The following is a 57,069-nucleotide window of genomic DNA, read 5'->3' on the forward strand; positions in this document are numbered from 1 at the left end:
GAGAGCTCCTGAGCCGCGTGACGAACGACGTCGACAACATCGGGCAGACGATGCAGCAGACGCTGTCCCAGGTGGTCGTCTCGCTCCTGACCGTCGTCGGCGTGCTCGTCATGATGTTCATCATCTCGCCGCTGCTCGCCGTCATCGCGCTCGTGACGATCCCGCTCACGATCGTCATCACGGTCATCGTGGCGAAGCGGTCGCAGAAGCTCTTCGTCGCGCAGTGGAAGGCGACGGGCGTCCTGAACGCGCGCGTCGAGGAGACCTTCTCCGGACACTCCGTCGTCAAGGTGTTCGGCCACCAGCGCGAGGTCGAGGCGGACTTCCGCTCGGAGAACGACGACGTGTACCGCGCGAGCTTCGGCGCGCAGTTCCTGTCCGGCATCATCATGCCGGCGATGATGTTCGTCGGAAACCTCGTCTACGTCGGCATCGCCGTCGTGGGCGGCATCCAGGTCGCCGGCGGACTCCTCTCGATCGGCGACGTGCAGGCGTTCATCCAGTACTCGAGGCAGTTCACACAGCCGCTGAGCCAGCTGGGATCCATGGCGAACCTCCTCCAGTCGGGGGTCGCGAGCGCCGAGCGCGTCTTCGAGCTGCTCGACGAGGAGGAGCAGACGCCCGACGACGCGCCCGCGGAGACCGCACCCGAGACGGCGAGCCACCTCGCGTTCGACGACGTCTCGTTCCGCTACGTCGAGGACGCCCCTCTCATCGACGGACTCTCGCTCGAGGCGCGCCCAGGGTCGACCGTCGCGATCGTGGGGCCGACGGGCGCGGGCAAGACGACGCTCGTGAACCTCATCATGCGGTTCTACGACGTCGACTCGGGGCGCATCGTGCTCGACGGCGTCGACACGCGTGCGATGACCCGCGACGATCTGCGCTCGCGCACCGGCATGGTCCTGCAGGACACGTGGCTGTTCGCCGGCACGATCCGCGAGAACATCCTCTACGGACGTCCGGATGCCACGGAGCAGGAGATAGTGGATGCCGCGACCGCCGCCTACGTCGACCGCTTCGTGCACGCTCTTCCCGACGGCTACGACACGGTGCTCGACGACGAGGCGACGAACCTCTCGGTCGGCGAGCGCCAGCTCGTCACGATCGCGCGCGCGTTCCTGGCCGATCCCCGCATCCTGATCCTCGACGAGGCGACCTCGTCGGTCGACACCCGCACGGAGCTGCTGATCCAGCGCGCCATGTCGCGTCTGCGCGAGGACCGCACGGCCTTCGTCATCGCGCACAGGCTCTCCACGATCCGGGATGCCGATCTCATCCTCGTGATGGAGCACGGCGCGATCGTCGAGCAGGGATCGCACGACGAGCTGCTCACGAAGAAGGGCGCCTACTGGCGGCTCTACAACGCGCAGTTCGAGGCTCCGGCCCAAGAACAGGCCCTGCCGGTCGTCGTCGGGCCGGCGCCCGCGGCCCAGCCGCCGACGGTGCTGGAGCTGCTCGCGTCGGAGGGGGAGCCCGAGGCCGCGGCGGAGGAGTCCACTAGTATGTGAGCACACCGACGGCTCAGAGATCACGGTCTCGATCGGTTCGTGACGGAGGGGAGGACGGGCGTCATGCCGGAAGCATCCACCCAGACTCGCACCGTCGCGCTCGAGAACGGGCCGCTCGAGCTCGCGTGGGCATCCGCGACGCATCGAGGGCGCCGACGCGACGCGAATCAGGATGCCGTGCTGGCCAGCTTTCCCCTGTTCATCGTGGCCGATGGCATGGGCGGGCACATCGGCGGCGAGATCGCGAGCGCGAGCACGGTCGATCGGCTGCGCAGCGTCGCGGAGACAGGCACCGTCAATCCGAAGGCGATCGAGAAGGCGCTGGCGCGCGCGGTCAAGGACATCGCGTCGCACCCGGGGACGACCGACGACGGAACAGGCACGACGCTCACCGGCGTGTACCTCGACGTCACCGGCACGGACGCCCACTGGGTGACGCTCAACATCGGCGACTCGCGCGTGTACCTCGTGCGCGACGGGTCGATCGTCCAGATCACGACCGATCACTCGGTCGTGCAGGAGCTCGTCGCGGCGGGGCGCCTCAGCCCGGAGGAGGCCGAGAACCACCCGTACGGCAACGTCATCACGCGAGCCGTCGGACCGAGCGACAGCGTGACCCCCGACTATGTGCGCCTCGACGTGACCGACGGCGACCGGTTCGTCATCTGCTCGGACGGGCTCACGAAGGAGTTGACCGACTACGGCATCCAGCACTTCCTGGCGGAGAACCCCGACCCGGCGTCCGCCGTGGAGGCGATGCTCGGCGCAGCGTTGGAGAACGGCGGCCGGGACAACATCACGATCATCGTGCTGAACGTGGGTCATCAGGACGCTCAGGAGGACGAGGGCGACACCGAGCCCGTCGTGGCCTCCTCCCCAGCGGGGGATTGACGCCCGGGTCTCCGCACGCCGTCGCATCGGCCGCCGTGCCGTCGCGGCGTCGCGTTCACTGAACGGGTGACCTCGACGTTCGTCCCGTTCCCCGCCCGCACCGGTCCGCAGCCCTTCCCGCCTCGGGATGCCGCTGCCCACCCGCTGCCCGACCTCGCGCCGCAGGCCGAGCTCGCCCTGCCGCCGCCGTGGACCGCTCCTGCGCGGCCCGCTGTCCCCGTGGTCGCCTCGGCCGTCCCGATCCTCGGCGCCGTCGGCCTCTGGCTCGTGACGGGGTCTGTCCTGTCGCTCTGGCTCGCGGCGCTCGGCCCGCTCATCGCGATCGCGACGATGGCCGACGCCGCACGCGGCGCGCGGGCGGGTCGCCGGCGTGCCGAGAGCGAGGCGGCCGACGCGCGTGCGCGGATCGACGCGGCGCTCTCGGCGCGGCACGACGACGAGCGGCAGCGGCTGTGGGCGCGGCATCCCGATGTCGCGGGCTTCGCAGAGCGCGACGGCGAGGTGTGGCGTGCGGTGCCCGGCCGCTCGGGCGGGCTCGTCGTGGGCATCGGCGACGTGCCATCCGAGGTGCGCGTGACGGGCGGCGGAGACGACCCCGGTGCGCTCGCACTGCGCAGGAGGGCGGCGATCCTCACCGGTGCGCCCGTCGTGGTGGCGGCGGCGGACGGCGTGGCCGTCGTCGGAAGCCCCGTGCTGGCGGCCGCCGTCGTGCGGGGCCTCGTGCTGCAGCTGTGCCTCGCGCTGCCGCCGGGGGAGCTGCGGCTCGTGGGGCCGCAGCGGGGCGCGTCGAGCTGGACCGATGCGCTGCCGCATCGCCGTGCGGGCAGCGGCCTCGCGCTCGCCGTCCTGGGCCCCGACGACCCCGTGCCCGCCGACGCAGACCTCGTGATCGCATGCGCGTCCGCCGATGCCGTGCCGCCCCGCTGCGCCGCGGTGCTCTCGGTGCGCGCTCCCGGCCGCGCGTCGCTCGACCATGCGGGCGCCCTGCGCGACCTCGCCGTCGAGGCTGTGGGCGAGGCGCAGGCCGCCGTGATCGCGGCCGGGCTCGCCGAGCGGGCCGAGCGGGTGCTCGGCATGTCGATGTCGGACCGCCCGGCCACGCTCGCCGAGCTGCTCGCGGCGGCGCCTGCGCCGCACCGGGGCGCGCTCCCCGCCGTCGTCGGCGCGGGGGCGGGCGGGCCCGCCCACCTCGACCTCGTCGCGGACGGGCCGCACGCCGTCGTCGCGGGTGTCACGGGGTCGGGCAAGAGCGAGCTCCTGATCACGTGGGTGCTGGCGCTGTGCGCGACGCACTCGACGAGCCAGGTGGGCTTCCTTCTCGCCGACTTCAAGGGAGGGACGGCATTCGACTCCCTCGCGGGGCTCCCTCACGTCACCGGGGTCATCACCGACCTCGACGGCTCGGGCGCGCGACGGGCGATCGAGAGCCTGCGCGCCGAGGTGCGATGGCGGGAGGCCGAGCTCGGACGCGTCGGGGCGCGCGACGTCCTCGACGAACGCGCCGACCTCCCTCGGCTCGTCATCGTGGTCGACGAGTTCGCCGCGCTCCTCGGCGACCATCCCGAGCTGCACGCGGTGTTCTCCGACATCGCTGCGCGCGGGCGCGCGCTGGGGATGCACCTCGTCCTCGGGACGCAGCGCGTCTCGGGCGTCGTGCGGGACGCGCTGCTGGCCAACTGCCCCCTGCGACTGAGCCTCCGCGTCACCGACCCCGCCGATAGCCGGGCCGTCATCGGCACGCCCGACGCCGCCGCACTGCCGGGAGGTCGCGAGGGAGCGGGGATCGCGCTCGTGCGCCGGGCACAGGATGCCGAGCCCCGCCGCGTGCGCATCGCCCTCTCGACGCCCGCCGACGTGCAGCGCATCGCCCGGGATCATGCGGGGCCGAGGCCGCGCCGGCCGTGGCTGCCCGACCTGCCCCCGCACGTCGAGCTCGCGCAACTGCGTGCGCACGGCGGTCCCGGCCTGATCCTGGGCCTGGCGGACGAGCCCGAGCGCCAGCACCAGGGGCCCTTCTCCCTCGAGGTCGCCGACCGCGGCGTCCTCGTCGTGGGCGGGCCCGGGTCGGGCAAGTCCACGGCGCTCGAGACGCTCGCCGCACAGGCTCCTCACGGGCTCGTGCGCGTGCCGCGCGACCCCGAAGGAGCGTGGGATGCCGTCGCCCGCCTCTGCGAGGATCCGCCCGCGGCCGGGTCCGTCCTCGTGATCGACGACCTCGACGCCCTGACGGCGCGGCTCCCCGGCGACTACGCGCACGCGCTCGTCGAGCGGCTCGAACGCGTCGTCCGAGGGGCGGGCGACGCGGGCATCTTCGTCGCGGCGTCCGCACAGCGGATGGCAGGCGCGGCCGCGCGCCTCGGCGACCTCGTCCCGTGGCGCCTCGTCCTCGCCGCGCCCTCGCGAGCGGAGCACGTCGCGCTCGGCGGCGACCCCGCGCACTACGCGCCCGGAGCTCCCGCGGGCCGTGGCCGGATCGCGGGACGCGCGCTGCAGGTCGCGGTCGGCGAAGACCCCGTACCGGCGCCGCCCGCGGCGCTCGCGGAGTGGACACCCTCGTCCGGCGTCACGGGGATCGTCATACGGCGTGCGGCCGCGCGCGTCGCTGTCGAACGCTGGAGGACGGCGGGCGTCGGCATCCTGACCCTGGAAGAGGTCGCGCTCTCGCCGGATCCTGCGCCCTCGGCGGCCGCCGCCCCGGTCGTCGTCGTCGGCGACCCCGAGGACTGGCAGCGTCACTGGCGCGTGCTCGGCACGATCCGCGACGACCATGCGCTCGTCATCGATGCCGGCTGCTCCGCCGAGTACCGCGTCCTCGCGGCGGATCGGGAGCTTCCTCCGTACTGCGAGCCCGGACGCTCACGCGGTTGGCTCATCCGGGCGGGAGGCGCACCCGAGCGGATCGGCCTGCCGATCGCGCGGCGGGATGCCGGAGGAGGAGGGAATTGACCGGGCCGACCAACACGCCTACCGTCGCCCTATGGCAACCGCGCCGGTAGACCTCGACCGACCCGACGGCAAGGGACTGGCGGCGGGGACGCTCGGGCTGTGGGGCTCCACGGTCATCGGCCTGGCTTCGACAGCGCCCGTCTACTCCCTCGTGGCGACCCTCGGCTGGGTCGTGCTCGCCGTCGGTGCGCAGGCGCCCATCGCGTTCATCATCGCGTTCGTCCCGATGCTGTTCATCGCGTTCGCCTACCGGGAGCTCAACAACGAGATCCCCGACTGCGGCACGACGTTCACATGGGGGACGAAGGCGTTCGGGCCCTGGGTGGGATGGATGGGCGGCTGGGGCGTCGCGGTCGCGGGCATGGTCGTGCTCGCCAATCTCGCCCAGATCGCCGGCATCTACTTCTGGTCGTTCTTCGACGACGTGCTCCAGCTGCCGCAGTGGCCCGTCGCGGGCGCCGAGCTCGTCCCGCCGTCCGAGAACGTGCCCCTCGTGACGCTGACGGGAGTCCTGTTCATCGCGGCGATGACGTGGGTGAGCTGGCGCGGCGTCGAGATCGGGGAGCGCCTGCAGAACATCCTGCTCGGCATCCAGTACCTCGCTCTCGCGATCTTCGTCGTCGCGGCGCTCTGGCAGTTCTTCACGGGCGCCGCGCCGAACCCGACGCCCTTCGACTGGGAGTGGCTCAATCCGCTCGCGTTCACCGACTGGCACGGGTTCACGGAGGCGGTGCTGCTCGCGCTGTTCATCTACTGGGGCTGGGACACCTGCCTCGCGCTCAACGAGGAGACCAAGGATCCCAAGCGCATCCCCGGACGCGCGGCGCTGCTGACGACCGTCATCCTCCTGGTCACCTACGTGAGCGTCACGATCGCGGCCATGATGTACGCGGGCCTCGGAGAGGAGGGCGTCGGACTGGGCAACGAGGCCAACGCGGAAGACGTCTTCCTCGCGATCAAGGACGGGCTGCTCGGCCCGGTCGGGTGGGTGCTCGTCGTCGCCGTGCTCATCTCCGCGGTCTCGTCGACTCAGACGACGATCCTCCCCACGGCACGCGGCACCCTCGCGATGGGGGTGTACCGGGCGCTGCCCGCGAGGTTCAAGGACGTCCACCCGCGCTTCAAGACGCCGTCGTTCTCGACGCTCGTCATGGGCGTCGTGGCGTCGCTGTACTACATCGGCATGACGCTGATCAGCGACAGCATCCTGCAGGACTCGATCCTCTCGCTCGGCCTCGCGATCGCCTTCTACTACGCCATCACGGGGTTCGCCTGCGTCTGGTACTTCCGCGCAGAGCTCTTCCGGTCCGGACGGAACCTCGTCTACAAGGGGATCCTCCCGCTGCTGGGCGCGCTCATGCTCGCATACGCGTTCGTGCAGTCCGCCATCGACATGTGGGACGTCGACTACGGGTACACCGTCCTGCTCGGCATCGGCGGAACGTTCGTCGTCGGCGTCGGTGCGCTCCTGGTGGGGGTCGTCCTCATGCTCCTGTGGTTCCTCTTCCCGCGGTCGAAGCCGTTCTTCCGGGGCGAGAGCCTCAACAGGGCCACGCCCGTCCTCGTCCCGGAGGATCCCGCCGACTTCGGGCGATCGATCGACGGCGGTCTGACATGACCTCGCCGCATCCGGCGAGCGGCGAGCCGACGATGCGCATCCTGATCGTCGGAGCCGGCGGAGTCGGCTCGGCGGCCGCCCGCATCGCCGTGCGCAGGGACTTCTTCGCCAGTCTCGTCGTCGCGGACTACGACCCCGCACGCCCGAAGGCGCTCGTCGCGGAGCTCGGCGACGACCGCCTCGAGGCGGCGCAGGTCGACGCCTCGAGCGCGGACTCCGTGGCCGCCCTCATCCGCGCGCACGGCGTCACGCACGTGCTGAACGCCGTCGACCCGCGCTTCGTGATGTCCGTCTTCGATGGGTGCTTCCTGGCCGGCGCGACCTACCTCGACATGGCGATGAGCCTCTCGCATCCCCATCCCGACAGGCCCCACGAGCTCACCGGCGTCAAGCTCGGCGACGAGCAGTTCGCCAAGGAGGAGCAGTGGAAGGATGCCGGGCGTCTCGCGCTCGTCGGGATCGGCGTCGAGCCGGGGCTGTCGGACGTCTTCGCGCGGTACGCGGAGGACGAGCTGTTCAGCGAGATCGACGAGCTCGGCGTGCGCGACGGCGCCGACCTCGTCGTGGCGGGCTACGACTTCGCTCCGTCGTTCTCGATCTGGACGACGATCGAGGAGTGCCTCAACCCGCCCGTCATCTACGAGGAGGGGAGGGGCTGGTACACGACCGAGCCGTTCAGCGAGCCCGAGGTGTTCGACTTCCCCGACGGCATCGGTCCGGTCGAGTGCGTCAACGTCGAGCACGAGGAGGTGCTCCTGATGCCGCGCTGGACCACGGCCAAGCGCGTGACGTTCAAGTACGGGCTCGGCGACGAGTTCATCGACGTGCTCAAGACTCTCCACAAGCTCGGGCTCGACAAGACGGACCGAGTCAGCGTGAAGGGCGTCGAGGTCTCACCGCGCGATGTCGTCGCCGCCTGTCTGCCCGACCCCTCGACTCTCGGCGACAGGATGAGCGGCAAGACCTGCGCGGGCGTGTGGGTGACGGGCAGGGGCAAGGACGGGATGCCGCGCTCGACGTATCTGTACCACGTCGCCGACAACGAGCACACGATGCGCGAGTACCACTCGCAGGCGGTCGTATGGCAGACGGCGCTGAACCCCGTCATCGCGCTCGAGCTGCTCGCGAACGGCATGTGGTCGGGCACCGGGATCCTCGGCCCCGAAGCGTTCCCCGCGAAGCCCTTCCTCGACCTGCTCGCGGCGCCGGCGCCCGAAGGCTACGGCTCTCCGTGGGGGATCCAGGAGAAGCCGCTCCCGATCTGACGCGCCGGACTCGCGTGACCGCCGCATGAGAGGCCCCCGGGCCAGGTCGTCAGCCGAGCGCCGCCGTGAGCGACGCGAGCTCGAGCCCGTGCGCCGTCGCGACTCCCGCGTTGACGACAGCGCCGCCCACCGTGTTCAGTCCCGCGGCGAGCGCGGCGTCGGCTCGCAGCGCATCCTTCCACCCGAGTCGCGCGATCTGCCGGATGTACGGGAGCGTCGCGTTCGTGAGCGCCGATGTCGAGGTGTTGGGCACCGCGCCGGGCATGTTGGCGACGCAGTAGAACACCGAGCCGTGAACGACGAACGTGGGGTCGTCGTGGGTCGTCGGGCGCGTGTCCTCGAAGCATCCGCCCTGGTCGACGGCGATGTCGACCAGCACGGAGCCGGGCCGCATCCGGCTGACCATGTCGTTCGTGACGAGCTTGGGCGCCTTGGCGCCCGGGATCAGCACGGATCCGATGACGAGGTCGGAGTCGACGACGGCGCGATCGAGGTCGAGCGGGTTGGAGGCCGCGGTCTTGATGCGCCCCTGGAAGTGGTCGTCGAGGTAGCGCAGACGCTGCACGTTGGTGTCGAACACCGTGACGTCTGCGCCCAGGCCCGCCGCGATGACGGCCGCGTTCGCTCCCGCGACGCCGCCGCCGATGACGGTCACGCGGGCGGGACGCGTGCCGGGCACCCCCGACATGAGCAGGCCGAGCCCGCCGGCGGAGCGCATGAGGGTCGCGGCGCCGACGGTCGGCGCGAGCCGCCCCGCGACCTCACTCATGGGAGCGAGCAGGGGAAGGCCCCCGCCGACGACCTGCACGGTCTCGTAGGCGATGGCGGTGACGCGATCCGCGAGGAGGCGGTCGGTGAGCGGCCGGTCGGCCGCCAGATGCAGGTACGTGAACAGGAGCAGGTCGTCGCGGAAGTGCCGGTACTCGCTCTCGACGGGCTCCTTGACCTTGAGGAGGAGCTCCGTGCCGTCCCACACGGCATCGGCGTCGCCGACGATGGTCGCGCCGGCCGCCTCGTACTCGGCATCCGGCATCGACGACCCGACGCCCGCTCCGCGCTGCACGATGACCTCGTGACCTGCGCTGACGAGATCGTTGACGCCCGCAGGCGTGAGGGCGACGCGGTACTCGTTGTTCTTGACCTCGGTGGGGACGCCGATTCTCATCGCCCGCTCCTTTCCGCTCCTGGTGGGAGCCGTCCTAGAAGGCGGGGCGGATCGCCCCGACATCTCGCCCGCCGCCCGTGATCGACAGCGGAAGCCGCGACATCGCATCGGCGACGTCGGAAGCGGGAAGGGCGCCGGCGCGCTCGAGAAGGCGCAGTGCGACGGCCGTCGCGGCCCGGCCGGACCCGTCGAGCACCTTGAGCGCGACCGTCGTGCCGTCGGGCGCGACCATGACCATGACGCCCTCGGCGCCGCGCTTCGCGAAGACGCCCAGCCGCTCGATCACCGCCGTGTCGGAGCCCCCGGGTCCCTCGATCGTCCACGGGTTCGCGCGCACCGCCTGCACGAGGGCGCCCGCGTGGCGGTGCAGGGCGAACGGCGACGTCGTCGACGAGTTGCCGATCCGGTGGATGGCACGCACGAGACCGAACAGGCTCATCGCGAAGACGGGCGCCCCGCACCCGTCGATCGCGGTGGCGGCGATCTTGTCTCCCGTCAGGCGCTCGGTGACCTCGCGGATGTGGAGCTGGAGCGGATGCCCCGCGTCGAGGTAGGTCGCCGTGTCCCACCCGTTCACGACGCAGGTCAGGAGCATCGCGGCGTGCTTGCCCGAGCAGTTCATGCGGATGCGCGCCGGCTCGGCGTGCTCGCGGACCAGCTCGTCGCGCGTCGTCGAGTCCGACGGCCACGCGGCGGGGCAGCCGAGGTCGTTCTCGCCCAGGCGGGCGCTGTCGAGGATGTCGCGCACGACCGACACGTGCCGATCGGTGCCGTTGTGGCTCGCGGTCGCGAGTCCGAGCCGCTCGCCCTCGAGCGGAGCGCCCGCCGAGAGGCACGCGAGCGCCTGGACGGGCTTGAGGCTCGAGCGGGGGAGGATCGGCGTCGTCACGTCTCCGAGCCGCATCGCGACCTCGCCGCCGGGGCTGAGCACGATCGCCGAGCCCGTGTGCCGCGATTCGACGAAGCCGCTGCGCTCGACGACGGCGAGCTCGACGGCATCCGCAGCGGCGAAGGTCTCGGGCACGATGACAGCCTAGCGTCGCGACCCGACGGTCGACGGGAGTGTCAGACTGGCCGGATGATCGGCGAGCACCACTACGCACTCACCACGACCTGGACCGGAGACAGGGGCACGGGAACGAGCGGATACCGCGACTACGACCGTGCCGGCACGATCGAGATCGAGGGCAAGCCCACCCTGCTCGCCTCCAGCGACAAGCCGTTCCGCGGCGACCCCACCAGATGGAACCCCGAGGACCTCCTCGTCGCGGCGCTCAGCGAGTGCCACCTGCTCTCGTACCTGCATGCGTGCGTGCAGGCGGGCGTCGTCGTCGTCGCCTACCGGGACGAGGCATCCGGGGTCATGGTGGAGGACGGCCGAGGGGGAGGGGCCTTCCGCGAGGTGGTCCTGCGCCCCCGGGTGACGGTCGCCGACGCGTCGATGACGGATGCCGCGACCGCCGCGCACGAGCAGGCGCACGAGTGGTGCTTCATCGCCAACTCGGTGAACTTCCCCGTCCGCGTCGACTCCTCCGTCGACGTCGCAGGGCGGCGCTAGCGGCGCTCGTGCGGCAGCACCTGCTTGATGCGGTCGAGCGGGTTGTGCGCCGGGGCCTCGTTGTAGGCGTGTGCCAGCTCCTGGCCCGAGAGGGCGTGGATCGCGGCCATGATGTCGTCCGTCGCGAGCCGGCGTGCCTTTCCGGAGTCGGCCGCCCCGTGCGTCGTGAGGTCGAGGGGCTCGCCGAACTTGACCGTCACGCGGTGCTTGAGCGACGGCATCTTCGCCCCGACGGGCATGACCTTGTCGGTGCCGACGAGTCCGACGGGAACGACGGGCGCTCCCGTCTGCAGCGCCAGGAACGCGACACCCGTGCGACCTCTGTACAGTCGCCCGTCGAGCGATCGCGTTCCCTCCGGATACAGCGCGACGGCCTTGCCCGCCTCGAGGAGCTGTCGCTGCTGCTCGAGCGCGTCGAGCGCGGCCTGACCCGCGCCGCGCTGGACGGGGATGGCTCCGATCGCCGTGAAGAACTCCCGCGAGAGCCAGCCGGAGACGCCCTTGCCGTCGAAGTAGCTCGACTTCGCGAGGAAGTGGACGGGCCGGGGCGCTGCGACGGGGATCGCGACGGAGTCGATGAACGACAGATGATTGCTCGCGAAGATGACGGGTCCCGACGGGGGGACGTTCGCCTTGCCCTCGACCCGCGGCCGGTAGACGAGCCGGGCGACGGGGCCGATCACGAAGCGGCCGAGCGTGTACGTGAGGCCCATGCTCGTGGCCGGCGACGCTTCGACCTCGGGTGCTTCGGTCGTGTCGTCGGATGTCACCCGATCGAGGCTACTCCGGCTTCCATGCCTCGGTGGGCATGGCGCTCGCGGGCGCGCGCGGGCGTTTCATGAGGCAGGATGGAGTCCTCCCCTTCTCTCTTCGTGAGGTTCGTCCCGTGCGCATCCGCCCTCTGGCAGCCCTGTCCGTCGCCGCTCTCGCGGCCGTTCTCCTGACCGGCTGCTCCGGCTCGGCCGCGCCCCAGGCGACCCCGACGGACACCTCGGCGTCGGCCGACCTCTGCGCCGTCGCAGCTCCCGGCGGCGACACCGTCGAGGCCGTGAAGGTCGAGGGCGCCGTCGGCGCGGCGCCGACCGTCACGTTCAGCGCGCCGCTGGACATCCAGAGCGCCGAGCGCGTCGTCTCGACGGAGGGCGACGGGCCGCAGATCCAGGACGGCGACTTCGTCGCCTACGCGATCGCCGTGTTCGACGCCACGACCGGGGCATCCGTGCAGCAGGGCGGATTCGACGGCGTGCCGCTTCCTGCGTTCCCCATCTCGGTCGGATCGGGGCCCGACATGTTCTTCGGCTGCGCGACAGAGGGTTCGCGCATCGTCATGACGGTTCCCGCGAGCGGGTCCAGTGCAGCGCAGGTGTACGTCATCGACGTGCTGGGAGTGACGCCGGCCGACGAGTGGTGCGCGGTCTCCGAGCCGGGGCCGGACTTCCCCACGGTCGAGTTCGGAGCCGACGGCGCACCGACGATCACGATCCCCGCAGCCGAGCCCCCGACCGATGTCGAGCTCGAGGTCGTCCAGGAGGGCGACGGCGACGTCGTGGAGCCCGGCGACGAGGTCACCGTCAACTACACGGGCGTGAAGTGGAGCGACGGCTCGGTGTTCGACTCGAGCTGGGAGGGCGGCACGCCCGCGACCTTCACGACGACGGGCGTCGTCGCGGGCTTCCAGCGCGCGCTCGAGGGCCAGACGGTCGGATCCAAGGTCGTCGTGTCGATGCCCCCGGCCTGCGGCTACGGCGAGGAGGGCTCGAGCAGCCACGAGCTGGCGGGCGAGACGCTCGTGTTCGCGCTCGAGATCATCTCGAAGACCGAAGGCCAGTAGCCGAGCCCGGCGTCCGAGTGCAGGCCCCTCGGTAGGCTGGCGGAATGCGACGCGTCCTCATTCTCGGCTCGACGGGCTCGATCGGGACGCAGGCTCTCGACGTCATCCGCGCCCACCGCGACCGGTTCGAGGTCGCGGGGCTCTCCGCCGGCTCCAACCGTGCGCTCCTGGACGCACAGGCCGCCGAGTTCGGCGTCGCCCGCACGGCACTTGGAGCGATCGAGGCGGAGCAGCTCGTGCGGGATGTCGAGGCCGACGTCGTGCTCAACGGCATCACGGGGTCCGTGGGGCTCGGCCCCACGCTCGCCGCGCTCGAGGCGGGCCGCGTCCTCGCGCTCGCGAACAAGGAGTCGCTCATCGTGGGCGGCGACCTCGTGACGGCCCTCGCCGCGCCTGGGCAGATCGTGCCCGTCGACTCCGAGCACTCCGCGCTCGCGCAGGCACTGCGCTCGGGGACGGCTGATGAGGTGCGACGACTCGTGCTGACGGCATCCGGCGGTCCCTTCCGTGGGCGCTCGCGCGACGCCCTCGCGGACGTGACCCCCGCGCAGGCGCTCGCACATCCGACGTGGGACATGGGGCGCGTCGTGACGACCAACTCCGCGACCCTCGTCAACAAGGGCCTCGAGGTCATCGAGGCGCATCTGCTCTTCGGCGTCCCCTACGACGACATCGACGTCGTCGTGCACCCGCAGTCGATCGTCCACTCGATGGTCGAGTTCGTCGACGGATCGACGATCGCGCAGGCGTCGCCGCCCGACATGCGCCTGCCGATCTCGCTCGGACTCGACTGGCCGCACCGCGTCGCGGGCATCGGGAAGCCGCTCGACTGGACGGTGGCGGCCTCCTGGACCTTCGAGCCGCTCGACGAGGACGCGTTCCCCTCCGTCGGCCTCGCGAAGCGCGTGGGGCGCGCGGGCGCCACCTACCCCGCCGTGTACAACGCCGCCAACGAGCAGGCCGTCGACGCGTTCCACGAGGGGCGCCTGCCGTTCCTCGGCATCCTCGACACGGTCGAGCGGGTCGTCGACGCGCATGAGGCGCCGACCGAGCTCACGCGCGAGAGCCTCGCGGACGCGGAGTCGTGGGCGCGGGATGCCGCGGACCGCGCGATCGCGGCATCCGTCGCACGCTGATCATCCGGGATGCCGCCCGGGGGCTCCCCCGCGCGGCATGTCACGCGCACTCGGCGGGAACGGCGCGGGAGAGTCGATCGACCCGCCCCGGAAGCGGGGAGGGGCGGGTCGATCGGAAGCCCGTCATTGGGCTGACCGACCGGGCTGGGGATACCCGGTCAGTGCGTCGTGAGGCCGTGCGCGCGGAACTGGCCGCGGACGCGCTCGGTGAGCTCGGGGCTCGGGGCCGGCGTGTCCTCGAGCTCGTACGTGCGGCCGAGGGCCTCCCACTTCGAGCGGCCCATCTGGTGGAAGGGCAGCACCTCGACGCGGGTCACGGCGCCGGGGCGGATCCGGTTGAGGGATGCCGCGTACTCGGCGACCTCCTCGACGTTCTCGACGGCATCGGTCAGGCCCGGCACCAGGACGAACCTGATCCAGACCTCGGGTCCCTCGATGCGCTCGGCGAGGCGGCGCCCGAACGCGAGCGTCGGTGCGAGCTCGCGGCCCGTCGTGCGCTCGTACGTCTCGGGGTCGCCCGACTTGACGTCCAGGAGCACGAGATCGGTGTCGTCGATCATCTCGTCCGTCGCGTTCGCGCCGAGATAGCCCGACGTGTCGAGCGCCGTGTGGACGCCCATCTCCTTCGCGCCGCGGAGGATCCGCGCGGCGAACGCCGGCTGCATGAGCACCTCACCGCCCGACAGGGTGATGCCGCCGCCCGTCGCGCGGAAGACGCCGAGGTAGCGCCGCACGCGCGCGAGGAGCTCGTCCGCGGTGACCGGCCTGCCGTCCTTCATCGCGAGCGTGTCGGGGTTGTGGCAGTAGAGGCACCGCAGCGGGCATCCGGCGAGGAACGTCGTCAGGCGCGTGCCGGGGCCGTCGACGGCCGTCACCAGCTCCCACGAGTGCACCGAGCCGAGCTCGCCCGCGCGCATCGCGGCGAGGCGCTCAGCACGCTCGAGCTCGGCGACGGTCAGCCCGTCGAGCCCGTGGCCGGCGCGCGGACCTGCCGCCGACGCGGAGGCACGGGCTGCGGCACCCGCGGCGGGGGCCTCCAGGCGTGTCGCGTCGGCGGGGAGCACGGAGCTCTCCGGCATCCGGATCAGGGTCGCGGCCATGATGTCGCTTCTTCTCGTGTCGGGCCTCGGGTCACGCCGCGTGGAACGTGCGCGACAGGACGTCGAGCTGCTGCTCGCGCGTGAGCCGCACGAAGTTCACGGCGTAGCCGGAGACGCGGATCGTGAGCTGCGGGTAGTTCCCGGGGTGCTCCATGGCGTCCTCGAGCGTCTCGCGGTTGAGCACGTTGACGTTCATGTGGTAGCCGTCGGCGCCGACATAGGCGTCGAGCAGGCCCGAGAGGTTCGCGACGCGCTCCTGCATCGTGTGGCCGAGGCCGGCGGGCACGACCGTGTTGGTGAGCGAGATGCCGTCCTGCGCCTCGTTGTACGGGAGCTTCGCGACCGACAGGGCCGACGCGAGCATGCCGTGCGTGTCGCGGCCGTTCATGGGGTTGGCACCCGGAGCGAACGGCTCTCCCGCCCGGCGGCCGTCGGGCGTGTTGCCCGTCGCCTTGCCGTACACGACGTTGGACGTGATCGTCAGCACCGACTGCGTGGGAAGCGCGTTCCGGTACATCGGGTGGCGGCGGATCTTGGCCATGAAGCGCTCGACGAGGTCGACCGCGATGTCGTCGGCGCGGTCGTCGTCGTTGCCGTACGTCGGGAACTCGCCCTCCGTCACGTAGTCGACGACGATGCCGCGCTCGTCGCGGACGGGCGTGACGGTCGCGTACCTGATCGCCGACAGCGAGTCGACGGCGACCGACAGGCCCGCGATGCCGCAGGCCATCGTGCGCAGCACGTCCTTGTCGTGCAGGGCCATCTCCAGGCGCTCGTAGGCGTACTTGTCGTGCGACCAGTGGATGCAGTTGAGGGCCTCGACGTACGTCTCGGCGAGCCAGTCCATCGTCTTGTCGAAGCGCGCCATGACGTCGTCGAACTCGAGCGGGCCGGAGCCTGCGATCGGCGCGGTCGCGGGGGAGACCTGCTTGGCCGAGACCTCGTCCCTGCCGCCGTTGATCGCGTAGAGGAGCGTCTTGGCCAGGTTCACCCGGGCGCCGAAGAACTGCATCTGCTTGCCGACGCGCATGGGCGAGACGCAGCACGCGATGGCCGCGTCATCCCCCCACGAGGAGCGGATGAGCTCGTCGGACTCGTACTGCACGGCCGACGTGTCGATCGACACTTTGGCGCAGAAGTCCTTGAAGCCCTTCGGGAGCTGCTCGCTCCAGAACACCGTCATGTTCGGCTCGGGCGCGGGACCGAGGTTGTAGAGCGTCTGCAGGAAGCGGAACGAGTTCTTCGTCACGAGCGGGCGGCCGTCCTGGCCCATTCCGCCGATCGTCTCGGTGACCCATGTCGGGTCGCCCGAGAAGAGGGCGTCGTACTCGGGGGTGCGCAGGAACCGGACGATGCGCAGCTTGATGACGAAGTCGTCGATGATCTCCTGCGCCTCGATCTCGGTGAGGGTGCCGGCCGCGAGGTCGCGCTCGACGAAGACGTCGAGGAACGTCGAGGTGCGACCGAGCGACATCGCCGCGCCGTTCTGCTCCTTGACGGCGGCGAGGTAGCCGAAGTACAGCCACTGGACGGCCTCGCGGGCCGTCGTCGCGGGGCCGGAGATGTCGAGCCCGTACGAGGCGGCCATCTGCTTGAGCTCGCCGAGAGCGCGGATCTGCTCCGCGTGCTCCTCGCGCATGCGCAGGACGTCGTCGCTGAAGGACGTCGTGTCGAGCTCGAGCTTGTCGAGCTTCTTGGCGGAGACGAGTGCATCGACGCCGTAGAGGGCGACGCGGCGGTAGTCGCCGATGATGCGGCCGCGGCCGTAGGCGTCGGGCAGGCCCGTGATGACGTGGGAGCTGCGCGCGGCGCGCACGGAAGGCGGGTAGACGTCGAAGACGCCCTGGTTGTGGGTCTTGCGGTACTCCGAGAAGACCGTGCGGAGGGTCTCGTCGACCTCGTAGCCGTACGTGTTGAGGGCGCCCTCGACCATGCGCCAGCCGCCGTTGGGCATGATGGCGCGCTTGAGCGGGGCGTCGGTCTGGAGCCCGACGATGACCTCGTCGTCCTTCGAGATGTACCCGGGACCGTGCGCCGTGATGCCGGCGGGCGTGTGGGGGTCGACGTCGTAGATGCCCTTCTCGCGCTCGACGGGGAACATCGCAGAGAGCGTGTCCCAGATGCGCGTCGTGCGGGCGGTGGGTCCCTGCAGGAAGGCGGCGTCGCCGGTGTAGGGCGTGTAGTTGCGCTGGATGAAGTCGCGCACGTCGATCGCGTCCTGCCACGGTCCGGGCATGAAGCCGGTCCAGGCGGCGGGGACGGTGTCGTGCGGGTTCAGGATGGGGCTGGTGATAGGCATGAGGGTCGCTTCCTTCCTCCTCGTGGGAGTCGGGCGCGTCGGGTGCCTGTCTGGTTGGCGGTGGCCCCCCGGCGTGCCGCTCCTCCAGCGTAAGGCAATGTGGTCAGACCACAAACGAGATTGCACGGAAGTCACAGCGGGGGCGGCATCCGGTTCTCCGAACTTGTGGTCCTACCACAACCCCGGCTCGCGCTCTCCCGCGCTCGCGCTCCCTCACTCACCGCGGAGGGAGAGGGCGCGACGGGGGGAGAAGGGCGGGGGCTACCAGGCGCGGGTGGGGTCGGAGAGGGGCGTCTCGTCCTCGGGGTAGGGCACGGGCCAGACGGGCTCGGGCACGGGCCAGCCGGCGTCGCGGAGGGCGCGCCGGGCGAGCTCGCGCGCCGAGTACGGCGTGCGGACGCCGCGGATGTCGCGGTAGTCCTGGTGACCGGGCCCCGCCCACAGGATCGCGTCGCCGTCGCCGACGAGCCCGACGGCCTCGATGATCGCGCGCTCGGGCGGCGAGTACTCGTGGATCTCGGCATCCGGACGCGCACGCCGCGCGCCTTCGACGAGCGTCGCGCGGATCGAGTCCGGGTCTTCGAAGCGCGGATGGTGGTCGGTGATCACGAGGATGTCGCTGCCCTCGACGCCCGTGCGGCCCATGTCGTGGCGCTTGGTCGCGTCGCGGTCGCCGTCGGCGCCGAACAGCATGACGACCTTTCCGGGCGTCACGCGGCGGACGGCCGCGAGCGTCTTCTCGAAGGCGTCGGGGGAGTGGCCGAAGTCGACGTACACGGCCGGGCCCTTCTCTCCCGAGACGCGCTGGGTCCGGCCCGGGAGATACGCGTCGATGCGGCCGCTTCCGCCTCGCGAGGCGTCGAGCGCCGCGACGAGAGCGTCCCACGTGTACCCGCCCTCGAGGAGCATGACGATCGCGAGCCCCGCGTTGGCGGCCATGTGCCGCCCGATGACGGGAACGATCGTCGTGAGCGATCGGCCGTCGCGCGACGAGAGGGTGAACTGCGTGCCGGTCTGGCGCTCCTCGCCGATCTCCACGATCCAGTCGGCGTCGGCATCCGGGTCGGCGGCGATGGCGGGCGTGACGATCGTGACGTACGGGATCTCACAGCGCTCGACGACCTCCGCGCCCGGTGCCGAGTCGAGCGAGATGACGGCATGACGCGCGCGGTCCGGCCGGAACAGCGGCAGCTTCGCCTCGAAGTACTCGCGCATGTCGGCGTAGTCGTCGAGGTGATCGTGCGAGAGGTTCGTGAAGCCCGCGACGTCGAACACGAGGCCGTCGACCCGGTGGCGGCTGAGCGCCTGCGCGCTCACCTCGACGGCGACGGCGTCGACGCCGCGCTCGCGCATGAGGGCGAGCAGCGCATGGAACTCGGATGCCTCGGGCGTCGTGAGCCGCGACACGATGACCTGCCCCGCGATGTGCCGCTCCGCCGTCGACGAGAGCCCCGTCACGACGCCGAGCTGGCCGAGGATCCCCTCGAGCAGGTGCGAGACGCTCGTCTTGCCGTTGGTCCCCGTCGTGCCGAACAGGAGAGGGAGGTCGTCGCCGGGACCCGTGCCGTACACCCAGGCCGACAGATCGCCGAGGATCGCGCGCGGATGGTCGACGACGACGATCGGAAGACCCGCGGATGCCGCGATCTCGGCGCCCGCGGCATCCGTCACGATCGCGACGGCGCCCTTGGCGGCCGCCGCCGCGGCGAACTCGGCGCCGTGCCGGTTCACCCCGCGGATCGCGACGAACGCCTCGCCGGGGCGCAGATCCGCCGTCGCGAGGGTGATTCCCGAGAGCGTCACGCCGGGCGCGTCGCCGCGGACCTCGCCGGCGAATCGGGCGGCGAGATCGTCGAGGGACCGGACGGGCGGATGCTCGGGTCGGAGCACGGGCGGCAGGTTCGAAGGCGCGTCTGTCGGCATGGCGCCTCCATCTTCTCATCCGGGGCGCGGGTGGCCCGCCGGCGGGCGGTCGCAAGGGTGGCCGGCGGGCGGTCCCCGGGGGACCGGCGGGCGGTCGCGCGAGGGAGGAGGCTCCCCGGGGACAGCCACGTCGAGGGGCCCGGCCGCGCCGGCCCCGTCGACGGGACCCGCCGTGCAGGCCATGCCGGCCCCGTCGACGGGACCGGCCGTGTCGGCGGGGCCGGTCTGGGCGGCCCGCCCGGCCCCTCCGATCGGACCATACCGGCGGCCGGACCGCACGGTCACCGGCGTCGGCCGGTCAGCGCGGTGCACCGGCGTCGACGGCCTGCCTGTCAGCGTCGCGCGGGTCGGCGGCGCAGGAGGCCGCCGAGAAGAGCGGCGACCGCTGCGACCAGTCCGGCTCCTGCGAGCCCGCGGGCGACGGGGTCGCCGACGCTCGAGGACGACTCGCCGGACGAGTCCGCCTCGGCCTCGCCGGCCGCGCCGTGTCCGTGCCCGGCCGGCTCGTCCGCGGCGGCTCTGACGGTCACGAGCGGAGCCGGGTCGTCGAGCGACCCGGGATCCTCGCCCTCGGCGGCGACCTCTGTCCACGCCGTCTCGCCCGCGGCGCACTCCTGGGTCACGGGGAAGGCCACGACCGTGTTCGCGGCGTCGGCGGCGAACAGCACGTCCATCGCGACCGACGCCTTCAGTCCCGACTCGATCGGCGAGTCGGCCGTGAAGGTGATGCGCGCGGGGAGCCCGTCGTCGCCGAGCTCGCGTGCGATGGTCCAGCCGCCCTGGACGATCGGGGTCGCGACGGCCACGGCATCCGGGACGTCGAAGACGAGCGCCGTCGTGGGTGAGTCGTCGCACCCGTGCTGGAACGTGAAGGTGAGCGTCGACGTCGTGCCGGCGGGGATCGCGTCGGGTCCGACGTGGATATGCGCGGAGGCCGCGAGCGGCGCCACGAAGGCCAGGACGGCGCCTGCGGCGGCCCCCGCCGAGACGAGCGCGGCGCCGCGCCGCGGGAGGGAGGTGGTTCGAGGCATGGTGGTCTCTTTCGTCGTCGGTGCGCCGCGGGCGAAGGCGGCGCGCTGAGCCCCGGCCGCACGAGCGCGCCGGGGACGGAGCGCGGCGGACGCCTGCTCCGTGCGTGCGGCTCAGCGAGCCGCGGCGACGACGGGCGGTCCCCTCCCAGACGCGCCCGAGAGGACGATGGATGTTGTGCGCGCTATGCGCCCGACCGCCGCGAGCACGACCAGCGGTCGCCGCACGGAGGGAGCGACGACTCGGCGCCGCAGCAGGCGCAGGATGCCGCGGCCCAGGTCGCGCAGCGCTTTCTCGCCCCGATGCGCGACGGCGATCGTGACGAGGGCGGCGGCGACATGGCCCGCGATCATGCCCGCGTCGGGGACCTCCGGCGTGATCGCGATCGTCGGGAGCGCCACGGCGCCGTGCACGTGCCCAGGCACCGAGACGCCGCCGCCGAGATCGCCCGAGAGCGCGAAGGCGACGTGGAAAAGCCCCTGGCTCGCGAGCACCGTGAGCGCGACCCGCCACAGCGCGAGCCGGCGCCCCGCCAAGGCCACCGCGGCGGGCGCGGCGAGCACGGCGACCGCCGAGAGGAGGAGCGGATGCGGCGCGCCGCCGCCCGAGAGGGTGTGCGCGGCCGAGGCGAGAAGGGTCGCGACGGATGCCGCCGAGACGCCGCGGAGGGCACGCAGCTGGCGTGGCGTCACCGCTGACCCCTTCCGCGTGCAGGCCTGGGCGACGCCCGCGGTGAAGCCCGAGCGCATTCATAGCCTCGCGAGGGTACCGTTGGCGCATGACCGTCCTCGCCTTCGTCATCGGCATCGCGCTCATGGTCGTGGGGCTCGCCGTCTCCATCGCGCTGCACGAGCTGGGGCACCTGTGGCCCGCCAAGAAGTTCGGCGTGCGCGTCGGGCAGTACATGATCGGGTTCGGCCCCACGCTGTGGTCCACGCGCAAGGGCGAGACGGAGTACGGCTTCAAGGCGATCCCGCTCGGCGGCTACATCTCGATGGCGGGAATGTACCCGCCGTCACCTCGGGACGGTGCGGCCCTCCCGGCGGGCGAGGGGCGCGCGGGACGCGCCGGCGGCGGGTTCTTCGCCACGATGGTGCAGGATGCGCGTGCCGCGAACGACGAGACGCTCGAGGGCCGCGACGACGAGCGGGTCTTCTACAGGCTCTCGGTGTGGAAGCGCGTCGTCATCATGCTCGGCGGCCCGATCATGAACTTCCTGTTCGCGATCGTGCTGTTCTCGATCCTCTTCTCGGCGATCGGCATCCAGACGGCGACCTCGACGGTGTCCGCGCTCAGCGAGTGCGTCCCGGCGACGGCGTCGGCGGAGTGCGCCCCCGGCGACCCGCAGGCGCCGGCCGCGGCCGCGGGGCTCCAGCCCGGCGATCGGATCGTGTCGGCGGACGGTGCGCCGGTGTCGACGTTCGCCGACCTCGCGGCGGTCGTCCAGGCCTCTCCCGCGCAGCAGCTGACGCTCGTCGTCGAGCGCGAGGGCACGCAGGAGACGATCTCCGTGACCCCCGCGACGGTCGAGGCGGCCGGGGCGGACGGAACGGCGCAGGAGGTCGGCTTCCTCGGCGTCCGCCCCGCCGTCGAGTACGTGCGCCAGCCGATCTGGGCGGGCGCGCAGGCCGCCGTCGAGAACGCGGGCGCCGTCGCGGGCATCATCTGGCAGCTGCCGGTCAAGGTCTACGACACGGCCGTGTCGCTCGTGACGGGTCAGGAGCGCGATCCCGACGGGCCGCTGAGCATCGTCGGCGCCGGCATCCTCGCGGGCGAAGTCGCCGCGGTCGATGCGCCGATCCTCAACCGCGTCGCGGGGTTCCTGGGTCTGCTCGCCTCGCTGAACATCGCACTGTTCGTCTTCAACCTGATCCCGCTGCTCCCGCTCGACGGCGGGCACGTCGTCGTCGCGCTGTGGGACGGGCTGAAGCGGACGTGGGCCAGGCTGTTCCGGCGTCCGCCGCCGAAGCCCGTCGACGCGTCCAAGCTCGTGCCGGTCACGTTCGTCGTCTTCATCGCGCTCGCCGTCATGGGCGGCATCCTGATCATCGCCGACCTGGTCAACCCCGTCTCCATCCTGAGCTGAGGCGAAATCCGCACGGATGTCGAAAACGGTCTCGCCCGTTCGCTGAAGGGGTGAACGGTTCCCCTGACGAAAGGACCACGACCGTGAAGTACGTCATCATGTTCACATCGACCCCCGAACTCGACGCCGCGGTGCCGCCCGAGCGTGCGCAGGAGGTCTACGGCCGCATCTACCAGTGGTTCCAGGACAACGACCAGCAGATCACGGACGGCGGCGCAGAGCTGCAGCCCGTCGAGACGGCCACGACCGTCAAGAGCGGCGAGAGCGGACCCCTCGTCGTCGACGGGCCGTTCTCCGAGGCGAAGGAGGTCGTCGGCGGCTTCAGCGTCATCGACGTGCCGGACATGGATGCCGCGATCGCGCTCGTGAAGACCTGGCCCTCGCTCGAGCTGCCCGGCGTCGCGATCGAGATCCGGCCCATGGTCACCGACTACAGCCAGTTCGAGTGACCGGACGGGATGCCGCGGACCCCGGCGCCCCCGAGGGGCGCGGCGGGTCCGCGGCATCCGACCTCCTGCTCGCCCGGGTCGTCCGCGAGGAGTCCGGGCGGATCGTCGCGGCGCTCACCTCGTCGCTCGGGAGCCTCGACATCGCGGAGGAGGCCGTCGCCGAAGCCGTCGAGGAGGCGCTGCGGGAGTGGCGCGCACGCGGCATCCCGCCCAAGCCCGGCGCGTGGCTCACGCAGGCGGCCAAGCACAACGCGCTCGATCGCCTGCGGCGCGAGCAGCGGTACCGGGCCAAGCTCGCGCTCCTCGCCGAGCCGGAGGCGGCGGAGCCGGGCACGGCGGATGCCGGGGCCGACGAACGGCTTCCGCTGCTGTTCGGATGCTGCCACCCTGCGCTCTCGCCCGACGCGCAGCTCGCCTTGACGCTGCGCGCCGTGTGCGGCCTCACGACGGCACAGATCGCGCGCGCGACGCTGACGTCGGAGGCGACCGTCGCTCAGAGGATCGTGCGGGCCAAGCGCAAGATCGGGTCGGCCGGCATCCCCATCCGCGTGCCCGAGGGCGAGGCCCGGCGCGGGCGGCTCGACCTCGTGCTGACCGTCGTGTCCCTCATGTACAGCGAGGCGCATCTGGTCGCAGGGCGGGATGCGTCGGCCGACCGGGATCTCGCCGACGACGCCGTCTGGCTCGCCCGCGTCGTCGCGGCCGGACTTGCGCGGGAGGCGGAGGCGCACGGTCTGCTCGCGCTCCTGCTCTTCCACCGCGCCCGTGAGGGTGCGCGCGCCGTCGACGGCGAGCTCGTGCTGCTCGGCGACCAGGATCGGTCGCGGTGGGATGCCGCACTCCTCGCGGATGCGCGCCGCGCCCTCCAGCGGGCGGCGACGCTGCGCAGGCCGGGGCGATGGCAGCTGCACGCCGCGATCGCCGCGTGCCACGCGGACGCCGCGACCTCGGCGGACACGGACTGGCTGCAGGTGCTGACGCTCTACGACATGCTGCTCGCGTACGACCGGTCGCCCGTCGTCCGGCTCAATCGAGCCGTGGCGCTGTCGCGCGTCGACGGACCGGAGCCCGCGCTCGCCGAGCTCGACGCGGTCGGCGAGGCGCTGGGCGGGTTCCATCTGTGGCACGCCGTCCGCGCGCACGTCCTCCGCGAGCTCGGACGCGACGACGAGGCGCTCGCGGCCGACCTGCGCGCGCTCGAGCTGACGGCGAACGACGCAGAGCGCCGGCTCATCGCGCGACGAGTGAGCCCGGCCGGGTGAGACGGGCGCGCCTGCGCGCCGGACGCGCTGCGCGGCCACGAGCGCGGTCCGCGCGGGGCGACGCACGATGCCCCCGCCGGCCCAGCCGCGGGGCGCGATCTGCACCAGGGGAAGAGGACCGCGGGCGCCGCGCTACGCGCCCACAGGCGTCATCGCATGCGCGACGAGCCGCTCGATCGTCGTCATGCCGTCTCGCGACAGGATCGACTCGAGGTGTCCCTGCACCGACGCGTACCCCGGTCCGCGCAGCGCGTACACGTCGCCCTGCTCGTCGGCCGCGACCTCGGCGTCCCCGACGCGCGTCGTCCCGGCAGGCACGCGCGCCGTGAACGTGTTGTAGAAGCCGATGGATGCCGGCACCCCGAACACGTCCACGGTCTTCTGCAGCCCCTGGTGCGGCTGGGCGAGCGGAGCGAGCTCGATCCCGAGCGAGTCGGCGAGGATCTGGTGGCTGAGGCACACCGCGAGCAGCGGACGGCCCGACGCGCGGCGGCGCGCGACGACGTCCCGCATGCGACGCATGCGGGCGCTCGCGGGGTCGCGCGGGTCGCCCGGTCCCGGGCCCGACACGACGAGCTCCGCGGCGTCGAGCTGCTCGTCCGTGACGGCGTCCCACGGCGCGATCACGACCTCCAGGCCCAGGTGGCGCAGCTGGTGCGCCAGCATCGTCGTGAAGCGGTCCTCGGCGTCGACCACGAGCGCGGAGCGCCCCGCGAACGGGCCGCCGTCGTCGGCGGCATCCTGCGGGTTGAGCCAGAACGAGGCGAGCCGGGCGTTCCGCGACTGCAGCAGCGTCGCGATGACGGGGTCGTCGGCGAGCAGGGCGGGCTGCGCAGCGGGGGCGTCCTCGTCGTCGACGGGGGTCCGATCCCTCGGGACGGCGCCGATCGCGCCGAGCACCCCGGCGGCCTTGCCGTGCGTCTCGCTCACCTCGCCGTACGGGTCGGAGTGCCGCACGAGCGTCGCCCCGACCGGCACTCGCAGGCGCCCGCCTTCGAGATACGCCGTGCGGATGAGGATGGGCGCGTCGAGGTCGTGCGTCGACTCGCCGTCGGGCACGGCATCCGTCCGCGGCGTGAACAGCGCGGCGACGCCCGAGTAGTACCCTCGCGGCGAGCGCTCGTGGCGCGTGATGACGGTGCAGGCGTTCTGCATGGGGGAGCCGGTGACGGTGGGCGCGAACATCGTCTCGCGCAGGATCTCGCGCGGGTCGAGGCGGCTGCGCCCGCGCAGAACGTACTCCGTGTGCGTGAGGCGCGACATCTCCTTCAGGTGCGGACCCGTGATGCGCCCGCCGTCGGAGCAGACGGCGCTCATCATCTTGAGCTCCTCGTCGACGACCATGAACAGCTCCTCGGTCTCCTTCGTCGACTCGAGGAACTCGGTGAGCGCGTCTGCGGTCGACCCGCCCGCCGGGTGGCGGAAGGTTCCCGAGATCGGGTTCATCGTGACGACGCCGTCGCGCGCGCTCACGTGCGCCTCGGGGCTCGCGCCGACCGCGAGGTGTCCGGGCGTCGACACGAGGAACGTCCAGTAGGCGCCGCGCTCGTGCTCGAGGAGTGCCCGGAACCACGTCAGGGCGGCGGTCACGGCATCCGTGTCGATGCGCGCGGTGAAGTCGCGGCGGATGACGAAGTTCGCCCCTTCGCCCCGCCCGATCTCGTCGGCGATGACGCGCCGCACGATGGCGGCGTAGTCCTCGTCGGGGATGTCGAAGCCCGCGTCCCGCAGCGGCACCGCGTCCGCAGGGAGCTCCGCCACGACGGCGTCGCGGGGGAGCGCGACGTGCGAGCCGACGACGAGGCATCGCAGGGGTGCGCCGTCGTCGTGGCACGCGAAGCCGCGCTCGCGGACCTGGCGGAAAGGGACGAGCGCGAGCACTTCGCGGGGCGTGCCCGCGGCATCCGTCAGTGGGATCTCGCCCAGCAGGTCGACGTCGACGACCTCTCCCGTGAGGAGCTCGACGCTCTCGCCGTCGCGTGCGAGGAGGGCGAAGGGAGCGCCGTCGGAGACGAGGGCGGACAGCAGGGCGGCGGGACCGTCGTCGGTCATCGGGAGCCTTCCGTGTGGGCGGGCGGTCGCCAGAGACGAGAAAAGACCGCCCGGGGGGCGGTCTGTGGGTCGTGGGACGCGAGCACACCGCCTAGGAGGCGGGCCACCAGGTGAGGTTCGCGTGCATGCGCCGAAACTATCACACGAAGCGCGACAGGGCGTTCGCCGTCCAGTCCATGAGGGCGTCGCCGCGTTCGCGATCGAGGGCCTCGGCGCTCGGGACGACGAGGCGACCGTCGTCGAAGTACTCGCCGCCGTCCGCGTGCGCGTCGAGCGCGGCCAGCACGTTGCGGGCACCGTGCTCGACAGTGGTCCCGATCGGCCCGAACATGGCGTCCAGAAGCCGCGTGTTGACGACGCCGGGGCTGAGGCTGACGGGTGTCGCCGTGCGCCCCCCATGGCGCGCGAGCCAGAGCGTGTACATGATGATCGCGAGCTTGGAGCGGGCATAGGCGCGGACGGGCGTGTAGCCGTGCTCCAGTTCGATGTCGTGGAGGTCGAGGGTCGTCATCGTGTGCGTCGCGGACGCGAGGTTGACGATCCTGGCACCGTCCGTGAGCGACGACCGCAGCCGCTCCGTGAGCAGGACGGCAGCGAGATAGTCGATCTGCAGCGTGCGCTCATGGCCGTCGCCGGTGACCTGTCGAGCAGGGCTCCCCGGGACGGCCGCGTTGTTGACGAGGACGGCGATGGGGCCGCCCGCCGCGGTGGCGATCGCGGAGGCCGTTTCGGCGACTGTCTCGAGGCGGGAGAAGTCGCCGGGCACGTAGACGATCTCGGCCCGCCCGCCGGACGAGATCCGCTCGATCGCGGCGGCCGCCGCCGAGCGGCCTTCGACGCCGTGCACGACGAGACGAGTCGTCCGCGCGGCCAGCCGACGTGCCGTCTCGAGGCCGATCCCGCTCGTCGAGCCGGTGAGCACCATCACCCCGTCCGACGGCGACATGGACCACCTCCTGCACAGCGCACGTCGTCGTCCCGCCCCACGGCGCCTGCAACTGCACGATACTGGGCGTGTGCGGCGCCCTCCAAGGGGCCCCGAGCATTCGGGAGAGCAGGTGCGATGCGGATCGGCGTGATCGGAAACGGCCGGGTGGGCCGCACGCTGGCGGAGGGATGGGCCGCCGTCGGACATGACGTCCGGCTCGGATCGCGCGACCCCGGTCGCGGCGTCGCGGGCAGCGTGCCGGTCGTCGGGTTGGCCGAGGCGGCCGAGAGCGCGGAGGTCGTCGTCAACGCGACTCCCGGTGCGCACAGCGTGAGCCTGCTCGGCGCCGAGCCGGCGGGGTGGCTCGACGGCACGGTGCTGCTCGACGTGAGCAACGCCGACGATGGAGCCGGCGCGCTCGTGTATCCGGACGGGAGTCTCGCCGAGCGCCTGCAGGCGGCGTTCCCGGCCGCGCGCGTCGTGAAGAGTCTCAGCACGTTCAGCCGCACCGTGATGGTCGATCCCGGCATCCTGCCGAAGCCGACGACGGTGTTCCTCTCGGGCGACGACCCGGAGGCGAAGCGCGTGGTGGCCACTCTCCTGGAGGACCTCGGCTGGGCCCCCGAACAGCTTCTCGACCTCGGCGGGCTGCTGACGGCCCGCGCCGTCGAGCACATGATCGGGATGTACTACGCGATCAGGGATGCCGTCGGCACGCGCGATTTCAACGTCGCCGTCGTCTGGAATCGCCGCTGGGAGAAGGAGGAGTCATGACGGTCCCGATGGGGCCGCCCGCCCGCGGCGGACGCCCCCCGCTCACGATGATCGAGCACTCGCCCGATCCGAGCCGCCCCGACCCCGCGGCGCACCGGCGTCCGTCGATCGCCGCGCGCATCGGCAGCATCGGCGTCAACCGGGCAGGCGCCCTTCTCCTCCTGCTGGCGACCGCTGCCGCCGTCGTCTGGGCCAATATCTCGACGGGGTCGTATCACGACCTCTGGGAGACTCACCTGACCGTGGGCGTCGGAGACCTCCGGCTCGACTTCACGCTCCATGCGCTCGTCAACGACGCCCTCATGGCGATCTTCTTCTTCACGGTGGGCCTCGAAGTGCGCCGGGAGTTCGCGATCGGCGAGCTCACGAGCTGGTCGCGGGCCGTCGTGCCGGTCATCGCCGCGATCGCGGGTCTGGTCGTGCCCGCGGTGCTGTTCGTCCTGATTGCCTCCGGCACGGGACACGAGAACGCGTGGGGAATCGTGATCTCCACCGACACGGCCTTCCTGGTCGGCGCGCTCGCGCTCATCGGACCGAAGGCTTCCGGACGTCTGCGCGTGTTCCTGCTCGCGCTCGCCGTCGTCGACGACATCGGCGCCCTCAGCATCATCGCGCTCTTCTACACGGCGGACTTCACGCCGCTTCCGCTGCTCATCGCTGCCGCCGGGCTGGTCGGCATCTACTTCACTCGCTACGTCCGCTACGGGCGGGGCCCGATCTACGCGACGCTCGCCATCGTCGTGTGGCTGTCGTTCCTCGCGTCGGGCGTGCATCCGACGCTCGCGGGAGTCGCCGTCGCGCTCCTCGTCCCCGTCTACCGCCCGAACAGGCGCGACGTCGAGCAGGCGCTCGAGCTGGCCCGCACGTTCCGGCAGTCGCCGAACAGCGAGTACGCCCGACTCGCCGCCAACAGCCTGCGCGAGTCGATCTCGATCAACGAGCGCTTGCAGTCGGCGTACGCACCCTACGTCGCGTACGTCATCCTGCCGCTGTTCGCCCTCGCGAACGCCGGTGTCGAGCTCAGCGGCGAGATCCTCTCCGCGGCACTGCGCTCGCCGCTCACATGGGCGATCGTCGTCGGCCTGGTCGTCGGGAAGTTCGTCGGCGTGTGGGGATCGGCGTTCGTCATGAAGACGTTCCGATGGGGTGAGTTCGGCCCGGGACTCACGCTCGACCGGATCGCGGGCGGGGCGGCGCTGTGCGGCATCGGCTTCACGATCTCGCTGTTCATCGTCGATCTGTCGATCGACGATGAGACGGCGCAGAACCAGGCCCGCGTGGGCGTGCTCGCGGCATCCGTCATCGCGTTCGTCCTCGCGACGGCGGTGTTCCGGCTGTCGGACGCGCGCCGCCCGGAAGACGACGGAGGACGCACTCTCGTGCGTCCGGTCGACCCTTCGCGGGATCACATCTCAGGGCCGGTCGACGCGCCGCTCACGATCGTCGAGTACGGCGACTTCCAGTGCGAGTTCTGCCTCAAGGCCTCCGGGTCCATCGAGGAGGTCCGAAAAGAGCTCGGCGACGGGCTGCGCTACGTGTGGAGGCATGCGCCGCTGGAGCGCTTCCATCCGAATGCGCTCGCGGCGGCAGAAGCAGCCGAGGCGGCGGCGCTGCAGGGCAAGCTCTTCGAGTTCGGACGGAGCCTGTTCGCCGACCAGGAGCATCAGCTTCCGTCGGACATCATCCGCCGGGCCCGCGAGCTCGGCCTCGACGTCGACCGCTTCGAGGAGGACCTCGTCTCGCCCGAGGTGTCGGCGCGCGTGCGCGACGACATGCTCGACGCCGAGGCGATGGACATCACGGCTGTGCCGACGTTCTACATCAACGGGCAGCGGCACATCGGTCCGTACGACGCGCAGTCCCTCATCCGCGCCCTGTACGCGACGGCGGGGGAGGATGCGGCGCAGTCGCCCCGCGAATGACGGCGGACGCCGAGACGGTCGAGGAGGTGAGCGAGATGAGCAACAAGGAGATCGTGGAGCGCGCTTTCCGCGACTGGGCGGAGGGCAAGGGATACGTGTCGAGCATCTTCGCCGATGACCTGACGTGGGAGATCGTGGGCCGCTCGGCGGCGTCACGTCACTACCGCAGTGCGCACGAGTTCAGCGCGGAGGTGCTCGAGCCCTTCGGACGGCGGTTCCGTCACGACGCGCCCTTCCGGCCCGTCGCGGTCCGCGGCGTCTACGCCGATGGCGACACCGTCGTCGTCCTGTGGGACGGCGCGGGCACGACGATCGCCGACACGACGTACGAGAACACCTACGCCTGGTTCCTGCGGCTGCGGGACGGGCTCGTCGTCGACGGCGTCGCGTTCTACGACAGCATCGCCTTCAATGAGCTGTGGGAGTCCGTCGCGCCGTCCTGATGCCGGTGCGATGCGGCGATCGGCGCCGACCGGCGCCGATCAGCGCCGGTCCTCGTGCACACCCCAGCGCACGAGCGGCTGCATCGCGGCCATGAGCCCGACCCCGCGGTCGGACAGCGTGTATCGAGCGTGCGCGGGACGCGTCGGCACGATCGTGCGGACGACGAGGCCCTGCGCCTCGAGCTCCTTGAGGCGCTGCGACAGGAGGCGGTCGGAAAGTCCGTCGACGAGGTGGAGGATCTCGCCGAACCGCTCGGCACCGCGTGAGATCGCGAGCATGATGGCGCCGCTCCACCGGCGGCCGATGAGGTCGATGGCGTGCTGGAAGCCGCGGCAGGCCGCCTCGTCGAGAATCGACGGCTCATGCCGGGCGGTCTCCGGGGCTTGAGTGGTGTCCACGATGCTCATACTTACCAATAGTAAGTACCTAATGACACGTTTGCAACTTCCGAAAGACGGAGGAACACTCGAAGCATGGACTATGGAAGAGAACTCGAGTTCGGGGTGAGCATCGACCCGACGGCGGCCGATCTCGCCGCCTCTCGCCGCCTCGCGCTGGTCGCAGACCGTGCCGGTCTCGACTACCTGGCGGTGCAGGATCACCCCTACCAGCCGTCGCACCTCGAGGTCTGGACGCTGCTGACGCATCTCGCCTCGATCACCGAGCGGATCGGCGTGACCCCCGACGTGCTCGACCTGCAGCTGCGGCTGCCGTCGCTCGTCGCGAAGAGCGCGGCCTCGTTCGCCGAGATCGCACCCGGCCGCGTCGCCCTCGGCGTCGGCGGCGGCGCGACGCCCCACGGCGTCGAGGCGCTCGGCGGCACGCCGCACGCGGGCGCCGACATGGTGCGCTACACGGAGGAGGCCCTCGCGGTGCTCCGTCGCGCCCTCGCGGGCGGCGCCGTGCGCCTCGACACTCCGCGGCATCGCATCGCCGGATACCAGGCCGGGCCGGTACCGCGGCCACCCGTGCCCGTGTGGCTCGGAAGCCAGAAGCCGCGCATGCTCGCCGTGACGGGCCGCGCCGCCGACGGCTGGATCAGCCCCCTCAACATCTACGTCGCACCGCACGAGGTGCCCGAGCGGCAGGAGGCGATCGACCGGGCGGCGCGCGAGGCGGGGCGCGATCCGCGCGACATCCGTCGCATCTACAACGTCATCGGGGCGATCGGGCCCTATGCAGGCGCGAACGGACTGCTCGGCGACGTCGGCGTCTGGATCGACACGCTCAGCGACTGGGCCGTCGACCTCGGCTTCGACACGTTCGTGTTCTGGCCCATGACGGATGCCGAGCGGCAGGTCGAGGTGTTCGCGAGCGAGGTCGTGCCCGGCATCCGCGAGCGCGTCGCGCAGCGACGGAAGGAGGCGGGACGATGACTCTCACCGAGCTTCCCCCGCTTCCTGCCGCGCTCGCCGGGCGCGCCGTGCGGCCAGGAGACACCGCCTATGCGCTGCTGCGCTCCACCTACACGCACATCGCGTCGCCCGCCGTCGTGCTGAGACCGCGCGACGACGACGAGGTCGCCGCCGCAGTGCGGTGGGCGGCCGGTGCCGGGGCCGTGGTGTCCGTGCGAAGCGGGGGCCACGGGCTCTCCGGCGCCGCATCGAACGACGGCGGGATCGTCATCGACCTCGGCGAGCTCGACGCGATCCGCGTCCTCGACCGGCATCGCCGCCTCGTCCGCGTGCAGGCGGGCGCGCGGTGGGGCCGGGTCGCCGAGCGCCTCGCGGCCGAGGGACTCGCCATCAGCTCAGGAGATCACGGCAACGTGGGCGTGGGAGGGCTCGCGACGGCCGGCGGCGTCGGCTGGCTCACACGCGGCTTCGGCCTCACGATCGACCGCGTGCGCGCCGCGACGGTCGTGCGCGCCGACGGCACGATCGTGCACACGGATGCCGAGCACGAGCCCGAACTGCTGTGGGCCGTGCGCGGAGCCGGCGACGCGGTCGGCATCGTGACCTCGTTCGACATCGAGGCCATCGAGCTCGGCGACATCGGCATCGCGCAGATCGCCGTCGAGGTCGACCGTGACGGCGACGGCCTGCGCGCGTGGTCGGAGCACCTCGCCACGGCGCCGCGCGAGCTGACGACCAACGGGCTCCTGCTCGCCGACCGCGGCCGGTTCGTGCTGCAGCTGACGGCCACCGTCGCGAGCGACGATGCCGGGGTGGTGCGCCGGCTCGTCGATCCGCTGACCGGACTCGGCCTGCGCCCGCTCGGCGCGCAGGCGCGCATCGCTCCCTACACGGCGCTCGTCAACGCCGAGCAGCTGCACCCGAACGTGGGTCAGCAGCGTTCGCATACGACGAACGCGCTCCTGCCTCGCCTCGACGCGCGCAGCGCGAGGGCGGTCATGGATGTCGCGGCCCACGACGCCTCGCCCCTCGTTCAGCTGCGATCGCTCGGGGGCGCGACGCGCGATCCGGCACCGGACGCGACGGCGTGGGCGCACCGTGACGCGGAGGTCCTCGTCGTCGCGAGCACGTTCCCTCCCGACGACGGGAGCGCACTCTCGGCGGCGTTCGAGCCGCTCCGGCGGGTGTCGTCCGCCGCATACCGCAACTTCGAGTCGAGTCCGGATGCCGAGACGGCCGCCCGTGCCTTCCCGCCCGCGGTCGCGGCGCGGATCGCGCGGCTGCGTGAGCGTGTCGATCCCGACGGCGTCTTCCGGCGCGGGCGGCCGGGAGAGGATGCCGATCTGGCCGCGTGAGCGTCGCGGCCTGCATCGCGAGGGCTGCGTCAGGGGGCTTCGCGGATGCGCTGCATGAGGTTCGGCGGGTAGCGCTCGCCGCGCGCGACGCCGACGGGGAACATGCGCGAGAGACGCCGCGTGATCGCGGCATCCTGCGGGAAGCGCGCCGCCTCGACGTTCGCGTCGAAGTTGGCGGGGCTCCTCGTGCCGGGGATCGGGATCGTGTTGTGCGACGCGAGCACCCAGCCGAGGGCGAGCTCGGTCGGCGTCGTGCCGAGCTCCTCCGCCAGCGCGAACAGGGGAGCGGCGGCGGCGAGGTTCGCGCGCAGGGCGCGGCCGTCGAATCGCGGGTAGCGCTCGCGTCGGACGTCGTCGGGCGCGACGTCGTCCGGTCGCCGGATCCTCCCCGTGAGCAGTCCCCGGCCGAACGGGCTGTAGGCGACGAGGGAGATCCCGAGCTCGCGCAGCGTCGGCAGCACGGTCTCTTCGATCTCGCGCGCGAGGAGCGAGTACTCCTCCTGCACGGCGGCGATCGGAAAGGCCTCGTGTGCGCGGCGGATCGTGGAGGGAGTGACCTCCGAGAGTCCGATCGCGCGGACGAGGCCCTCTTCGACGAGCTCGCCCATGGCCCAGACGGTGTCTTCGATGGGGGTCGTGGGGTCGATCTGGTGCAGGTAGTACAGGTCGACGTAGTCGGTGCCGAGCCGCCGGAGGCTCTCGACGAGCGCCGGCCGCACGCGATCGGGGTGCCCGAGGCCCGGTCCCGTCATCCCGAACTTCGTCGCGACGACGACGTCGTCTCGACGCCCCTGGATCGCCTCGCCCACGAGCACCTCGACGCGGCCCTCGGCGTAGACGCTCGACGTGTCGATGAAGTCGACGCCCGAGTCGATCACATGCCGGAGGAGGTCGACCGCGGCGCGATCGTCGACGGCCCCGTAGATCCCGCCGAGCGGCATCGAGCCGTAGCCGACCGAGCTCACGCGGAGGTCGCTGCGGCCGAGGGGCACGCGGTCGGGCGAGGATTCGAGCATCGTCGGCTCCGGTGGGGTCGGAGGGCATCCCCCCGGCGGGGCGATGCGCAGCGCGGTGGACAGAGCATAGCAATCCGGGTCGGACGGCTCACCGTGCGAGTGCGCGCTCGAGCGTCGCGGCCTCGTGACGATGACCGACCGTCTCGTAGGCGACGACGATCACGACCGGCGAGCACGCGAGGACGACGAGCGACACTCCGAGAGTCGCGCCGAGCAGCACGGCGACGACGCCGAGGGCGAGCACCGCGACGGCGGCGGCGAGCGTCCAGACGTGAAAGACGTCGATCTCCTTGACGAGCAGCGAAAAGAGCGTGAAGGCCATGAGCTCGAAGGCGAACAGCGGCACGGCGACGCAGAGCACCGCGAACAGCGCGCCGACGTGCGCTTCGTCGCGGATGACGTTCGCCGCGACATGCAGGCCCGCCCCGACCCCTGCGATCGATCCGAAGAGGAAGACGTGGCCGTACCCCCAGGGAAAGGCGCGCAGCGGATAGCGCTCGAGCAGCTCTCCGACCGGCAGCACGAAGTACATCCACCACATGGCGAACGCGAGGAGCGTGCCTCCGGAGGCCACGAGCACGGCCTCAGCGCTCCAGCCCTCCTCATGCACGACCGCCGAGATCGAGAGAGTGGTGCCGAGGATGACCTCGCCGAGCGTGATGATCACGAGCAGTCCGTAGCGCTCGGCGATGTGGTGCGGGTTCCACGGCGTGCGGCCGTACCGCAGCTCGGCCGAGACCGGGCCCGCGAGCTCGAACAGGCTCAGGAGGGCCGTGAGCAGGAACGTCATCGGCAGCGACAGGTCGAGGAAGATGAGCACGACCCATCCGGCCTGTGCGATGCCGATGTTCGCCGCGTACGCGAGGCACGTGCGGCGGCGGACGGGGTCGTTCGCCGCCGCCCGGAGCCACAGGGCGATCGCCGCGATCCGCATGACGACGTAGCCCGCCACCATGATCGAGTTGTCGACGTGCCGCCCCTCCTGGATCGAGTGGAAGAAGGGCGGGATGCCGAGGGTGAGGATCAGCACGCCGACCATCTCGACGAGGGTCGCGATGCGGAAGAAGACGTCGTCGTTGTCGTACGCGCTCGCAAGCCACGAGTAGTTGATCCACGCCCATGACACGGCGAAGATCGAGAACCAGAACGCGAGCAGCGCAGGGCCGATCTCGCCCAGCTCGAGGAAGTGCGCCGTCTCGGATCCTGCCGAGCTGAACGCCACGACGAACGTGAGGTCGAAGAGCAGCTCGAGCGGCGTCGCGGCGCGATGGGACTCCTCGGGGTCGCGGCCCGACATCCGTCCCATGTGATGGCTGAGGCTCATGGCGCAAAACCTAGCGGGCGGCATTCGCGGCGTCGACCGTCAGCCTTCGCGAAGCTCGACCGTCGTAGGCTGGACGGCGTGCCAGCAGTGAATCTCGGGATGCCGCGCGTGCCCGATGTCCTCGCCCCCCGTCGCAAGACCCGACAGATCAGGGTCGGCAAGGTCCTCGTCGGCGGAGACGCGCCCGTGAGCGTCCAGTCCATGACGACGACGCCCACCACGAACATCAACGCGACGCTGCAGCAGATCGCCGAGCTCACGGCATCCGGCTGCGAGATCGTCCGAGTCGCCGTGCCGTCGCAGGACGACGCGGACGTGCTGCACATCATCGCGAAGAAGAGCCAGATCCCCGTCATCGCCGACATCCACTTCCAGCCGAAGTACGTGTTCCAGGCGATCGACGCCGGCTGCGCCGCCGTGCGGGTCAACCCCGGGAACATCCGCCAGTTCGACGACAAGGTCGGTGAGATCGCGGCGGCAGCGAAGGCCGCGGGCGTCTCGCTGCGCATCGGGGTGAACGCGGGGTCGCTCGACAGGCGCCTGCTCGAGAAATACGGCAAGGCGACGCCGGAAGCGCTCGCCGAGAGCGCCCGCTGGGAGGCGTCGCTGTTCGAGGAGCACGACTTCCACGACTTCAAGATCTCGGTCAAGCACAATGACCCCGTTGTCATGGTCAAGGCGTACCGCCTGCTCGCCGCGATGGGCGACTGGCCGCTGCATCTCGGCGTCACCGAGGCGGGGCCGTCGTTCCAGGGCACGATCAAGAGCGCGACGGCCTTCGGGATCCTCCTCTCTGAGGGCATCGGCGACACGATCCGCGTCTCGCTCTCCGCCCCGCCGGCCGAGGAGGTCAAGGTCGGCCACCAGATCCTGCAGTCGCTGAACCTGCGGGAGCGCAAGCTCGAGATCGTCTCGTGCCCGTCGTGCGGGCGCGCGCAGGTGGACGTCTACACCCTCGCCAACGACGTGACCGAAGGGCTCAAGGACATGACCGTGCCGCTGCGCGTCGCCGTCATGGGCTGTGTCGTCAACGGCCCCGGCGAGGCGCGGGAGGCCGACCTCGGCGTCGCGAGCGGCAACGGCAAGGGCCAGATCTTCGTGAAGGGCCAGGTCATCAAGACGGTGCCCGAGTCCGAGATCGTCGCGACCCTCATCGAGGAGGCGCGCCGCATCGCCGACGAGCTGGGCCCGGATGCCCCGGTAGGGACGGCACAGGTCGTCACGGCGTGATGCGCGGAACCCTGCATCATCTCGAGCTGTGGGTGAGCGATCTCGGACTCGCACGCCGCGAGTGGGGCTGGCTGCTCGGGCGGCTCGGCTGCCGGCAGGCGGGCGAGTGGCCGGAGGGCACGAGCTGGAGTCTGGGATCCGCCTACCTGACGATCACGCTGTCTCCGAATCTGCACGGTGAGGAGCATGATCGGCGGATGCCGGGTGTCAACCACATCGCCGTGCACGCCGGATCTCCCGCGGAGCTGGACGAGCTCATGACGGATGCCGCCGAGCACGGCTGGAGTCCGCTCTACCACGAGCGCTACCCGCACGCCGGCGGACCGGATCACTACGCCGGCTGGCTCGAGAGCCGCGCGGGATTCAAGGTGGAGCTCGTCGCGGACTGACGCCGGGCTGTCGCGATCCGCTCTGCTATCCGCGTCGCGCCCGCGCCGTCAGGCCCCGTCGACGAGCGTGAAGTCGAGGCCGCCCGTCGCGACGTCCGCGCCGTCGAGGCGTAGCCGCACGAGGGAGCCCGCGGCCGACTCGAGGCCGGGGACCTTGATCTGCGCGGGAGGGCGGATCAGCTGGACCCGCGCGCCGTCGCCGCGTCGACCGAGGACGGCGCCCGTGAAGATCTCGCCCTCGCGCCCCTGCATGACGGCGGCCTCGACGCGGTCGATGGACCCGCTCTCGAGCTGACTCGTGCGCTGGCTGCTGCGGGCCATGAGCCTGGGAAGCTCAGGGAGGCTCTCTCGCACCCAGTCGGGGACCCACCGATCGTTCGCGATGGCCTCGCACAGGATGAGCGACCAGCGGTCGACGAGGCGGCGCAGCGGCGCCGTCGCGTGCGCATAGGGCGCGCCGATCGCCGCCTGCACGGGGTCGTCAGGAACGTCTCCGTCGAACGCGAGATACCCCGCGCCGCGGAACAGGCCGGCCGCGGCATCCCGCACCGCCTGCGCCGCGGGATCCTCTCGATCGAGGCTCCGCAGGTAGTCGCCGTACGCGACGCCGAATCGCCACGGGATGCCGAGCGCGATCGTCTCGACGCGGAACGCGGCCTGGTCGTCGGCGCTCGCGGGCGGCATCGTGCGGAGGATCCCGATGCCGCCGCGCAGCATGATCTCGGCGGCCGCCATCCCCGTCAGCAGGGAGACGTGCGCGTTCCACTCCTCGACGGGCAGCGGGGCGCCGCGCACGAGCCGGTATCCGCCCTGCTGGGCGACGACCTCGGTGTCGGGGATGTTCAGGCTCGCGCCTCCCCGCTCCCGCTCGCGCTCCGCGCGCTGCGGACCGAACCACGCGAGCGCCGCGAGCGCATCGGGCGCCGAGCCGTCGTCGATCGCGGCCTGCGCGCCCCGGTAGGTCCACTGCGCACGGGAGCGCACGACGGCGCGACGCACGGTCGTCTCGACGGGCTGCGCGTCCTCGTCGAGGACGAACCGCCACACGTACGCTCGCCTGTCCCGGTCGGGAAGCAGCGACGCCGCGTCCTCGCTGAGCACGGGGGGATGCAGCGGGATGCGCCCGTCGGGCGCGTACATCGTCTGCCCGCGCCTGCGCGCCTCCGCGTCGACCGCGCCGCCCGGGCGCGCGTAGGCGGGCACGTCGGCGATCGCATAGTGCAGGATGGCGCCGCCGGGCGTGCGCTCGAAGTGCATCGCCTGGTCGAGGTCGGTGGAGCCCTCGGGATCGATCGTGAGGAAGGGGATGCCGCGCAGGTCGTCGACGTGGGCGGCATCCGGATCCGTCGCGACATCGTGAGCAGCGGCCTCCGCCTCGGCGAGCACGTCGGGCGGAAAGGACGTCGGGAGCGCGAGCTGGGTGCGCAGTGCGGCGAGCGACTCGGCGAGCGCCCCGCCGGGGGCGGACGACACGAGGCGAGACCTGCGGGCGGGCACGACGTCAGCATAGGGCGGACCGGGGGCGTGCGGGCATCCGCCCTAGACTTGACCCTCGTGGTCACCCGTCTCTCGCACTTCTTCCTCCGCACGCTCCGCGAAGACCCCGCCGACGCCGAGGTCACGAGCCACCGGCTGCTCGTGCGCGCCGGCTACATCCGCCGACAGGCGCCCGGCATCTTCGCGTGGCTCCCGCTGGGGCTGAAGGTCAAGGGAAGGATCGAGCAGATCATCCGCGGCGAGATGGCCGACGCGGGCGCCTACGAAGTGCACTTCCCCGCGCTCCTGCCCCGCGAGCCGTACGAGGTCACGAACCGCTGGACGGAGTACGGCGACGGCATCTTCCGCCTCAAGGACCGCAAGGACGCCGACTACCTTCTCGCGCCGACGCACGAGGAGGTCTTCACGCTGCTCGTGAAGGACCTGTACTCGTCGTACAAGGACCTGCCGCTGACGATCTACCAGATCCAGGACAAGTACCGCGACGAGGCCCGCCCTCGCGCAGGCCTGCTGCGCGGGCGCGAGTTCACGATGAAGGACGCGTACTCGTTCGACTACACGGATGCCGGACTCGACGCGTCGTACATGGCTCAGCGCGACGCGTACGAGCGGATCTTCCAGCGCCTCGGCCTCGAGTACGTCATCGTCCAGGCCGACGCGGGGGCGATGGGCGGATCGCGGTCGGAGGAGTTCCTGCATCCGACTCCCGTCGGCGAAGACACCTTCGTGCGCTCGGCCGGCGGGTACGCCGCCAACGTCGAGGCGTTCACGACGGTCGTGCCGGACGCCATCCCGCTCGAGGGGCTGCCGGAGCCTGAGATCTTCGACTCGCCGGGCACGCCGACGATCGACACGCTCGTCGCCCACAGCAACGCCGTGCTCGACCCTCCGCGCTCCGGCGTCGCAGGACCCGCCACCGACGGCGCGACCGAGTGGACCGCCGCCCACACGCTCAAGAACGTCGTGCTCGCCCTGACGCACCTCGACGGCACGCGCGAGCTCGTCGTCGTCGGCGTCCCCGGAGACCGCGACGTCGACGACAAGCGCGCCGAGGTCGCCTTCGCACCCGCGACCGTCGAGCCCGCGACCGACGACGACTTCCAGAGGAACCCGGGGCTCGTCAAGGGCTACATCGGGCCGTGGTCGCAGACGGGCGCGATCCTCGGCGAGGAGTCGGCGACCGGCATCCGGTATCTCCTCGACCCGCGCGTCGTCGACGGCACGGCATGGATCACGGGCGCCAACATCGACGAGAAGCACGTCCACTCGCTCGTCGCGGGCCGCGACTTCACGGCCGACGGATTCGTCGAGGTCGCCAGCGTCCGCGCGGGCGACGCGGCTCCCGACGGCTCGGGTCCCGTGACGCTCGCCCGCGGCATGGAGATCGGGCACGTCTTCCAGCTCGGCCGCAAGTACGCAGAGGCGCTGGGACTCAAGGTCCTCGACGAGAACGGGAAGCTCGTCACGGTGACGATGGGCTCGTACGGCATCGGCGTGACGCGCATCCTCGCGATCATCGCGGAGCTGAACAACGACGAGAGGGGCCTCATCTGGCCGTCGTCGGTCGCGCCGTTCGACGTCCACGTCGTCGCGACGGGGAAGGATGGCGTCGCCTTCGACCTCGCCGCCTCCGTCTCGGCCGACCTCGAGGCCGCCGGTCTCGACGTGCTGTACGACGACCGCGCGAAGGTCTCGCCCGGAGTGAAGTTCGCGGATGCCGAGCTCGTCGGCGTCCCGCAGATCCTCATCGTCGGCCGCGGCGCCCCCGACGGCCAGGTCGAGCTGTGGGACCGCCGCACGGGCGACCGCGAGGTCGTTCCGGCGGCTGACGCGATCGCGCGGCTCACGGCGCGCTGACCGCACCCGGATCGGACCCGCGCCGGGGGCGGATCCGAGACGGCGCAGCGGCAGCGAGCACCCCGCGCTCACGAAGAGTTGGCCGCACGGCATCCGGGCATGGAAGTCTGGTGTCATGCCAGACAGCTCCATGGTCCCGAGGGAAGTCACGCAGGATCTGCGCACGCTGATCGCGGATGCCGGGATCAGCGCGCAGGCGGACCTGGTCGCGCGGATCCTCGCGACGGGCGTCGGGCTGGGCCTCGACGACGCAGACCGGCTCGACCTCAAGATCACGTCGGCGGCGCTCACCGAGATGCGCGCGGCCTTCCGCCTCTTCGCGCCGTACCGGAACGTCCCCAAGGTCACGATCTTCGGCTCGGCGCGCACGAAGCCCGACGACGCGCTCTATCGTGCGGCGTCCGACGTCGCGCGGGCTCTCGCCGAGCGCGGGTGGATGGTCGTGACGGGAGCAGGCCCCGGGATCATGCAGGCAGCGGCGGAGGGGGCGGGCTCGCAGCAGTCGATCGGCGTCTCGATCAGGCTTCCGTTCGAGGAGAAGCCGAACGCGGTCGTCGCGGAAGCCGACAACGTCGTCGCGATGAAGTACTTCTTCACGCGCAAGCTGATGCTCGTCAAGGAGTCGCACGGGTTCGTGTGCGTCCCCGGCGGCTTCGGCACGCTCGACGAGATGTTCGAGCTGCTGACGCTGCAGCAGACCGGGAAGGCCGACCCGACCCCCATCGTGCTGCTCGACCGCGCGGGCGGCACGTTCTGGGCGGGCCTGCGGCGATTCGCCGACGAGGAGCTCATCCCCTCGGGCGTCATCTCGGCCGACGACTTCGATCGCGTGCTCATCACCGACTCCGTCACGGCGGCGGCGGATGAGATCACGGAGTTCTGGCGCAACTACGACTCGCTGCGGTGGGTCGGGAAGCGCCTCGTCCTGAGGCTGCGCGCGGAGCCGACGGATGCCGAGGTGGATGAGCTCAACGAGCGGTTCGGCGGGCTGGTGCTCGACGGGCGCATCGAGAAGTCGGGGCCGCTCAGGCCCGAGCGCGACGACGTCGACAAGCTCGCCCTGCCGCGCTTGGTCATGACGTACGACCAGTTCCAGGTGGGCGCGCTGTTCCATCTCATCCGCGCCGTCAACCGGCTCGGGACTGCGCCCGCAGGACCGGTCGGCGCTCGCTGACGCGCTCAGCGCGGGCCGGCCGCCGCCTCCGGGCCGCAGCGCGCCGACGCTGCTCCTGCGGGCGCCGACCTATCATGGCCCGGTGGGCGGGCCAGGCGATACTCGGCTGCGGCAGGTCAGCATCCTGCCGCGGCTCGCCTCTCGTGTGCCCCCGTGGTGGCTCCTGGCCGGCGGCGCGGTCATCCTGCTGCTGGGGCTCCTCCTCGTCACACGGCCGCTGACGTCGCTCGCCCTGCTCGCCGGCTACGTCGGCGCGAGCGCGATCGCCTCCGGCGTGCTCGACCTGACCCGGCCGCACGCCCACCGCTGGTGGGGGAGCCTGTCGGCCGTGCTGTGGATCCTCGGCGGTCTCGCGGTGCTCCTGTGGCTCGGACGAGGGCTCGACTCCGTCGCGAACGTCATCGCGCTGCTGCTCGTCGTCGGCGGTCTCGTCTCTTTCGCGGACGCGTTGCGCGGGCGGATCAGCGAAAGGGTCCTCGCGGTCGTGTGGGGGGCGGCCCAGCTCGCCTTCGGCGTCTTCGCGCTGTCGTGGCCCGACGTCACGACCCTCGTGACGGCGCTCGTGTTCGGCGTCCGCACCGTCGCGTTCGGCGTCGCGCTCGTCGTCCGGGCCCTGCGCGACCTCGGCTCGGCCGACCGGGCCACGCCCCCGCCCCCCGCAGCCGCGCGCCGCGCCGTGCTGTGGGCCGACGCGGGACGCTGGGCGCTCTCGGTCGTGCTCGTGGGCGCCGTCGCGGCGGGGTGGTCGCTCAACGACTGGTTCGAGGAGGGCGCCCCCGTCGTCGACGGCTTCTACAGCGCGCCGGATCCGCTGCCGCGCGCCCCCGGCGTCCTCCTGCGCGAGGACGGCTTCGCGGGGCGCGAGCCCGCGGGCGGCGACGTGCGCCGCATCCTGTACACGACGAGGGATGCCGCGGGGCGCATCGTCCCCGCGAGCGGCTTCGTCATCTTCCCCGAGGGGCAGGAGACCCGGACGCTGCGGCCGGCCGTCGTGTGGGCCCACGGCACGACCGGTGTCGCGCGCGGCTGCGCGCCGAGCCTCACGGACTCCGCGGCGACGAAGTGGGCGATACCGGGTGTCGACGACGCGCTCGCTCGCGGCTGGGTGGTCGTCGCGCCGGACTTCCCCGGCCAGGGCGCGGACGGCGTCTTCCCGTACCTCATCGGCCGCGGGGAGGCGCATGCCGCACTGGACGCCGTCCGCGCGGCGCGCGCGGTGCAGGGCGTCGATCTCGACGGGAAGGTCGCCGTATGGGGGCATTCGCAGGGCGGTCATGCCGCGATGTGGACCTCGACGATCGCCGACGACTACGCCCCCGAGCTGCGCATCGTCGGCACGGCGGCGCTCGCCCCCGCGGCCGACCCCCTCGCCCTCGCCCGCGTGCTCACGGCGGGAGGCGGCTCGCCCGAGCTGAGCGTCCTGATCTCGTGGGTGCTCGTGCCCTACTCCGAGACGTACCCCGACGTCGAGCTGCCCGACTATGTCACGGCCGGGGGCCGGCAGATCGTGAGGGAGATGACGATGCGCTGTCCGACCGAGCCCGGCATCCTGGTGTCGGTCCTGGCGGCGCTGGGCGTCTCGGAGGACAGACCGCTGTACCGGGGCGATCTGACAGGCGGGGCGCTCGGGCGCAGACTCGCGCAGAACGCGGCGGACGGGCCGCTGGGCAGCCCGGTGTTCCTCGCGTGGGGCCGCGACGACGAGGTCATCCCGCCGGGTCTTCAGCGACGCCTCTTCTCGCAGCTGTGCGACGCGGGCGAGCAGGTGCGGCGACTCGAGTACCGCGGCATCCACCATCAGGACCTGCTGCAGCCCCGCGCGCCGATGGCGCCCATGCTCGTCGCGTGGACCCAGGCGCGGTTCGACGGCGCGCGGCCCGTCGACGACTGCCGCGCCGAGGCGGGGTAGCCGCCGCGCGGGCCGGTGCGCCCAGGGCGTTCCCAGCACCCTCGCGTGCGGCATCCGGTACCGTGGAAGGGATGCCGGGACGCGACGATCCGGCGAGAGCTGAATAGGGAGGTCCACTGTGGATATCGATCTGGGACTGCTGCGGACGGTCGAGCGGGAGAAGGACATCCCCTTCGGCGAACTCATCCGCATCATCGAGCAGGCGATCCTGACCGCCTATGCCAAGCACACCTCGCCCACCGGCACCCTTCCGGAGGGCGCCAGGGCGGAGCTGGACCGCAAGACCGGGCACGTGGCCGTGTTCATCCCCCTTCTCGACGAGGAGGGCGCCGTCATCGGCGAAGAGGAGAGCACGCCCGAGGACTTCGGCCGCATCGCCGCCTTCGCGGCGAAGCAGGTCATCAGCCAGCGCCTGCGCGACATCGCAGACGACGCCGTGCTGGGCGAGTTCCGCGGCAAGGAGGGCGACATCGTCGCCGGCGTCGTGCAGCAGGGGCCGAATCCGCGCATGGTGCACGTCGACCTCGGCTCGGTCGAGGCGATCCTGCCTCCCGAGGAGCAGGTCGCGGGCGAGGAGTATCCGCACGGCTCGCGCCTGCGCGTGTACGTGACGTCCGTCGCGAAGGGCACGAAGGGCCCCCAGATCTCGGTGTCGCGCACGCACCCCGGGCTCGTCCGCAAGCTCTTCGCGCTCGAAGTGCCCGAGATCGCGTCGGGCCTCGTCGAGATCGTGTCGCTCGCCCGGGAGGCCGGCCACCGCACGAAGATCGCGGTCAAGGCCAACGACCCGACGATCAACGCGAAGGGCGCCTGCATCGGCGAACTCGGCCGCCGCGTCCGCGCCGTCACCGAGGAGCTCAGCGGGGAGAAGATCGACATCGTCGACTACGACCCCGAGCTTGCGAAGTTCGTCGCCAACGCGCTCTCTCCCGCCAAGGTCACGTCGAGCTTCGTGCTCGACGCCAACGTCAAGGCCGTGCGCGCACTCGTGCCCGACTACCAGCTCTCGCTCGCGATCGGCAAGGAGGGCCAGAACGCCCGTCTGGCCGCCAAGCTCACGGGCGCGAAGATCGACATCCAGCCCGACTCGATCCTCGAGGACAAGTAGCGTTCACACCTCGCTCCCTCCGCGAGACGGCAGCCTCTGGGCGAGACAGCGCGTCTCGGCGACCGGCTGCCGACTCGGGCCGAGGGCGGGGATCGCGTCGACCGGGAGGTGTACCATGGAACCCGTACGAACGTGCGTCGGATGTCGCGCGCGTGCTCCCAGATCCGCCCTCCTGAGGGTGGTCGCCGTGGATTCGGCCCTCGTCCCCGACGAGCGCGCGAAGCTTCCGGGGAGGGGCGCGTGGGTGCACGAGACGCCCAAGTGCGTGGATGCCGCGATCCGGCGCCGCGCCTTCGTGCGCGCATTGCGTGTGTCAGGCCCGCTTGACACGCAGACCATCGAACAGCATCTGCAGCGAAAAGGCTGAACGGCTATGGGAACAAAGTGAACGGCTCGAAATGAGACCCGTCCGCGACTAGTGGTCTGCCCTGTCTGGGTGGACCTCAGACAGGAGAATTGTGGCAAACGCCAAACCACGCGTGCACGAGATCGCCTCGGAGCTCGGCGTCGACAGCAAGGTGGCCCTTGCGAAGCTGAAGGAGCTCGGCGAGTTCGTCAAGAGCCCTTCGTCGACGATCGAGCCGCCCGTCGCCCGAAAGCTCCGTGCAGCCCTCGAGGCCGACGGCTCGGCTCACGCGCCCGCGCCCAAGGCGCCGGCTTCGTCGGCGACCCCCGCACGCCCGGGCGCTCGTCCCGGCCCCGCACGTCCCGCCGCGCCCGCACCGGCGCCCGCCGCCCCGGCGGCATCGCGTCCGGCACCGGCCGCCGCGCCGGCACCCGCCGCACCAGCCGCGCCCGCCGCGAAGCCCGAGACCCCCGCGCCCGCGGCTCCGGCGTCTGCCCCCGCAGCAGCAGGGGCAAAGCCCGGGCCCGCCGGCCCGACGCCCGCACCGCCGCGTCCGGGCGGCACTCCGCGCCCCGGCAACAACCCCTTCGCCTCCGCGCAGGGCATGGGCCAGCGCCCGCCGCGCCCCGGCAACAACCCCTTCGCCTCCGCGCAGGGCATGGGGCAGCGCCCCACGCCCGGCAACATCCCGCGTCCTCAGGCGCCGCGTCCCGGCGCCCCCCGTCCCGGCGCTCCGCGCCCCGGCGGCGCAGGTCGCCCGGGTGGCGCAGGTCGCCCCGGCGCGCCGTTCCAGCAGCGTCCGGGCGGTCCCGGCCGCCCTGGCGGCGCAGGCGGCGGCTTCCAGCGTCCCGGCGCTCCCGGCGCCGCAGGCACGGGCGGCGGCTTCGCCGGTCGCCCGGGCGGAGGCGGCGGCCGCGGCCGCGGCCCCGGCGGCGGCACGGCCGGCGCGTTCGGCAAGGGCGGCGGCAAGTCGAAGCAGCGCAAGTCGCGTCGCGCGAAGCGGCAGGAATTCGAGATGCGGGACGCCCCGGTCGTCGGCGGCGTCAACGTCTCGCGCGGCAACGGCGAGATCATCCGCATGCGCCGCGGCTCGTCGATCGCCGACTTCGCCGACAAGATCGAGGCGCTCACGGGCTACACCGTGCAGCCTGGCACCCTCGTCACGATCCTGTTCAACCTCGGAGAGATGGCGACGGCGACCGAGTCTCTCGACGAGGCGACGTTCGAGGTGCTCGGCGCCGAGCTCGGCTACAAGATCCAGATGGTCTCGCCCGAGGACGAGGACAAGGAGCTCCTGGAGGGCTTCGGCCTCAACCTCGAGGCCGAGCTGGAGGCCGAGAGCGAAGAGGATCTCGAGATCCGTCCGCCGGTCGTGACCGTCATGGGCCACGTCGACCACGGCAAGACGCGACTGCTCGACGCCATCCGCCAGACCAACGTGGTCGCGGGCGAGGCCGGCGGCATCACGCAGCACATCGGTGCGTACCAGGTCTGGACCGAGCACGACGGCATCGAGCGCGCCATCACCTTCATCGACACCCCGGGTCACGAGGCGTTCACCGCCATGCGCGCCCGTGGTGCGCAGGTCACCGACATCGCGATCCTCGTGGTCGCGGCCGACGACGGCATCATGCCGCAGACGGTCGAGGCGCTCAACCACGCACAGGCGGCGAACGTGCCGATCGTGGTCGCGGTCAACAAGATCGACAAGCCCGAGGCCAACCCCGGCAAGGTGCGCCAGCAGCTCACCGAGTACGGTCTGGTCGCGGAGGAGTACGGCGGCGAGGTCATGTTCGTGGATGTCTCGGCCCGACAGGGCATCGGCATCCAGGAGCTCCTCGATGCCGTCCTGCTGACGGCCGACGCAGGACTCGACCTCACGGCGAACCCCAACAAGGCCGCGCGCGGCGTCGCCATCGAGGCCAAGCTCGACAAGGGCCGCGGTTCGGTCGCGACGGTCCTCATCCAGTCCGGAACGCTCCGCGTCGGCGACGCGATCGTGGCGGGCACGGCCTACGGCCGCGTCCGTGCGATGGTCGACGAGAACGGCGACGCGGTCGAAGAGGCCGCTCCGTCGCGTCCCGTGCAGGTGCAGGGACTCAACTCCGTGCCGCGCGCCGGCGACACGTTCATCGTGACCGACGAGGACCGCATGGCCCGTCAGATCGCCGAGAAGCGCGAAGCGGCCGAGCGCAACGCCCAGCTGGCGAAGGCGCGCAAGCGCATCTCGCTCGAGGACTTCACGCGTGCTCTCGAAGAGGGCAAGGTCGAGTCGCTCAACCTCATCATCAAGGGCGACGTGTCGGGTGCCGTCGAGGCGCTCGAGGAGTCGCTCCTGAAGATCGAGGTCGACGACTCGGTGCAGCTGCGGATCATCCACCGCGGCGTCGGCGCCATCACGGAGTCCGACGTCAATCTGGCCACGATCGACAACGCGATCATCATCGGCTTCAACGTCCGCCCCGACACGAAGGCGCGCGAGCGCGCCGCCCGCGAGGGCGTGGACACCCGGTTCTACTCGGTCATCTACAACGCGATCGACGATGTCGAGCAGTCCCTCAAGGGCATGCTCAAGCCGGAGTACGAAGAGGTCCAGTCGGGTGTCGCCGAGATCCGCGAGGTGTTCCGCTCCTCGAAGTTCGGCAACATCGCGGGTGTCATCGTCCGTTCGGGCACGATCACGCGCAACGCGAAGGCGCGCGTCATCCGCGACGGCGTCGTCATCGCCGATGGCCTAGCCATCGAGTCGCTGCGTCGCTTCAAGGACGACGTCACCGAGGTCCGCACGGACTTCGAGGCCGGTATCGGACTGGGCAAGTACAACGACATCCAGATCGGCGACGAGATCGAGACGACCGAGCTGGTGGAGAAGCCGCGCGGCTGATCCTCCGGTGCCTGCGGCTCCGGTGATGGATGCCTCACCGACGTCGGGACCTCGAGGCCCCGGCTGTCGGCGAGGCATCCGTCGCCTCGGCCTCCGGCTCCAGCATCCACGCCGGCGACGGCGGTCAGTAGGGAGAAGAACATGTCCAGCGAACGTCAGGCCCGGCTGGCAGACCGGATCAGGGTGCTCCTCGCTGAGCGCCTCGAGAAGGGGCTGCGCGACCCGCGCCTCGGATTCGTCACGATCACGGATGTGAAGGTGACGGGCGATCTGCAGCACGCGAGCGTGTTCTACACCGTGCTCGGGTCGGCGGACGACCGCGCGGCCTCGGCCGAGGCGCTCAAGTCCGCGACGGGGATGCTGCGCTCGGAGGTGGGCAAGCACCTCAACGTGCGGCTGACTCCGTCGCTCGAGTTCATCCCCGACGCGATTCCCGAGAACGCGGACCACATCGCGCACCTCCTGCGTGAGGCGCGTGAGCGCGATGCCGCCGTGGCGGGTCTCGCGGCCGGTGCCGTGTACGCCGGCGACGCCGATCCGTACGTCAAGCCGCGCGAGCTGGACGAGGACGACGCCGAGCTCGACGACGCGGAGTTCGACGACGCCTGATCGGCCTTCTGCATGGGGGAGACGCACTGAGCCCGTCCGGCACGGCGCAGCGCGCGCCGCGTCCTGAAGCATCGCCGTGCGCGTGAACGTCGTGGTGATGTCACGCCCGCGGCCGTCGAGGAAGGGCGCGGCAGCCCTCACCGCGGCAGGCGCAGCATCCCGCCCCACGCCTCGGCCAGCCCGTCGGCGATGAGGGAGTCGATCGCGCGGTCGCGCTGGCGCGGGTCGGGCCAGTCCGCGATGAGGTCGTCGAGCGGGACGGCGTGGAGCGCGGCATCCCGCAGCACCTTCAGCACGGCGCCGCGGGCCTGACGGTCGCTGCCTTCGTACCGCGCCCGCCTGCGGCGCTCGTCGCCCGTGTCGGGGTAGCCGGCCGCCCGCCAGGCGCAGCGGTCGGCGATGGGACACGAGTCGCACGCGGGCGCGCGAGCCGTGCAGACGACGGCGCCGAGCTCCATCGCGGCGGCGTTCACGATCGCCGCGGCCTCCGCGTCGGCGGGGAGGATCGCCTCCATCGCGGCCAGATCGCGCTTCGACGGCGGTCCGGGCTGCGAGCGGCCGTCGACGGAGCGCGCGAGCACACGGCGCGTGTTGGTGTCGACGACGGGATGCCGGTCCCCGTACGCGAAGACGGCGACGGCGCGCGCCGTGTAGTCGCCGATCCCGGTGAGGGCCAGGAGCGCATCCACGTCGCGGGGGACGATGCCTGCGTGCCGATCCCGGATCTCCACGGCGGCGCGATGCAGCCACAGCGCCCGGCGGGGATAGCCGAGATTCGCCCACTGCCGCACGGCATCGGCCGGGGCATCCGTCGCGAGCGCGGCAGGCGTCGGCCACCGCTCGAGCCATGCCTCGAGGTGCGGGACGACGCGGGCCACGGGCGTCTGCTGCAGCATGAGCTCGCTGACGAGCACGCCCCACGCGCCGAACCCCTCGCGCCGCCACGGCAGGTCGCGCGCACTCTCGCGGTACCACGCGATGAGCGGCGTCGCGAGGTCGGGCATGCGGATCAGCCTAGGCGTCGCCCCGGACTCGGAGATCCGCCCAGCGGCGGAGCGCCAGCCCCGGAAGCCTCCGCGTCTGGGCATATCTCCGAATCTCGGTCTACCCGCATCTCGGTCCATCCCCGCGTCTCGGTCTGCCCGCATCTCGGTCCATCCCCTGGTCTCGGGTGCCCAGGCGGGCCGCTGCGCGCTCCTCCCGACCATGCCCGGTCATCGGGCTCTCCACCGTGCGGCCGGCGGCGGGGCCGGATGCTCGGGACCGGCGTCATCGTGTCCTATATGTCGAAGACGAACGATCACGAGAGGCTCATGGCCGCCGTACGAGACGGCGGGGGAGTCATGCGCACGCGCACGCTCGCAGCTTCGGGCTTCTCGAAGCACGAGCGGGCCGCCGCGGTGGCCGACGCGCGACTCGTGCGCGTCGGGAGAAGCTGGCTCGCCGTGCCCGGTGCCGACGGTCACGTCGTCGCGGCGGCTCGGGCCGGGGTCGTCGTGACGTGTGTCACGCAGGCGCGTCGGCTCGGGCTGTGGGTCCTCGACGACAGGATCGCGCACGTCGGCGCGTCCCCGCACGGTCACCCGCGCACCGGCACCGCGCGGGTCCACTGGGGCGCTCCGCTGCTGCCGCGGCATCCCGACGCGCTCGTGGATCCCGTAGAGAACGTGCTCGGCTTCATCGCGGCGTGCCGGCCGCACGACGAGGCCCTCGCGGTGTGGGAGTCGGCCCTGAACAAGGGCCTCGTGACCCGGGAGGCGATGCGACGACTCGACCTCGCCCCGGCCGCGCGCGCAGTGAGCGATGAGGCGACGCCGTGGTCGGACTCGGGGCTCGAGAGCCGCGTCGTGCCGCGCCTGCGGTGGATGAGGCTGCCCATCGTGCCCCAGGCCTGGATCTGCGGCCGCAGAGTCGACTTCCTCATCGGCGATCGGCTCGTGCTGCAGGTCGACGGCGGCACGCACGTCGGCACGCAGCGGGAACAGGACATCGCGCACGACGCTGAGCTGATGCTCATGGGATACCACGTCGTGCGGGTCGGATACGGGCAGGTCATCCACCGCTGGCACGAGGTGCAGGACACGATCATGCGCGCGGTCGCGCAGGGCCTCCACCGAGCGGCGTGACGTTCCCGGGCTCGGAGATCTGCCGGACGGCGGATCCGGTCCGCGGCATCCGTCCGCAGCCGGGCAGATCTCCGATTCTCGATCGGATCGGCCGCTCGCGCGAACCGTAGGCTGGAACCATGCGCCTGCCCACGACTCCCGTCACGACGCTCCTGCGCGAGCTGCGAGCCGAGATCCGGCAGCACTATCGGGGCGGCCGCATCATCGTCGCGGTCGACGGCAGGGACGGCGCCGGCAAGTCGACGTTCGCCGAGACGCTCGCGCAGGTGCTCGCCGAGGACGGGTCGGCGGTCTTCCACGCCGGCATCGACGGCTTCCACCGTCCGCGCGCCGAGCGGTACGCGCGCGGTCGCACCAGCCCTGAGGGGTTCTACCGCGACTCGTACGACTATGCGACGTTCCGGCGCGTCCTGATCGACCCCTTCCGCGAGGGATACCAGACCGCCGCCACGACGGGCTTCCAGCTCGCCGCGTTCGACGTCGAGCGCGACACCCCCGTCGAGTCCCGCTGGGTGACGGCGCCCGAGGATGCCGTCCTCGTCGTCGAGGGGATCTTCCTGCACCGCCCGGAGCTTCGCGGGCTGTGGAACTGGTCGCTGTGGCTCGACGTCCCGATCGACGTCGCCTTCCTCCGGATGGCGGCCCGCGACGGGGGCGATCCGGACTTCCTGGCCGAGTCCAACGCCCGGTACCGCGTCGGCTTCGACCTCTACGAGCGCGAGGCGAAGCCGCGGGTCGCGGCATCCGCCATCGTCGACAACACCGACCCCGCGCACCCTGCCCGCGTCTTCCAGGATTTCTGCTGATGGCAGGCGTCGCACCCGCGGTGCTCCTCGTGGACAAGCCCGGCGGAATGACGAGCCACGACGTCGTCGCCCGCGCGCGCCGCGCGTTCGGAACGCGGAAGATCGGCCACGCCGGCACGCTCGACCCCATGGCGACGGGTCTGCTGGTGCTCGGCGTCGAGGGCGCGACGCGTCTGCTGACCTTCATCGTGGGCCTCGACAAGACGTACGAGGCCACGATCCGCCTCGGCGTCGCGACGGACTCGGACGACGCCGACGGGCAGGTGACGCGGCAGACGGATGCCTCGTCCCTCGCCTCCGACGCGATCGAGACCGCGCTGCAGCCCCTGCGGGGCCGGATCTCGCAGGTTCCGAGCAGCGTGTCGGCGATCAAGGTCGGCGGCAGGAGGGCGTACGACCTGGCGAGGGCGGGCGAGGAGGTCGAGCTCGCGGCCCGCGAGGTCGAGGTCACGCGCCTCGACGTCGTCGCCCAGCGCCGAGACGGGCCGACGATCGACCTCGACGTCGTCGTGGACTGCTCGAGCGGCACCTACATCCGGGCCCTCGCGCGCGACCTCGGCGCGGCCCTCGGCGTCGGCGGGCACCTCACGGCGCTGCGCCGCACACGCATCGGGCCGTTCGTCGTCGAGGACGCGGGGACCGTCGACGCGCTCGACGCGGCACGAGGCCTCGACCCCGCCGCAGCGGCCTCGGCCGTCCTCGGCCGGTTCGAGGTCACGGCCGACGAGGCGCGCGACCTCCGCCACGGCAAGCGCCTCGCCGGGGCGGCCGTGCGCCTCCCGTCGCATCCGGCGGCGGCGATCGGCCCCGACGGCGTGCTCGTGGGGATCGTCGAGAAGCGCGGCGCCGACGTCAAGAGCGCCATGAACATGCCCGCGGAGGCATCCCGATGATCCTGTGGTTCACGATCGCCCAGGTCGTGATCGCCGTCGCCGCCGGGCTGCTGGCCCTCGTGCTCGGCCTCGCGGGTCGTCGGCCCAGCGACCTGACGGTCGGATCGCTCGCGCTCGTCGAGGTGCTGCTCGTCGTCCAGATCGTCGTCGCGATCGTCGCCCCGCTGGCGGGCAACCCTCCGACGGGGTCGATCCTCGAGTTCTGGGTGTATCTCGTCTCGGCGGCGCTGCTGCCCCCGGCGGCCGTCGTGTGGGCGCTGCTCGAGCGCAGCCGATGGAGCACCGTCGTCATGGGCGTGGGCGCGCTCGCCGTCGCCGTCATGGTCTGGCGCATGCAGGTGATCTGGACGATCCAGGTCGCCTGACGACCGCCGGGGGGCGGCATCCGGCGCCGTAGGATTGTTGCGAGATGTCCTCTACACAATCCCGTCCCCGCCGGATGACCGGCATCGGCCGCGTCCTCGTCATCGTCTACGCCATCCTCGCGCTCGGCGCGACGGGGCGGTCGTTCGTGCAGATCGTCGAGCGATTCGACCACGCGCCGCTCGCCTTCACACTCTCCGCCGTGTCGGCGGTCGTCTACATCATCGCGACGCTCGCGCTCGTCTTCGCCGGCTCACGCGCGTGGTACCGGATCGCCTGGATCACGATCAGCTTCGAGCTCGTCGGCGTGCTCACGATCGGCACGCTGAGCCTCATCCGGCCCGAGCTGTTCCCCGAGGCGACCGTGTGGTCGTTCTTCGGCATCGGCTACGTCTTCATCCCGCTCGTGCTGCCCTTCCTCGGCCTCTGGTGGCTCGTCACGCACCCGCCGACCTCCACGACCTCGTCGGAGGACGCCGCCGCACGCACGGTGGCGCAATGATCGTCTTCCGCGACCCCGCGGACGTGCCCGCCGACTTCGGTCCGTCGGTCGTCGCGATCGGCAAGTTCGACGGCGTCCACGCGGGCCATCGCGTCCTGCTCGAGCGCGCGCGGGTGGATGCCGCGGCCGGCGCGAAGGTCGTCGCCGTCACGTTCGACCGCAACCCGCTCGCGCTGCTGCGCCCGGAGCTGTGCCCTGCGAGCCTCATCGGAGCGACGCAGAAGATCCAGCTGCTGGCCGAGACGGGCATCGACGCGACACTCCTGCTGCGCTTCGACGAGGCGCTCGCGAGCCTCACGCCGCGCGAGTTCGTCGAGCGCATCCTGGTCGCGGCGCTCGGCGCCCGGACGGTCCTCGTCGGCGGCGACTTCCGCTTCGGCCGCGGCGGCTCGGGCAACCCGGACGTGCTGCGCGAACTGGGCGACGAGCTCGGCTTCCGCGTCGACGTCGTCGACGACGTGCGCTCGATCGACGCCGACCGGCGCGTGTCGTCGACGTGGATCCGCGAGCTCCTCGGCGAGGGCGACGTCGCCACGGCGGGCAAGCTCCTCGGGCGCGCGCACTCGGTGTGGGGCGAGGTCGTGCACGGCCTCCGACGTGGCCGCGAGCTGGGCTTCCCGACAGCCAACCTCTCGACGGAGCTCGAGGGCTTCATCCCCGCCGACGGCGTGTACGCGGGCTGGCTCATCGACGAGGGATCGTCCGACGGGCTGCGGCCCGGCATCCGGTACCCCGCGGCCATCAGCGTCGGCACGAACCCGACCTTCGACGACGTGGAGCAGCGCCAGGTCGAGGCATACGTGCTCGACGAGACGGATCTCGACCTGTACGGGCACCGCGTCGAGGTGCAGTTCGTCGCGCGCGTGCGCGGGATGGTCGCGTTCGAGGGCGTCGACGCGCTCGTCGGCCAGATGGAGCGCGACGTCGCGCAGGTGCGTAGTCTCTTGCCATGATGACCGGCCTGCCCTTGCATCGCCGCGTCACGGCGCTGCGGCGGGCGCTCGTCGCCGTCATCGTCGTCTCGTTCGGACTCGCGGCCGTGCTCGGCATCGTCGTCCTGCTCGGCGCGGAGCTCGGCGTGCTGGCGGGAAGGGTGCTCGGCACGACGTCGGTCGTGGGCTCGTTCAGCATCGCCGTGCTGTGCTGTGCGGCGCTCCTGGGCAGGCGCGGACAGTCCGTTGGTCTCGCGGGCGTCGTCGTCTCGGTGCTGACGGCGGCCCTCGTCGTGTGGGTCATCTGGGATGAGGCCCTCCGCTCGGCCGCGTGGGATCCCGTCTTCCGCGTCATGTGGACCGGCGTCGCGGCGAGCGCGGCGTTCGCGCTCGCGTCGCTGCTGCTGCTTCTCGGGGACCGGCGGCGCGGCACCGTGCGCATCGGCCTGGCCACGACGCTCGCGCTCATCGCGATCCTCCTGGGGCTCACGATCTGGGCGATCTGGGCTCGCTCCATCGAGTGGCAGATCTTCCAGCGGGTCTACGGCATCGTGGCGATCCTCACCGCGCTGGGCGCCGTCGTCGTGCCCGTGCTGTCGCTCCTGCTGCCCGACGGGCGCCCCGGCGGCGGACTGAGCCGGGAGCTCGCCGCGCGACTTGCGGCGGAGGCCTCCCGTCGCGGCATGACGGTGGAGGAGCTCGTCGCGCCCGTCCTGGCCGACGCCACCGTCGCCGCGCCGCCCGAGCCCGTTCCGTAGATCGCGCGCGCGGCCCGTCCTACGATCGGAGCATGACCTCCACGCAACTCACGAGGCTGCAGGACAGAGCCGTCCAGCTCCTCGGAGGCGAGCCGGACGACACGACGCTGCGCCGGTACCTCCACGGGCTCTCCGGCGTCGACGCGACGGGGCTCGAGCAGCGCGCCGCCGATCTGGGCACGCGCTCGATCAAGACGACGTCGAAGGCGTGGGCGCTCGAGCGGATCGTCGGGCTCATCGACCTCACGACCCTCGAGGGCGCAGACACGCCGGGAAAGGTGCGCTCGCTCGTCGCGAAGGCGCTGAACCCGGATGCCGCGGACCCCACGTGTCCGCGCGTCGCGGCGGTCTGCGTCTACGGCGACATGGTGCCGCACGCGATCGAGGCGCTCGGCGCAGCGCACGGCGACCCCGACGAAGGCGGCGTGAGCGTCGCCGCCGTCGCGACGGCGTTCCCCAGCGGACGTGCGTCGCTCGACGTCAAGCTCGCCGACACGTCGCAGGCGGTCGCCGACGGAGCGGACGAGATCGACATGGTGATCGACCGCGGCGCCTTCCTCGCCGGTCGATACGGCCTGGTCTTCGATCAGATCGCCCGGGTCAAGCGGGCGTGCGTCCGGTCCGACGGCACGTCCGCGGCGCTGAAGGTCATCCTCGAGACGGGCGAGCTCGCGACGTACGACAACATCAAGCGCGCGTCCTGGCTCGCGATCCTCGCCGGCGCCGACTTCATCAAGACGTCGACGGGCAAGGTGCAGCCTGCGGCGACGCTGCCGACGACCCTGCTCATGCTCGAAGTCGTGCGCGACTGGCACCGCGCGACCGGCGAGAGGATCGGCGTGAAGCCCGCGGGCGGCATCCGCACGTCGAAGGACGCGATCAGGTACCTCGTGACGGTCGCCGAGATCGCGGGGGAGGAGTGGCTGCAGCCGCACCTTTTCCGCTTCGGCGCGTCGAGCCTGCTCAACGACGTGCTGCGACAGCGCACGCGACTTCAGACGGGCCACTACACGGGCGCCGACTACGTGACGATCGACTGATCCGGACCGGGAGCAATCCATGACTTTCCTCGAGTACGCGCCCGCCCCCGAGTCGCGGTCGGTCCTGACGCTGAGAGACGAGTACGGCCTGTTCATCGACGGCGACTTCCGCCCGGGCACGGGCGAGGCCTTCGCGACGATCTCGCCCGCCGACGAGTCGCACATCGCGACCGTCGCGTCGGCCTCGCCGGCGGATGTCGACGCCGCCGTGGCGGCGGCGCGGCGCGCGTACGAGAAGACGTGGTCGAAGCTGAGCGGTCGAGACCGCGGCAAGTATCTGTTCCGCATCGCACGGCTCGTCCAGGAGCGCTCTCGCGAGCTCGCGGTCGCCGAGAGCCTCGACAACGGCAAGCCCATCAAGGAGAGCCGCGACGTCGACGTGCCTCTGGTGGCCGCGTGGTTCTTCTACTACGCGGGCTGGGCCGACAAGCTCGACCACGCGGGCCTCGGGCCGAACCCACGCGCGCTCGGCGTCGCCGGCCAGGTCATCCCGTGGAACTTCCCGCTGCTCATGCTCGCGTGGAAGATCGCACCGGCGCTCGCGGCGGGCAACACGGTCGTGCTCAAGCCCGCCGAGACGACCCCGCTCACGGCCCTCCTGTTCGCCGAGATCCTGCAGCAGGCGGGCCTCCCGGCCGGCGTCGTCAACATCGTGACGGGTGCAGGGGCGACGGGCGCGGCCCTCGTGCGGCATCCGGATGTCGACAAGGTGGCGTTCACGGGCTCGACGGCGGTCGGCCGCGAGATCGCGAAGGCCGTCGCGGGCACCGGCAAGAAGGTGACGCTCGAGCTCGGCGGCAAGGCGGCCAACATCATCTTCGACGACGCCCCCATCGACCAGGCGGTCGACGGCATCGTGACGGGCATCTTCTTCAACCAGGGACAGGTGTGCTGCGCCGGCAGCCGGCTCGTCGTGCAGGAGTCGGTGCACGACGAGGTCGTCGAGCGGCTGAAGGCGCGTCTGTCGACGCTGCGGCTGGGCGATCCGCTCGACAAGAACACCGACATCGGGGCGATCAACTCGCTCGAGCAGCTGAAGCGCGTGCGCGAGCTCAGCCGCATCGGCGAGGAGGAGGGCGCGGAGCGCTGGACGGCGGACTGCGTCATCCCCGACAAGGGCTTCTGGTTCGCCCCGACGATCTTCACGAACGTGCAGTCGAGCCACCGTATCGCGCGCGACGAGATCTTCGGGCCCGTCCTGTCGGTGCTGACGTTCCGCACCCCAGAGGAGGCGATCGCGAAGGCGAACAACACGCCGTACGGGCTCTCCGCGGGCATCTGGACCGAGAAGGGCAGCCGCATCCTCGCCGTTGCCGACCGGCTGCGCGCCGGGGTCGTCTGGGCGAACACGTTCAACCGATTCGACCCGTCGAGCCCGTTCGGCGGCTACAAGGAGTCGGGCTACGG

At 71.8% G+C, this 57,069-nt stretch carries 49 protein-coding genes (2 of these 49 cut by a window edge); 34 read left to right on the top strand and 15 right to left on the bottom strand.

Annotated features, from left to right (window positions below):
• The 5 genes from FHS08_RS11745 to FHS08_RS11765 form a co-directional block, all read left to right on the top strand.
• A protein-coding gene (locus FHS08_RS11745; RefSeq protein WP_424960799.1) for an ABC transporter ATP-binding protein crosses the window boundary here: on the top strand, nt 1-1,511 show its 3' portion. The gene continues 616 nt to the left of window position 1, outside the view; only the last 1,511 of its 2,127 coding nucleotides appear in the window; its start codon lies beyond the left edge, outside the window; the stop codon is at nt 1,509-1,511.
• A 63-nt stretch (nt 1,512-1,574) separates the two neighbouring features.
• Nucleotides 1,575-2,402, top strand: a complete 828-nt coding sequence (locus FHS08_RS11750) for a PP2C family protein-serine/threonine phosphatase (protein WP_167039169.1) — start codon at nt 1,575-1,577, stop codon at nt 2,400-2,402.
• 66 nt (nt 2,403-2,468) lie between these two features.
• A complete protein-coding gene (locus FHS08_RS17310) occupies nt 2,469-5,348 on the top strand; it encodes an FtsK/SpoIIIE domain-containing protein (RefSeq protein WP_167039171.1) in 2,880 nt (959 codons plus the stop codon).
• Between the two features lie 31 nt (nt 5,349-5,379).
• Nucleotides 5,380-6,966, top strand: coding sequence for an APC family permease (locus FHS08_RS11760; protein WP_167039172.1), 1,587 nt, complete (start codon nt 5,380-5,382; stop codon nt 6,964-6,966).
• A 32-nt stretch (nt 6,967-6,998) separates the two neighbouring features.
• Nucleotides 6,999-8,231, top strand: a complete 1,233-nt coding sequence (locus tag FHS08_RS11765) for a saccharopine dehydrogenase family protein (protein WP_167039860.1) — start codon at nt 6,999-7,001, stop codon at nt 8,229-8,231.
• A 49-nt stretch (nt 8,232-8,280) separates the two neighbouring features.
• Here the strand turns inward: FHS08_RS11765 and ald are convergent, their stop codons facing one another.
• Entirely contained in the window at nt 8,281-9,396 is a 1,116-nt protein-coding gene (gene ald, locus FHS08_RS11770) for an alanine dehydrogenase (protein WP_167039174.1), read from the bottom strand.
• Nucleotides 9,397-9,430: 34 nt separating this feature from the next.
• Nucleotides 9,431-10,420: an asparaginase gene (locus FHS08_RS11775; protein WP_167039176.1), complete on the bottom strand. Its 990-nt coding sequence runs from the start codon at nt 10,418-10,420 to the stop codon at nt 9,431-9,433.
• Nucleotides 10,421-10,474: 54 nt separating this feature from the next.
• Here FHS08_RS11775 and FHS08_RS11780 point away from each other — a divergent pair, with 54 nt between their 5' ends.
• The gene (locus tag FHS08_RS11780; RefSeq protein WP_167039178.1) at nt 10,475-10,954 is read left to right on the top strand and encodes an OsmC family protein; all 480 of its coding nucleotides are present in this window, start codon (nt 10,475-10,477) and stop codon (nt 10,952-10,954) included.
• Here the strand turns inward: FHS08_RS11780 and FHS08_RS11785 are convergent.
• On the bottom strand, nt 10,951-11,667 hold the full coding sequence (locus FHS08_RS11785) for a lysophospholipid acyltransferase family protein (RefSeq protein WP_167039862.1): 717 nt from the start codon (nt 11,665-11,667) through the stop codon (nt 10,951-10,953). The two genes, FHS08_RS11780 and FHS08_RS11785, sit on opposite strands and share 4 nt — an antisense overlap.
• Nucleotides 11,668-11,840: 173 nt before the next feature.
• On the opposite strand from FHS08_RS11785, the gene FHS08_RS17315 reads away from it, so the two are divergent.
• Together FHS08_RS17315 and dxr are read left to right on the top strand one after the other, a co-directional pair.
• Complete coding sequence (locus tag FHS08_RS17315; RefSeq protein WP_167039180.1) at nt 11,841-12,785, top strand: FKBP-type peptidyl-prolyl cis-trans isomerase; 945 nt, start codon at nt 11,841-11,843, stop codon at nt 12,783-12,785.
• A gap of 44 nt (nt 12,786-12,829) precedes the next feature.
• Nucleotides 12,830-13,921 (top strand): 1-deoxy-D-xylulose-5-phosphate reductoisomerase, encoded by a 1,092-nt coding sequence (gene dxr, locus FHS08_RS11795; protein ID WP_167039182.1) that lies wholly within the window; start codon nt 12,830-12,832, stop codon nt 13,919-13,921.
• A 158-nt stretch (nt 13,922-14,079) separates the two neighbouring features.
• Here the strand turns inward: dxr and pflA are convergent, their stop codons facing one another.
• From pflA to FHS08_RS11820, 5 genes are all read right to left on the bottom strand, one after another.
• Nucleotides 14,080-15,021 (bottom strand): pyruvate formate-lyase-activating protein, encoded by a 942-nt coding sequence (gene pflA, locus FHS08_RS11800; protein WP_243847280.1) that lies wholly within the window; start codon nt 15,019-15,021, stop codon nt 14,080-14,082.
• A gap of 31 nt (nt 15,022-15,052) precedes the next feature.
• Nucleotides 15,053-17,320, bottom strand: a complete 2,268-nt coding sequence (gene pflB, locus FHS08_RS11805; RefSeq protein WP_167039184.1) for a formate C-acetyltransferase — start codon at nt 17,318-17,320, stop codon at nt 15,053-15,055.
• Between the two features lie 261 nt (nt 17,321-17,581).
• Entirely contained in the window at nt 17,582-19,243 is a 1,662-nt protein-coding gene (locus FHS08_RS11810; protein ID WP_167039186.1) for a Mur ligase family protein, read from the bottom strand.
• 332 nt (nt 19,244-19,575) lie between these two features.
• Complete coding sequence (locus tag FHS08_RS11815; RefSeq protein WP_167039188.1) at nt 19,576-20,274, bottom strand: DUF1775 domain-containing protein; 699 nt, start codon at nt 20,272-20,274, stop codon at nt 19,576-19,578.
• Nucleotides 20,275-20,385: 111 nt separating this feature from the next.
• Entirely contained in the window at nt 20,386-20,964 is a 579-nt protein-coding gene (locus tag FHS08_RS11820) for a hypothetical protein (RefSeq protein WP_341800393.1), read from the bottom strand.
• Between the two features lie 86 nt (nt 20,965-21,050).
• On the opposite strand from FHS08_RS11820, the gene FHS08_RS11825 reads away from it, so the two are divergent.
• The 3 genes from FHS08_RS11825 to FHS08_RS11835 all read left to right on the top strand — a co-directional run bounded on the left by FHS08_RS11825 (nt 21,051) and on the right by FHS08_RS11835 (nt 24,069).
• A complete protein-coding gene (locus tag FHS08_RS11825; RefSeq protein ID WP_167039190.1) occupies nt 21,051-22,358 on the top strand; it encodes a M50 family metallopeptidase in 1,308 nt (435 codons plus the stop codon).
• An 83-nt stretch (nt 22,359-22,441) separates the two neighbouring features.
• Nucleotides 22,442-22,807 carry a YciI family protein gene (locus tag FHS08_RS11830; protein WP_167039192.1) on the top strand — a complete coding sequence of 122 codons (366 nt, stop codon included), beginning with the start codon at nt 22,442-22,444 and terminating at the stop codon, nt 22,805-22,807.
• Nucleotides 22,804-24,069: a DUF6596 domain-containing protein gene (locus FHS08_RS11835; protein WP_167039194.1), complete on the top strand. Its 1,266-nt coding sequence runs from the start codon at nt 22,804-22,806 to the stop codon at nt 24,067-24,069. Before FHS08_RS11830 ends, FHS08_RS11835 begins: the two co-directional genes overlap by 4 nt.
• A 132-nt stretch (nt 24,070-24,201) precedes the next feature.
• On the opposite strand, the gene FHS08_RS11840 is transcribed toward FHS08_RS11835, so the two are convergent.
• On the bottom strand, nt 24,202-26,121 hold the full coding sequence (locus FHS08_RS11840) for an anthranilate synthase family protein (RefSeq protein ID WP_167039196.1): 1,920 nt from the start codon (nt 26,119-26,121) through the stop codon (nt 24,202-24,204).
• Nucleotides 26,122-26,260: 139 nt separating this feature from the next.
• Complete coding sequence (locus tag FHS08_RS11845; RefSeq protein WP_167039198.1) at nt 26,261-27,067, bottom strand: SDR family NAD(P)-dependent oxidoreductase; 807 nt, start codon at nt 27,065-27,067, stop codon at nt 26,261-26,263.
• Nucleotides 27,068-27,184: 117 nt separating this feature from the next.
• Between FHS08_RS11845 and FHS08_RS11850 the strand changes: the two genes are divergently transcribed.
• Genes FHS08_RS11850 through FHS08_RS11860 form a run of 3 tightly spaced genes read left to right on the top strand, consistent with a single transcriptional unit; the run spans nt 27,185 to nt 30,188 of the window.
• Entirely contained in the window at nt 27,185-27,823 is a 639-nt protein-coding gene (locus tag FHS08_RS11850; RefSeq protein ID WP_167039200.1) for an NADPH-dependent F420 reductase, read from the top strand.
• Complete coding sequence (gene nhaA, locus FHS08_RS11855) at nt 27,820-29,745, top strand: Na+/H+ antiporter NhaA (RefSeq protein WP_243847281.1); 1,926 nt, start codon at nt 27,820-27,822, stop codon at nt 29,743-29,745. The genes FHS08_RS11850 and nhaA overlap by 4 nt, the downstream gene beginning before the upstream one ends.
• Before the next feature lie 35 nt (nt 29,746-29,780).
• Nucleotides 29,781-30,188, top strand: coding sequence for a nuclear transport factor 2 family protein (locus tag FHS08_RS11860; RefSeq protein WP_167039202.1), 408 nt, complete (start codon nt 29,781-29,783; stop codon nt 30,186-30,188).
• Between the two features lie 39 nt (nt 30,189-30,227).
• Here FHS08_RS11860 and FHS08_RS11865 read toward each other — a convergent pair whose 3' ends face one another.
• The gene (locus tag FHS08_RS11865; protein ID WP_167039204.1) at nt 30,228-30,596 is read right to left on the bottom strand and encodes a winged helix-turn-helix transcriptional regulator; all 369 of its coding nucleotides are present in this window, start codon (nt 30,594-30,596) and stop codon (nt 30,228-30,230) included.
• A 66-nt stretch (nt 30,597-30,662) separates the two neighbouring features.
• Here FHS08_RS11865 and FHS08_RS11870 point away from each other — a divergent pair, with 66 nt between their 5' ends.
• Both FHS08_RS11870 and FHS08_RS11875 read left to right on the top strand, forming a co-directional pair.
• Nucleotides 30,663-31,565, top strand: coding sequence for an LLM class flavin-dependent oxidoreductase (locus tag FHS08_RS11870; protein ID WP_167039206.1), 903 nt, complete (start codon nt 30,663-30,665; stop codon nt 31,563-31,565).
• On the top strand, nt 31,562-32,899 hold the full coding sequence (locus FHS08_RS11875) for an FAD-binding oxidoreductase (protein ID WP_167039208.1): 1,338 nt from the start codon (nt 31,562-31,564) through the stop codon (nt 32,897-32,899). Before FHS08_RS11870 ends, FHS08_RS11875 begins: the two co-directional genes overlap by 4 nt.
• Nucleotides 32,900-32,928: 29 nt before the next feature.
• Here the strand turns inward: FHS08_RS11875 and FHS08_RS11880 are convergent, their stop codons facing one another.
• Nucleotides 32,929-33,915 carry an aldo/keto reductase gene (locus FHS08_RS11880; RefSeq protein WP_167039211.1) on the bottom strand — a complete coding sequence of 329 codons (987 nt, stop codon included), beginning with the start codon at nt 33,913-33,915 and terminating at the stop codon, nt 32,929-32,931.
• Nucleotides 33,916-34,003: 88 nt separating this feature from the next.
• A complete protein-coding gene (locus FHS08_RS11885) occupies nt 34,004-35,239 on the bottom strand; it encodes a low temperature requirement protein A (protein WP_167039213.1) in 1,236 nt (411 codons plus the stop codon).
• Nucleotides 35,240-35,338: 99 nt separating this feature from the next.
• On the opposite strand from FHS08_RS11885, the gene ispG reads away from it, so the two are divergent.
• Nucleotides 35,339-36,469 carry a flavodoxin-dependent (E)-4-hydroxy-3-methylbut-2-enyl-diphosphate synthase gene (ispG, locus tag FHS08_RS11890; RefSeq protein ID WP_167039870.1) on the top strand — a complete coding sequence of 377 codons (1,131 nt, stop codon included), beginning with the start codon at nt 35,339-35,341 and terminating at the stop codon, nt 36,467-36,469.
• Nucleotides 36,469-36,858 (top strand): VOC family protein, encoded by a 390-nt coding sequence (locus tag FHS08_RS11895; protein WP_167039215.1) that lies wholly within the window; start codon nt 36,469-36,471, stop codon nt 36,856-36,858. The genes ispG and FHS08_RS11895 overlap by 1 nt, the downstream gene beginning before the upstream one ends.
• 48 nt (nt 36,859-36,906) lie before the next feature.
• Here the strand turns inward: FHS08_RS11895 and FHS08_RS11900 are convergent, their stop codons facing one another.
• On the bottom strand, nt 36,907-38,355 hold the full coding sequence (locus FHS08_RS11900) for an RNB domain-containing ribonuclease (protein ID WP_167039216.1): 1,449 nt from the start codon (nt 38,353-38,355) through the stop codon (nt 36,907-36,909).
• Between the two features lie 57 nt (nt 38,356-38,412).
• Here FHS08_RS11900 and FHS08_RS11905 point away from each other — a divergent pair, with 57 nt between their 5' ends.
• From FHS08_RS11905 to rbfA, 7 genes are all read left to right on the top strand, one after another.
• Nucleotides 38,413-40,212, top strand: coding sequence for a proline--tRNA ligase (locus FHS08_RS11905; protein WP_167039218.1), 1,800 nt, complete (start codon nt 38,413-38,415; stop codon nt 40,210-40,212).
• A 115-nt stretch (nt 40,213-40,327) separates the two neighbouring features.
• A complete protein-coding gene (locus FHS08_RS11910) occupies nt 40,328-41,386 on the top strand; it encodes an LOG family protein (protein WP_167039220.1) in 1,059 nt (352 codons plus the stop codon).
• A gap of 82 nt (nt 41,387-41,468) precedes the next feature.
• Nucleotides 41,469-43,295: a lipase family protein gene (locus FHS08_RS11915; RefSeq protein WP_167039223.1), complete on the top strand. Its 1,827-nt coding sequence runs from the start codon at nt 41,469-41,471 to the stop codon at nt 43,293-43,295.
• 118 nt (nt 43,296-43,413) lie between these two features.
• On the top strand, nt 43,414-44,403 hold the full coding sequence (gene nusA, locus FHS08_RS11920) for a transcription termination factor NusA (RefSeq protein ID WP_167039224.1): 990 nt from the start codon (nt 43,414-43,416) through the stop codon (nt 44,401-44,403).
• A gap of 115 nt (nt 44,404-44,518) precedes the next feature.
• Nucleotides 44,519-44,770 carry a YlxR family protein gene (locus FHS08_RS11925; RefSeq protein WP_167039226.1) on the top strand — a complete coding sequence of 84 codons (252 nt, stop codon included), beginning with the start codon at nt 44,519-44,521 and terminating at the stop codon, nt 44,768-44,770.
• Between the two features lie 112 nt (nt 44,771-44,882).
• Complete coding sequence (gene infB, locus FHS08_RS11930; RefSeq protein ID WP_167039872.1) at nt 44,883-47,633, top strand: translation initiation factor IF-2; 2,751 nt, start codon at nt 44,883-44,885, stop codon at nt 47,631-47,633.
• 141 nt (nt 47,634-47,774) lie between these two features.
• Entirely contained in the window at nt 47,775-48,242 is a 468-nt protein-coding gene (gene rbfA, locus FHS08_RS11935; RefSeq protein WP_167039228.1) for a 30S ribosome-binding factor RbfA, read from the top strand.
• Nucleotides 48,243-48,379: 137 nt separating this feature from the next.
• Here rbfA and FHS08_RS11940 read toward each other — a convergent pair whose 3' ends face one another.
• Nucleotides 48,380-49,246: an A/G-specific adenine glycosylase gene (locus FHS08_RS11940; RefSeq protein WP_167039230.1), complete on the bottom strand. Its 867-nt coding sequence runs from the start codon at nt 49,244-49,246 to the stop codon at nt 48,380-48,382.
• A 279-nt stretch (nt 49,247-49,525) separates the two neighbouring features.
• Here FHS08_RS11940 and FHS08_RS11945 point away from each other — a divergent pair, with 279 nt between their 5' ends.
• The 9 genes from FHS08_RS11945 to FHS08_RS11985 all read left to right on the top strand — a co-directional run.
• Nucleotides 49,526-50,368 carry an endonuclease domain-containing protein gene (locus FHS08_RS11945; RefSeq protein WP_167039232.1) on the top strand — a complete coding sequence of 281 codons (843 nt, stop codon included), beginning with the start codon at nt 49,526-49,528 and terminating at the stop codon, nt 50,366-50,368.
• A 119-nt stretch (nt 50,369-50,487) separates the two neighbouring features.
• On the top strand, nt 50,488-51,174 hold the full coding sequence (locus FHS08_RS11950) for a nucleoside/nucleotide kinase family protein (protein ID WP_167039234.1): 687 nt from the start codon (nt 50,488-50,490) through the stop codon (nt 51,172-51,174).
• Complete coding sequence (truB, locus tag FHS08_RS11955) at nt 51,174-52,067, top strand: tRNA pseudouridine(55) synthase TruB (RefSeq protein WP_167039236.1); 894 nt, start codon at nt 51,174-51,176, stop codon at nt 52,065-52,067. Before FHS08_RS11950 ends, truB begins: the two co-directional genes overlap by 1 nt.
• On the top strand, nt 52,064-52,432 hold the full coding sequence (locus FHS08_RS11960; RefSeq protein WP_167039238.1) for a hypothetical protein: 369 nt from the start codon (nt 52,064-52,066) through the stop codon (nt 52,430-52,432). The genes truB and FHS08_RS11960 overlap by 4 nt, the downstream gene beginning before the upstream one ends.
• Nucleotides 52,433-52,506: 74 nt before the next feature.
• Nucleotides 52,507-52,932, top strand: coding sequence for a hypothetical protein (locus FHS08_RS11965; protein ID WP_170283290.1), 426 nt, complete (start codon nt 52,507-52,509; stop codon nt 52,930-52,932).
• On the top strand, nt 52,929-53,885 hold the full coding sequence (locus FHS08_RS11970; protein WP_167039242.1) for a bifunctional riboflavin kinase/FAD synthetase: 957 nt from the start codon (nt 52,929-52,931) through the stop codon (nt 53,883-53,885). Before FHS08_RS11965 ends, FHS08_RS11970 begins: the two co-directional genes overlap by 4 nt.
• Entirely contained in the window at nt 53,882-54,622 is a 741-nt protein-coding gene (locus tag FHS08_RS11975; protein ID WP_167039245.1) for a hypothetical protein, read from the top strand. Before FHS08_RS11970 ends, FHS08_RS11975 begins: the two co-directional genes overlap by 4 nt.
• A gap of 32 nt (nt 54,623-54,654) precedes the next feature.
• A complete protein-coding gene (deoC, locus tag FHS08_RS11980) occupies nt 54,655-55,662 on the top strand; it encodes a deoxyribose-phosphate aldolase (RefSeq protein WP_167039247.1) in 1,008 nt (335 codons plus the stop codon).
• A gap of 19 nt (nt 55,663-55,681) precedes the next feature.
• A protein-coding gene (locus FHS08_RS11985; protein ID WP_167039249.1) for an aldehyde dehydrogenase family protein crosses the window boundary here: on the top strand, nt 55,682-57,069 show its 5' portion. 55 nt of this gene lie beyond the right edge of the window; 1,388 of the gene's 1,443 nt are visible here — the first part of the coding sequence; the start codon lies at nt 55,682-55,684; its stop codon lies beyond the right edge, outside the window.

Origin of the sequence: Microbacterium ulmi, assembly GCF_011759705.1 — a bacterium.
Lineage (GTDB): Bacteria > Actinomycetota > Actinomycetes > Actinomycetales > Microbacteriaceae > Microbacterium > Microbacterium ulmi.

Coding starts and splice junctions, on each gene's coding strand:
- FHS08_RS11960 (WP_167039238.1), top strand. CDS start 52,064: ATGATCCTGTGGTTCACGATCGCCCAGGTCGTGATCGCCGTCGCCGCC.
- ald (WP_167039174.1), bottom strand. CDS start 9,396: ATGAGAATCGGCGTCCCCACCGAGGTCAAGAACAACGAGTACCGCGTC.
- FHS08_RS11750 (WP_167039169.1), top strand. CDS start 1,575: ATGCCGGAAGCATCCACCCAGACTCGCACCGTCGCGCTCGAGAACGGG.
- FHS08_RS11840 (WP_167039196.1), bottom strand. CDS start 26,121: ATGACCGACGACGGTCCCGCCGCCCTGCTGTCCGCCCTCGTCTCCGAC.
- FHS08_RS11945 (WP_167039232.1), top strand. CDS start 49,526: ATGTCGAAGACGAACGATCACGAGAGGCTCATGGCCGCCGTACGAGAC.
- deoC (WP_167039247.1), top strand. CDS start 54,655: ATGACCTCCACGCAACTCACGAGGCTGCAGGACAGAGCCGTCCAGCTC.
- FHS08_RS11925 (WP_167039226.1), top strand. CDS start 44,519: ATGGAACCCGTACGAACGTGCGTCGGATGTCGCGCGCGTGCTCCCAGA.
- FHS08_RS11895 (WP_167039215.1), top strand. CDS start 36,469: ATGCGCGGAACCCTGCATCATCTCGAGCTGTGGGTGAGCGATCTCGGA.
- pflA (WP_243847280.1), bottom strand. CDS start 15,021: ATGGCCGCGACCCTGATCCGGATGCCGGAGAGCTCCGTGCTCCCCGCC.
- FHS08_RS11970 (WP_167039242.1), top strand. CDS start 52,929: ATGATCGTCTTCCGCGACCCCGCGGACGTGCCCGCCGACTTCGGTCCG.
- FHS08_RS11860 (WP_167039202.1), top strand. CDS start 29,781: ATGAGCAACAAGGAGATCGTGGAGCGCGCTTTCCGCGACTGGGCGGAG.
- FHS08_RS11810 (WP_167039186.1), bottom strand. CDS start 19,243: ATGCCGACAGACGCGCCTTCGAACCTGCCGCCCGTGCTCCGACCCGAG.
- FHS08_RS11875 (WP_167039208.1), top strand. CDS start 31,562: ATGACTCTCACCGAGCTTCCCCCGCTTCCTGCCGCGCTCGCCGGGCGC.
- FHS08_RS11870 (WP_167039206.1), top strand. CDS start 30,663: ATGGACTATGGAAGAGAACTCGAGTTCGGGGTGAGCATCGACCCGACG.
- rbfA (WP_167039228.1), top strand. CDS start 47,775: ATGTCCAGCGAACGTCAGGCCCGGCTGGCAGACCGGATCAGGGTGCTC.
- FHS08_RS11850 (WP_167039200.1), top strand. CDS start 27,185: ATGCGGATCGGCGTGATCGGAAACGGCCGGGTGGGCCGCACGCTGGCG.
- FHS08_RS11760 (WP_167039172.1), top strand. CDS start 5,380: ATGGCAACCGCGCCGGTAGACCTCGACCGACCCGACGGCAAGGGACTG.
- dxr (WP_167039182.1), top strand. CDS start 12,830: ATGCGACGCGTCCTCATTCTCGGCTCGACGGGCTCGATCGGGACGCAG.
- FHS08_RS11780 (WP_167039178.1), top strand. CDS start 10,475: ATGATCGGCGAGCACCACTACGCACTCACCACGACCTGGACCGGAGAC.
- FHS08_RS11880 (WP_167039211.1), bottom strand. CDS start 33,915: ATGCTCGAATCCTCGCCCGACCGCGTGCCCCTCGGCCGCAGCGACCTC.
- pflB (WP_167039184.1), bottom strand. CDS start 17,320: ATGCCTATCACCAGCCCCATCCTGAACCCGCACGACACCGTCCCCGCC.
- FHS08_RS11950 (WP_167039234.1), top strand. CDS start 50,488: ATGCGCCTGCCCACGACTCCCGTCACGACGCTCCTGCGCGAGCTGCGA.
- FHS08_RS11910 (WP_167039220.1), top strand. CDS start 40,328: ATGCCAGACAGCTCCATGGTCCCGAGGGAAGTCACGCAGGATCTGCGC.
- FHS08_RS11965 (WP_170283290.1), top strand. CDS start 52,507: ATGACCGGCATCGGCCGCGTCCTCGTCATCGTCTACGCCATCCTCGCG.
- FHS08_RS11815 (WP_167039188.1), bottom strand. CDS start 20,274: ATGCCTCGAACCACCTCCCTCCCGCGGCGCGGCGCCGCGCTCGTCTCG.
- FHS08_RS11940 (WP_167039230.1), bottom strand. CDS start 49,246: ATGCCCGACCTCGCGACGCCGCTCATCGCGTGGTACCGCGAGAGTGCG.
- ispG (WP_167039870.1), top strand. CDS start 35,339: ATGCCGCGCGTGCCCGATGTCCTCGCCCCCCGTCGCAAGACCCGACAG.
- truB (WP_167039236.1), top strand. CDS start 51,174: ATGGCAGGCGTCGCACCCGCGGTGCTCCTCGTGGACAAGCCCGGCGGA.
- FHS08_RS11975 (WP_167039245.1), top strand. CDS start 53,882: ATGATGACCGGCCTGCCCTTGCATCGCCGCGTCACGGCGCTGCGGCGG.
- FHS08_RS11825 (WP_167039190.1), top strand. CDS start 21,051: ATGACCGTCCTCGCCTTCGTCATCGGCATCGCGCTCATGGTCGTGGGG.
- FHS08_RS11845 (WP_167039198.1), bottom strand. CDS start 27,067: ATGTCGCCGTCGGACGGGGTGATGGTGCTCACCGGCTCGACGAGCGGG.
- FHS08_RS11865 (WP_167039204.1), bottom strand. CDS start 30,596: ATGAGCATCGTGGACACCACTCAAGCCCCGGAGACCGCCCGGCATGAG.
- FHS08_RS11785 (WP_167039862.1), bottom strand. CDS start 11,667: ATGGGCCTCACGTACACGCTCGGCCGCTTCGTGATCGGCCCCGTCGCC.
- FHS08_RS11885 (WP_167039213.1), bottom strand. CDS start 35,239: ATGAGCCTCAGCCATCACATGGGACGGATGTCGGGCCGCGACCCCGAG.
- FHS08_RS11765 (WP_167039860.1), top strand. CDS start 6,999: ATGCGCATCCTGATCGTCGGAGCCGGCGGAGTCGGCTCGGCGGCCGCC.
- nhaA (WP_243847281.1), top strand. CDS start 27,820: ATGACGGTCCCGATGGGGCCGCCCGCCCGCGGCGGACGCCCCCCGCTC.